Consider the following 54,138-nt stretch of genomic DNA (forward strand, 5'->3'; position numbering starts at 1 on the left):
CGAGCGGCTGGATGTTCACACGCGATGGAGAGACCAGGACCATTCAGCTCGAGGCTCACTTCTCGACCTGGACGGCCTTTATTTTCATCCTTCCAGGAGAAGTGTCATGCGTATGACCGGCAATACTATCTTCATCACCGGCGGCGGCTCCGGCATTGGACGATGCTTGGCCGAAGCCTTCCACACGCTCGGCAATCAGGTGATCATCTCTGGCCGACGGATGGAGCGGCTACAGGAGACGCTCGGTGCCAATCCGGGTATGGCCGCCATTGAACTCGACGTTACCGACCCGGACAGCATCCAGGCGGCAGCGCAAAAGCTCATTTCCAATTTCCCGGGCGTGAATGTGCTGATCAACAATGCTGGCGTCATGATGCTGGATCACGCAGACAAGCCAGTGGACGATGCGCTCGCACTGTCGACCGTCACCACTAACCTGCTCGGCCCGATTCGCATGACCTCGGCCCTGATCGAGCATCTGAAGGCGAAGCCTGATGCGGTCATCGTCAACGTTTCCTCAGTTCTCGGCTTCGTGCCGATGGCAGTGACGGCAGTCTATTCGGCGACCAAGGCAGCCCTCCATTCCTACACGTTGTCACAGCGTTATCTGCTGCGCGAACAAGGCATCCAACTGATCGAAATCGCGCCGCCCTGGGTACGTACCGAGTTGCTTGATAGCAGCGAGGAAGAGCGCGCCATTCCTCTCGACCAGTTCATTACAGAAGCGATGAAGCAGTTCGAGAGCGGCGTGGACGAAATCCTCGTCTCACCCGCCGAGGCAATGCGTGCAAACCCTGGCCCGAACGAGCATGTCTGGGTTAATCAGTTCAACGACATGATCGCGAACGGGCCGGCTTTCGGCTGACCCACGCCACACTTCTTCCGCCATCGTCTGCCCCTCACATTGCTACAGGACCAAGACTATGACCGCACGCACACCCGCCGAGAACAAGGCAACCGTTCTCGAAGGCTTCGAAACCCTATTCAACCGCAAGGGTTTGGCTGCAGCCGAACACTTCTGGTCGCCCTCTTATATTCAACACAGTGCTCATGTGCCCCCAGGCCGCGAGGGCCTGTTCAATCTGGTCGCCGCGGGGTCGCCCACACTGCGTTACGAATGCCAGTTCGCGGTGGCAGAAGGCGATTTCGTCATGCTGCACGGCCGATTCTCTGGCCTCGGCAAGCCGGTGAACTGGGTCGTGGTCGACATCCTCCGTCTCGAGAACGGCGTGATGGTCGAGCATTGGGACGTCATCCAGGACGAGGCCACGCGCGAAAGCTCCGCGGGCGGCCATCCCATGTTTGGAGATCATTTCCCGGGCTGACACCCCCTCCCCCGAACAACCACTCGGTCGTTATTGCGGCGACGAGCAACACAGGGTGGGGCTGTCCGAAAAAGGCAGGCTGGTTTTGCAGGGTTAGCCGAGATCGACGTGATAAATGGCTTGGTAACGCCGTGGAAGCACCGACAAAAAGCTGTTCTATTTGACCAGTCGCTTTTCCTTGGAAGGTCTGTAGCCGAAGTACGAGCTGTAACACTTGCTGAAATGACTCGGCGAAACAAAGCCACAAGCCACCAACACGTCCACCTGGGACAATTCGGTGTGCTGGAGCAGCCGACGCGCCTCGGTGATCCGCAATTCCATGTAATAGCGTTGCGGCGTTGTGCCCAGTTGCTCCTTGAACAAGCGCTCGAGTTGTCGACGCGAACGGCCGGCGTAAACCGCCAGCTGCTCCAGTTCCAGAGGCTCTTCGAGGTTGGCATCCATCAGCTTCACCACCTCGCGTAATGGCGCGCTCACACAGATATTTTCAGTCGGTTTTATCCGCCGATAACGCGACTCCTCGAAAGCCAGGATGTCTTCAATCCCCTCGACGAGGGCTTTGTCGTGCAAGCCTTTGATCCAGTCCAGCGCCATGTGGAACGCCCCCGAGGGGCTGGAAGCCGTGAGCCGGTCTCGATCGATGACGTAGGGCTCACTGGTGACATGCGTCGCCTTGGAGATTTCCGCGAGCGCGGGGCGATGTTCGGGGTGAATCGCGCAACGATATCCGTCAAGCAAACCTGCCCTTCCCAGGAACCATGCGCCATTCCACAACCCGGCCAGAATGACGCCCTGGTCTGATGCAGCCCTCAATAGGGAGATGAGTTCATCCGTCGCTTTGAGTTCTGTCCTGTAGCCGCCGCAAATGACCAGAAGGTCCAGGTCCTGGATCGTTGAGCCAACGAAACGGGTATCCGGGCGAATGACCAGGCCCAGGTCACTGATGACCTCCTCATCGGTCAAGCCGAACGTTCGGGAGGAGAACAACCCGGGTCGCAGAAGATTCGCGGTGACTATCGTATCCAGTGCTTGCGTGAATGCGGGCAGCGAGAAATGCTCAAGCAGCAGAAACCCTGCCCGGACCACTTGAGCCTTCTCGTTGGGGTTCTCATTCAGATAGCGGAGATTTTTCCCCTTCATGCCTCCGCTAAATTGGCGTCGCTCGATCAATGTTCGGCCTACTCGGTTACGTTACCCAACAGGTCGTTGGGTGCGTTGATAAACCTTAATGCTAACTGTAGAAGTTTCAAAACCACTAGCGCCATTTTGTGCCTAAACGATGGCGGGATACCCATCGACACTATCGGGCCAACGGGTCAGCACCTCGAAGCCGTCGTCAGTGACCGCGACCATATGTTCCCACTGAGCCGAGAGTGAGTGGTCCTTGGTGACCACGGTCCAGCCATCAGCCAGGGTTTTTACATGGCGTTTGCCAGCGTTCAACATGGGTTCAATGGTGAAGATCATCCCGGCTTTCAGTTTCAGGCCCTGGCCTGGGAAGCCGTAGTGAAGGACCTGCGGCTCATCGTGATAAATCTTGCCGATACCGTGACCGCAGTATTCACGCACGACGCTGAACCCGTCTCTTTCGGCCACCTTCTGAATGGCATGGCCAATGTCACCCAGCGTAGCGCCCGGACGGACGACGCGAATACCGGCGCACATCGCTTCATAGGTCGTCTCTGCCAGACGTCGGGCCTCCGGGCCGGGCTCACCCACGAAGTACATGCGGCTGGTGTCGCCGTACCAACCCTCCTTGATAACGGCAATGTCGATATTGACGATGTCGCCATCCTTTAGTGGTGTGGCCGAAGGAATACCATGGCAGACCACTTGGTTGACCGAGGCACACACGGTTTTCGGGAATCCGTGATAGCCGACATTGCCCGGAATGGCTTTCTGCACGTTGACGATGTAATCGTGACAGAGCCGGTCAAGTTCGTCGGTGGTGACCCCCGCTTTGACATGCGGAGCAATCATGGCCAGAACCTCGGCGGCCAGCGCGCCCGCAGCACGAGACATGGCTATTTCTGCCGGGGTATTGAACTTTACATTGGCCTTCATGGCTTGGCTCCTGATGCTGCATCAACCTGGGTGCTTTGCGAAAAATCGGCGAGTGCGCACAGCTGTTTTACATCGAGGCCGCCCGCCAGTTCGGCACGAATCAGCACGCGACAGATGTCGCTGTGGTCCAGGTTGGGATGTAACTCCGCAAGCATCCCGATGCGCATCCAGTGCTCGGCTTGTGCGTTGATCGAGCGACTCAACGCATCGCTGGCGACGCGCAGATTCTCGTGCATGGCTTCTGAAATTTTTACGATACCCACTGCTCAATCCAATATGAAATGTATATGGATCGTATATTAGTCGGTAGTCGTGTGAAATTGCAATTTCACGACTTACAGTGACTCAGATTTTCCGGTTTTCGGTGTAAGAGATCCGAGCGAATTTGCTCGATGACCAGGCTTGAAACCATTGTCCCTGGCTTGCCAAACCACAACCAGACCGATCAGCGCCAAAACCAGCAGCGTTGGGGGAAAAGAACCTGGTCCCTCCTTCTCCAGCAACAGCCCACCAACGATGCCACCCGCTGCCACTGCCAGATTGAAAATGGTGACCAGCATCGACTGGGCGACATCGGCGCCGTCACCGGCGGTATCGGCAATGGCCGTCTGGAGCAGCGTTGGCGCGCCACCGAACGTCAGCCCCCAGATCGCAATGCTCAGGAGCACAAGGTCGGGCGAGGTGCTTGCCACTCCCAACACCAGCGCCGCCATCGCGAAGACCGCCAGACTAAGCAGCGTCAGCGCGCGCAACCCGCGATCCACCCACATTCCGGTGACTGCGATGCCGACGATAGACGCGACACCGAAGAGTAGAAGCACGAGGTCTATTCGCTGGCCAAGTCCGACGGAAACCAGGAATGGCGCTATGTAGGTATAAAGGATGTTGTGCGCAAGTATCCAAACGAAAATCACAAAGAGTATCGAGCGCAGTCCTGGGGTCTGAAGAATGCTGCGGATCGGCTGACGCTGACGTTCAGTTTGTCCCGCGTAGTCAGGTACGCCAAATCGCACCCACACGAACAGCAGTAACGCGAGGGCTGACATGATCCAGAACACGCCACGCCAATCAAACAGAGCACCCAGCCAAGTGCCCAGGGGCACACCGAGACACAACGCAACGGGTTGACCGATACCGACCACCGCCAAGGCGCGTCCCTGCAAATCATGGGGCACCATGCGGCGTGCATAACCGGCCAACAGCCCCCATATCACGCCCGCCGCCATTCCGGCGATGAAGCGCGCGACCAGGGTCAGTGCATAGTGGGAAGACAATGCCGTCACGGTGTTGAAGACCAGCAACCCGCCGATCGCCATCAGGAACAGCGGTCTCCTGCGCCATTTTCGTGTAGCAGCAACGACCGGAATCGCCGCCAGCACCGAACCCAAGGCATAGAGCGTAATCAACTGACCCGCCATGGCCTGCGAGACGCCCAGCCCCTGCCCGATCAGGGGCAGCAGGCCGGCAGGCATGGTTTCCGTCATGATGGTGATGAAGCCAGCCATCGTAAATGCCAACAGTCTCCACACAGGCAGCTTTTGTGCAGAAGACGTTTCTTCGAGCCCCGTTGCTATCAATCCATTGTCGCGGTGCATGGTCATCCTGGTATCCCTGATAAAGACTTCATTTCCTGTTTCCTGATCGGCCGCCTGGGGTAATTCAGGCAGCGGCGGCGGTGTTTCTGTTGATCTTCAAAGCTTCGTGCAACATGAACAGAACTGCATTCAAACCGACGCTGGAATGAGCGTTCCAGTACTGGACAAAAAAATCCTGGCCGATGCGAGACATCGCGCTCGCGACACCGGAACAATCGCTTGCGCGCTATAACGAATCCAGCGCGACATCGACCACATCCAGCAAGCGTTGGCGACGACTCTGCTGAGCGCTGCCTTTACTCAATACCCGCAGGCCCTGGATCGTGTTCACGATAAAACGTGCGAGCGCGCGAGGGTTCTTATGCATGCCGATTTCTCCTTCTGCCTGGCCACGGATGAGCGCGCGCTCCAACGCTTTCTCCAGACGCAGGAAGTTACGTGAAACCAACTCGGCAACAGACTCGTCCTGACCGGCCAGTTCCAGTGTGGCATTGGCTGCAAGGCAGCCTCGTTGCCCGGTATCGCTGAGTTCATCATTCACGATCCTCATCAGCAATTGCTGGATCAGTCCTTTGACCGAGCCAGCCTCCTGGAGCAGTGCTACGTTCGTGACAGTCAGGTCGTGATACCGGCGCAGTGCATGCTCGTACAATCCATGCTTGTTCTCAAAAGCGTTGTAGAGGCTGCTTCGAGACAACCCGGTACCGTCAACCAGATGCTGTATCGACGTGGCGCAATAGCCGAGTTGCCAAAAAACCTGCATGGCAGCGTCGACAATTTCGTCATGTTCAAATTCCTTGGGACGCATCGGATTACCTCTCTGGAATGATCATTCCAGAAAGGTACGGACTTCCTTTTCGCCAGTCAAGGAGGGTAAGAGTTACCCACCTACTCCGTCTCACCGGGAAAACCTGGCGACTTGAAGCCCGACTTCAATAGCTGAGGGAATGAAGTGCTGAGCAATCATCGTTTGTACCCCTACTCGATGATGCTCAGAATTCGTGGCGCAGACGTTAGCCGTTGTTCTTCCAATTGATCGAGTCAGTACCTGTCAGAAAGAGCGTCATTCACCCTTTCACACCGCACCATTCGACTCAGGAGATAACAATGAATAAAACCATTTCTCGTCGTAGCGGAGGTCAGATATTGGTGGATGCCTTACGCATCCATGGCGTTAAAAGAGCTTTTTGCGTTCCGGGAGAAAGCTACCTCGCGGTTCTCGATGCTTTGCATGACGTGCAAGAAGAAATCGATCTGGTGGTGTGCCGCCAGGAAGGTGGGGCGGCCTATATGGCGGAAGCCTACGGCAAGCTCACGGGAGAGCCAGGCATCTGCTTCGTGACCCGAGGCCCGGGAGCAACGAACGCTTCGGTTGGCGTTCACACGGCGTTCCAGGATTCATCGCCGATGATTCTGTTCATTGGCCAGGTCGCTCGCGATCAGCAGTATCGCGAAGCCTTTCAGGAAGTTGATTTTCGCCAGATGTTTGGCCCCTTGGCGAAATGGGTCGTGCAAATAGACGACACCCGCAGAATTCCCGAACTGATCAGCCAGGCGTTCCACCGAGCGGTCAATGGCAGGCCTGGGCCTGTAGTGGTCGCCCTGCCGGAAGATATGCTGACCGAAATGGCGGAAGTCAGTGACGCCGGGCCTTTCAAGCGCGTATTGATGACCCCGGCAGCCGAGCAAATGGCCGCCATGCAGCAACTGCTTGAGCAATCAGAGCGTCCATTGATGGTGCTGGGTGGCAGCGGCTGGGACACCGAGTCAGTGCACGACATCCGGCTTTTTGCTGAACAGCAAAACATCCCGGTTGCCGCCTCCTTTCGTTGCCAGGATCTGTTCGACAATCGACACCCGAACTATGTCGGCGATCTTGGTTTCGCCGCGTCAGCGCAGCTGTCCTCAGCGGTTAAAAACGCCGACCTGCTGCTGGTCGTGGGCTCCAGAATGGGTGAGGTTTCAACGGGCGGCTATGCGGCCCTGGACATCCCGGTACCGAAGCAAACCTTGATCCATGTTCACCAAGGCATCGAGGAACTGGGGCGGGTTTACCAACCTGCGTTAGCGATCAACAGCAGCATGTCGACCTTTGCCAAATCAGCCGCAAAGCTTCCAGCGGTGACCAGCCCGGTAAAGAGTGAATGGACGCGCACCCTGAACAAAAACTACCGCGAAAATCTGCAACACTCGCCCTCCCCTGGCGATGTGCAAATGGCCGAAATCATTGAGTGGTTGAATCGCAGTCTTCCGGACGACGCGATCCTGACCAATGGCGCCGGAAACTACGCCGTCTGGCTTCAACGTTTCTATCAGTTCCGCCAATACCGCACTCAGTTAGGCCCTACCAATGGCTCCATGGGCTACGGCGTTCCTGCGGCGGTGGCCGCCAAACTGACGTGCCCGGATCGAGTGGTGGTTTCGTTTTCCGGGGATGGCTGCTTCTTGATGAACGGTCAGGAGATAGCGACCGCAGCGCAATATGGCGCCCATGTGATTTTCGTTGTGATCAACAACGGAATGTACGGCACCATCAGAATGCACCAGGAACGCAACTACCCTGGACGCGTGTCAGGCACTGAATTGCACAACCCGGATTTCGCCGCACTGGCCCAAGCCTATGGACTGCATGGCGAGGTGGTCACCGCCACGTCGGAATTTGCCCCAGCGTTTGAACGCTGCCTGGGTATGTCCCGGCCATCCTTGATTGAGGTCAGGGTCGATCCTGAAGCATTGACCCCGCGACTTAGCCTGACTCAGATCAGAGAACAATCAAGCAAGAAGTAACCCGTTTCTTCCGTTTTGGGCGCCTGATTCACGATTTACAAGGCGCCTTTTTTGGAGCGTGTGACTCATCAGTTCATCGACCTGTCCCACCTACAACAGCAGTCGATCAATGGCCTGAACAGCATGCATCCGCAAAGACAAACCCTGCACAACGAACTGCACGCGCGTCCGTCACTGTATTTTGACGAACCGGCCCATGTGTTTCATCTGGCCTTCCTTGGCGGGGAGCCGGAGTGCAATGCGCTGCTGGAGCGCTGCTGCCCTGCTCCGATCGATCCTCATGCCGCCCAGGGCATCACCCAACTCGATGGCCACGCCCTGAAATGGGAACGCCACGCCGAGTTCTTCACCCTGACCCTGGTGGTCACTTCATCCTGCGATGACCTGTCCTGGACATCGCTGCCCGAGGTGCTGGCGCAAAAGGTCGAAGCGCATTTGCCGCAGCTGATCAACTCGGTGCAGATCGTCGTGCGTGGCGAAGCCGGCCTGGACCTCGCCGGCTACGGTTTCAAGGACCCGTGCGGTTCCTGCGTGGGCGGTGGCGATGCGGTGGTCTGGAGCGATTTTCGTCTCAGCGAGGATGGCAACAACCACATTCTGTTCATCAACCGGCGCCTCAACGCTTACCGCCAAGGGCGGATGATCCGTCGTCTGCTGGAAATCGAGACCTACCGCATGATGGCCTCGCTGTCGTTGACCATGGCCAAGACCTTGAGCGCGCAACTCGATGTCTTTGACAAGACCTTGGTCACCCTCTCCGAGCGTAACGCCGACGCCGACAGCGGCAACGCGAAAGCCCTGCTGGCGGACATCTCCAACCTGTCAGCCCAAGTGGTCAGCAGTACCGCGAAAACCCGCCACCGCTTCAGTGCCACCCAAGCCTATGCCCAACTCGTGTACGAGCGCCTGGGCGAATTGCGGGAAAGTCACGTCGGCGATTGTCAGCGTCTCGGGGTGTTCATCGAACGCCGTTTCAAACCCACCGTCAGGTACTGCACCGCCACCGAACAACGCCTGGAGCACCTGGCCAAAAGCGTGGCCAACCTGGGCGACCTGTTGCAAGCCCGGGTTCAGGTGGAAATGGAAGAACAGAACTCGGAAATTCTCAAAAGCCTGAACGCCCGCGCCGACGCCCAGATCAAGATCCAGCGCGCCGTTGAAGGTCTGTCGATTATCGCCATTACTTACTACCTGCTGAACCTGCTCAAGCTTGGTTACTCAGGGTTGCACCTGCTCGGCGCCGAGGTGGCCCCGCGAGAGGCGATGCTGGCGATGACGCCCCTCGCGATCGCGATCCTTGCGCTGATTATTTTCCGCATCAAGAAAGTCAAAGAGCACTGATACGGTGAGGCGCTGGGGGAGTTGTCGTGATTTCGTCCAGCCGTCCTTAGTCAGCGCCCGAAGTATTTAACGGAGTGACGACGTCAGTGCTTGAAGGAGAGACATTAAGAAAGGCATTCCAGATCTCGTAAGCATCGTGATGCCGTTTGGTCGCCTCCTCCCATTCAGGTCCTGAAACACATTTGGAAGAGACCAGCGTCATCATGCCCATCGTTGCGGCGTCCAGTTCGATCAGGAAAGCGTGAGACTGGATTCTGAAATCTTCGACCGATGGCATTACGTGTTCCCCCGGCGGATTACACCGCCATTAAGGAGCGACTGCTCCTCGGACGGTGGAGTACCGCCCGGCGGGAAAATTCAGGCAGTCTGACCGCCGGTAGGTTTCATGGCCCAAGCTGATCGACGCCGACAAAAAATCTCGAACTCAAGCCATAGCGTTGAATCCAATGTTCAGGTCAATGGAGGTCAGTGATATGAACAACGATGACAGTATTAACGACGTCGAATCAGAAGCAACGTCAAACGCCCCGCCCACCGATACGTCTGGCAAGCCCGTCAACGTCGATCAGACCAATACGCCCTCTCCAACTCGAACCAAAGAGCTGGAAGCTGAGGAGCTCCGTCGAAAAATAGCGGAGATAGAACGCAAAGTGGCGGACGGTAACTAGCCAGGTGCTTGGCGCTGACGGGCGTCAAAAGCGGCCGACGGGGGTCGAGTTGGCCGCTTTTCAACCTTGTGGGGGCGCGTAACCGTTGCAAGTGCCTGTGCTGTTTTGACGTCAACTCATCCAGTTTCCACCGTCGACGTTGTAGGTCTGAGCCACCACATATTCACTCTCGGACGACGCGAGGAATATGGCCATTCCCGTCAGGTCATCAGCCGTCCCCATCCGCCCGAAAGGCACCTCTTGACCCACGAGCCTTTTCTTTTCGCCCAATGGCCGATTCTCGTATTGAGCGAACATCGCATCGACGCCATCCCAGTGCTCACCGTCTACCACGCCAGGCGCGATGGCATTCACATTGATCCCATGCTTGATCAGATCCAGACCTGCTGATTGTGTAAGGCTGATCACTGCCGCTTTCGTCGCGCAATACACACCCACCAGTGCCTCCCCTCTGCGACCTGCCTGGCTGGCCATGTTGATGATTTTGCCGCCATGCCCCTGCCTGATCATCTGACGAGCGGCCGCCTGAAGGGTGAACAGTGTTCCTGCAACATTAATCGAAAACAAACGCTCGAAACTGTCGCGGGTGATGTCGACTATCGGCGCGAGATCGAACAATGCGGCGTTGTTGATCAGGATATCCAACTTGCCTGTCTGTGAAATCACAGCGGCAATCGCATCATCGATAGACGCTTGGTCGGTCACGTCCATCTTGACAGCGTAAGCGTTTGGTCCGAGTTCGGCAGCCGTGGCCCGGGCGCGCTCAAGATTGATGTCAGCGATGGCTACCGTTGCCCCTTCATTAACATAGGCCTGAGCAAAAGAACGGCCGATGCCTCGGGCGGATCCGGTGACAAGCGCGCTTTTACCTTCTAGTCGTTTCATTGAGTGTTCATCCGTTTTCTTGAATGTCGGGTACGCCCAACCGAGGGCATTAAAGAGGATTAAGATCAGGCGGCGCGACGCACCAACGGGGCGACAGCCTTGCCGTGTTCATCGAACAAATGGCAGTGCGAAACGTCCAGCGCGACCCACCGTTGCTCTCCATAAGCGACGTCGCAGTCGCCATTGACTCGTACGGTGAGTGCTTCACCGGACTTGGCGACGACGTGGCAGAAGGTGTCGCTGCCCAGGCGTTCGGTGACGTCCGTGGTGATGGGCAGTTGCCCTTGATCATCCAGGCTGAGGTGTTCGGGACGTATTCCTACGGTGACCTCGTTGCCCTTGCCCAACGTGCTGCCATCACGAGGGATCAGCAGACGTCGACCGGAGGCCAGTTCGACCTCTACGCCCTGATGACTGTTGGCAACCACGGTGGCCTTGAGAAAGCCCATTTTCGGGGTGCCCAAAAAACCGGCGACGAACAGATTGGCCGGTTGGTGATAAAGCTCGAGCGGCGAGCCAATCTGCTCGATACGACCGCCGTTGAGCACTACCACCTTGGTGGCGAGCGTCATGGCTTCGACCTGATCATGAGTCACGTAGATCATCGTGGCCTGCAGTTCTTTATGCAGCCGGGATAGCTCCAGGCGCATCTGCACCCGCAGGGCGGCGTCGAGGTTGGACAGTGGTTCGTCGAACAGGAAGATCTTCGGATTGCGCACGATGGCGCGACCGATGGCCACGCGTTGACGCTGGCCGCCGGACAGTTGCTTCGGCTTGCGCTCCAGCAGGCGTTCCAGCTCCAGGATCCGGGCAGCCTCAGTCACCTTGCGCTCGACGTCCTGCTTGTCATCACCCGCCAGATCCAGCGCGAAGGACATGTTCTTGCGCACCGTCATGTGTGGGTACAGGGCGTAGGTCTGGAACACCATCGCCAGGTCGCGCTTGGCCGGGCTGACTTCGGTGATGTCGCGGCCATCCAGTTCGATGGTGCCACTGGTGACCTCCTCCAGGCCGGCAATCAGCCGCAGCAAGGTGGATTTGCCGCAGCCCGACGGGCCGACGAACACCACGAATTCTTTATCACGGACTTCGAGATCAATGCCCTTGATGATGGAAAAGCCTTCGAAGCCTTTTTGCAGATTCTTGATTTTCAGGTTGGCCATGATGATGGGCCTCCACTTGTTGTTTTTTAAGATCAAAAGATCGCAGCCTTCGGCAGCTCCTACACGGAACGTCCGGCCGATGCGGTGTCCTTGTAGGAGCTGCCGCAGGCTGCGATCTTTTGCTTTTGATTTTTCATTTCACGGCGCCGAACGACAGGCCGCGGACCAATTGTTTCTGGCTGATCCAGCCGAAGATCAGGATCGGCGCGCAGGCCAGGGTCGACACCGCCGACAACTTGGCCCAGAACAGACCTTCGGGGCTGGAGTAGGAGGCGATCAACGCGGTCAGCGGCGCGGCTTTCGACGAGGTCAGGTTCAGCGACCAGAAGGCTTCGTTCCAGCACAGGATCAGCGACAGCAGCACCGTGGACGCCAGACCGCCCTTGGCAATCGGCAGCAGTACCCGGACCATTTCCTGCCACAGCGTGGCGCCGTCGAGGCGCGCGGCTTCAAGGATGTCCTTGGGGATGTCCTTGAAGTAGGTGTAAATCATCCAGACCACGATCGGCAGGTTGATCAGGGTGTAGATCACGATCAGCGCGATGCGCGTATCGAGCAGGCCGAAACTCTTGGCCAGCAGGTAGATCGGCATCAGCACGCCCACCGGTGGCAGCATTTTGGTGGAGAGCATCCACAGCAGCGTGCGTTTGGTGCGCTGGGTTTCATAGAACGCCATCGAGTAGGCCGCCGGCACCGCGATCAGCAGGCACAGAGCGGTGGCGCTGAAGGAAATCACCACCGAGTTCCAGGCGAAGCTGAAGTAATCGCTGCGCTCGTTGATGTGCAGGTAGTTCTCCAGCGTCGGCGTGAAGAGGAACTGCGGCGGCGTGGCGAACGCATCGATTTCGGTTTTGAAACTGGTCATCACCATCCAGAAGATCGGGAAGAAGATCAGGATCGCGATGGCCCAGGCCAGGGTGCCGAGCAGCAGGCTTTGCAGGCGGCGGGATTGTTGAAGGGTCATGGCGCAGGCCTCAGGCTTTGTCTGTCAGGTTTTTGCCGATCATGCGCACCAGCACGATGGCCGCGATGTTGGCGATCACCACCGCGATCAAGCCACCGGCGGACGCCATGCCGACGTCGAACTGCACCAGCGCCTGGTTGTAGATCAGGTAGGCGAGGTTGGTCGAGGCGTAGCCGGGGCCGCCGTTGGTGGTGGTGAAGATTTCGGCGAACACCGAGAGCAGGAAGATGGTTTCGATCATCACCACCACCGCAATCGGCCGGGCCAGGTGCGGCAAGGTCAGGTGCCAGAAGATCGCGATCGGCCCGGCACCGTCGAGGCGCGCGGCTTCCTTCTGTTCCTGGTCGAGGGACTGCATGGCGGTCATCAGGATCAGGATCGCAAACGGCAGCCATTGCCAGGACACAATGATGATGATCGACAGCAGCGGGTAGTGCGCCAGCCAGTCCACCGGCTGCGCGCCGAACAGCTTCCAGACGTAGGCGAGAATCCCCGACACCGGGTGGAAAATCAGGTTCTTCCAGATCAGCGCGCCGACGGTGGGCATGATGAAAAACGGCGAGATCAGCATCACCCGCACGATGCCGCGACCGAGAAACTCACTGGCCTCCAGCAGCGCACTGATCAACACGCCGAACACCACGCTGATCAGCAGCACGCTGCCGACCAGCAACAAGGTGTTGGTGGCGCCGGGCAGGAACCCCGAGTCGCTGAGGAAGTAGCTGAAGTTCTCCAACCCCACGAACGCGTTTTCGCCGGGGTACAGCAGGTTGTAGCGGATCAGCGAGAAGTAAACGGTCATGCCCAGCGGCACGATCATCCACAGCAGCAACAACGCCACCGAGGGGCTGACCAGAAACCAGCCGGGGTTGGCCAACCGGCTTTTACGCACCGGTTGGGGAATGTCCATGTGAGCTTTGGCAGTTGAAATATTCATGGTGATAGAACCAATTGGGAACAGATAAATGAAGATCCAATGTGGGAATGGGCTTTTGTGGCGAGGGGGCTTGCCCCCGTTGGGTCGCGAAGCGCCCCCAAAGCTTTGCGACTGCTTCGCAGCCGAACGGGGGCAAGCCCCCTCGCCACAAAAGCCCATTCCCACAGTTGTTATTGCCGGGTTACTTGGGGTAACCGGCGCGCTTCATTTCACGTTCGGTGGAGGTCTGTGCGGCGGCGAGGGCTTGATCAACCGACATCTGTCCGGTGAGCGCCGCCGAAAACAGTTTCCCTACAGACGTGCCGATCGCCTGGAACTCGGGAATGGTCACGTACTGGATGCCCACGTAAGGAACAGCCTTGATCGACGGGTGCGCAGGATCGGCGTGCTGCATCATCTGCAAGGTCACTTGCGCGAAAGGTGCGGCCTTCAAATAGGCCTCGTTGTAGGTGGACTGCCGAGTGCCTGGCGGCACGTTGGTAATGCCGTCTGTTTCAGCGACAAGTTGAATGTATTCTTTCGACGTTGCCCACGTGATAAAGGCCTTGGCGGTGTCTTTGTGTTTGGAGGTTGCCGGTATCGCCAGCGACCACGCATACAGCCATGACGAACCTTTGTCGGTGACCTCAGTCGGTGCAGGCGCAAAGCCCACACTGTCGACGACCTTGCTCTGCTCTTTATCGGTGGTGAACGAACCCGCGACGCTGGCATCCACCCAGATCGCGCATTTACCGCTGTTGAACAGTGCGAGGGTTTCGTTGAAACCATTGCTCGACACGCCTGGCGGCCCAAACTTCTTGAGCGTATCAACGTAGAAGTGCGCCGCTGCTGTCCACTCTGGGCTGGACAGTTCCGGCTGCCACTTTTCATCAAACCAACGGGCACCAAAGGCGTTGGCCATGGTGCTCATCAGCGCGATGTTCTCGCCCCAGCCAGCCTTGCCGCGCAGGCACATGCCGTACTGCCCTTTGTCAGGCTGGTGGAGCCTGGAGGCAAATTCGCCGAGCTGCGTCCAGGTCGGGTGCTCCGGCATGCTCAGGCCTGCTTGCTTGAACAGATCGGTGCGGTAATAGGTGATCGTGCTTTCGCCATAGAAAGGCAACGCATAGAGCGTGTTGTTGACCGACAGGCCCTGGCGTACCGAGGGGAAGATGTCTTCCAGGTCGTACTCCGGTGGCAGCCCCGTGATCGGCTCGAGCCAACTCTTGGCTCCCCAAAGCGGCGTTTCATAGGTACCAATCGTCAGGACATCGAACTGTCCGCCCTGAGTGGCGATATCAGTCGTCAGGCGTTGACGCAGGACGTTTTCTTCCAGCACCACCCAATTGAGTTTCACATCAGGATGCTGCTGCTCAAACACTTTGGAGAGCCGCTGCATCCGGATCATGTCGCCATTGTTGACGGTGGCAATGGTCACTGTTTCGGCGGCTTGACTGACAAGGGCGAAGGATAGGCCAGCGGAAAGGAAAAGCGCTTTCGGGATGTTCATCGTAGTGCTCTCCGCTCCGCGCCTTGGACGACGGGAGCTATTATTTTTGTTTGTTAACCACCGCTGATCAAATACGTCAGACCGGCAATGGTGGACGACTGGATTACAACAGCTTAAAAAAGCCCGGACAAACGCGTAGCGGATGCTCATCTGATACTTTTTTAACCGAGCGCGGCATAGCAGCCCCCGATCAAAAAAGTATCAGTGGCAGGCAATACGTGAGCTAGCAGGTGCCGGACGAGTAGGCGTATGTTGGTCGCATTCGAAGAACAAAAAAGGGGCATGAGATGCCTGATTCCCGAGCAGCCCTGTTTGAGCAGCGACCCGCCGAGCTGGAGGTCATTCTTCCAGAGCCCGATCATTGCTTTCGCTGGTACGAACACGACTACCCCTACTCCCTGGCTCGCTGGAACCATCACCCTGAATTCGAAATTCATCTGATCCGCCAGGGCAGCGGCAAGCTCGTCGCGGGCGATTACATCGGTGCGTTCGGTGCAGGTCACGTGGCGCTCATCGGCCCCGACCTTCCCCATGACTGGATAGGGGATCTCGCGCCAGGTGAATACCTGGCGGGGCGCGATGTGGTGCTGCAATTTGATGGCGCCGCCATTTTGGCCTTACGCGCAACGATGCCTGAGCTGGGCGAGCTTCAACACCTTTTCGAACAAGCACGTCGCGGCCTGGAATTTACCGGGGCAACAGCTGCACAGGCAGCGCGACTGCTGGAGGACATAGGCTCGGCGCAAGGGCTCGAGCGTTTGATTCTGTTCCTGCAATTGATCAACACACTGATGAAAGCGCCCTCGCCTGACGTTCACTTGCTCGCCAGCGCGTGCTACGCGCCCACGCTGGATGCCCGCAGTTCCGAGCGCATCAACAAGGCATTTGACTATCTACTGACTGAGCTCACAGGCGACATTCGCCTGTCGGTTATCGCTCAGCGCCTGGAGATGAGCGAGCCCGGTTTTTCGCGGTTCTTCAAAAGGATTACCGGCCACGGTTTCATCGATCTGATGCGCAAACTCAGGGTTCAGCGCGCCTGCAGGCTGTTACTGCAAACAGAGAGGTCAGTGGCGGACATCTGCTTTGAGGTTGGCTATGAAAACCTTTCTAACTTCAACAGGCACTTTCGCATCGAAATGGAACAGACACCGAGCGAATATCGCCGAGCAATGGCGATGACATTATTCAATCGCAACGGTGCTCATCCCTCCCTGCCTTTCAGTAACGCCCATTGAGTGAATGATGCCCGGCGATCGACTCCGATCAGCCAGCAACACCCCTGCGAAAACACATTGAGGAAATGACGATGGTATTGCCTCGCGCAGTCGTATTTGGCGAAGCCCTGACCGATCTTGTCCAAGGCACCCCCGGACAATGGAAAGGCTATCCAGGCGGCGCGCCCTGGAACGTTGCACGAGCGCTAAGTCGCTTGGGCGTCAGCAGCGCTTTCGCAGGTTCTATCAGCACGGACTCCCTGGGCGACGAGATCGCCAGGCAGTCAGAGGCGGCAGGTCTGGACGGGCGATTTATCCAACGAGTAGACCGAGATCCGTTGGTGGCCATCGTTCCATCGAGCCGCCCTCCACGATATTTTTTTGCGGGCGACGCCGATCAGTTTTTCGATCCGGGACTGATGCCAGATGGATGGATTGACCATGCCCAGTTGTGCCATTTCAGCTGTATCAGCCTGACTCGCCAGCCGCTTGGCGACCGATTGGTAAAAATCGCTCAGCAGGCCAAAGGAGTGGGCAAACGGATTAGCTACGATCCGAACTGGCGTAACTTGATGGACAGCCGTTATCGGCAGCAGACGTTCCCGACGATGGCCACCCTGGCCGACATGATTAAACTTTCCGACGAAGACCTTCGGCACATTTATCCAGGGCTGAGCGAACGCCAGGCATTGGACGAGCTTCGCGCACTGAATCCAGTGGCTGAAATCCTTTTTACCCGAGGTGAGCACGGCATGGTTCTGTATACCCCCGACAGACGGTACGAGCAGCCGGCTATCGCCGTTGACGTGGCCGATACGGTAGGTGCAGGTGACGCTTGCATGGCCGGTTGGTTGGCATCGGAGTTGCTCGGAATGACCGACTGGGCGGATCGCTTGCGATTTTCATCAGCCTGCGCATCCCTGTCCTGCCGCCATGCCGGGGCCCATGCCCCGACGTTGGCCGATGTGAAAGGGTTACTTGATGCGCCATAATCTTGAAGACACGCCGTTCCTTCACTACTGTAATTTGCATTGACATTGGACCGGGCTTGACCGGGTTCCGGTGCTACGCTTTCAATTCCTCGAATAGAGAACGAAGCGATGTCCACCGCCCCCTCAATCCCCAGATTTTCACGACTGTAGCCATGAAACGGATCCTGATCGGTGGTATCACCGTAGCGATTATCGGCACGATGACCTATGGATTTTTCCAATGGAAAATCGTCGAAAGCCAAAAACACGACTTGCTGTGCGGGCAGGCCAAGCAGACGCTCAAAGGCGTGGAAATCCGGGCGCGGGCGTTGGCTGCCGGACTGTCCGTAGAAGCCTATGGCAAGGCTGAAGAAGACGAAGTGGCAATACTCATTGGTGCGCTCGACGCCGCCAAGAGCGACGCGGAGGTCGACTCGGTCATAGAGGCTCACGCTGCCACCATAGAAGCAGAGGATGCGGCGATTGACGCTCAGGTGGATACCCGAGGCGATCAGACATTCCTCGAGCAACGACTGGTGAAACAGCGGATACCGGTCGACGTCAAACAAGAACTGCAACGCGCCGCGAAGGCCGTTAGCGTCATGTGCAGTTAGTGTTCATTCAATAGTGCCCTACCCCACAGCCCCCAAGTAATAGTTCTGGATATCCTCGCGCGCGGCCAACTCGACCGCCGAACCTTCATCCACCACCCGGCCGTTCTCCAGCACAAAGGCGTACTGAGCGTAATCCAGGGCGATGTTTATGTTTTGCTCGGCCACCAGCAGGCTCAAACCCTCCTCGCGGTTGAGCCGGGCGAGGATCTCGAAAATCTCTTCGACCACCTGCGGCGCCAGACCCATGGACGGTTCATCCAGCAGCAACAGGCGCGGCTCGGACATCAGCGCACGACCGATGGCGACCATTTGCTGCTCGCCACCGGAGGCGTAGCCGGTCAGGCGCTTGCGCAGCAGGCGTAACCTGGGGAAGTAACCATAGATGCGCTCCAGCCGCTGATGCAGCACCTTGCGTGACGGCCGCCCGACAAATCCGCCGATCAGCAGGTTCTGTTCGACGCTCAGGTGGGTGAAGCAATGCCGCCCCTCAAGCACCTGGGCCAGCCCCGCCAGCACCAGGCTGGCAGGGTCGGCATCGGTGATCACTTGCCCTTGATAGACAATTCGGCCTTTGACCACTTCACCGCGTTCGGCCCGCACCAGGCTGGAAATCGCCTTGAGCGTCGTGCTCTTGCCCGCCCCGTTGGCCCCGAGCAGGGCCACCATTTGCCCCTTGCCGACCTGCAGCTTGACGCCGCGCAAGGCGAGAATCGACTGTTCGTAGAAAACTTCGACCTGCTCCACGCTCAGCAAGGGCGGGTCGGCTAATAGGCTCTGGCTCATCGGACCTTATTGCTCCTGGCTGCAGTTACGCGGGGTGATGCCCTTTTCCTTGGCGTATTGGGCGGCGGACGCTTCGATGATCGGCCGCAACAAGGCGCGATCAGCCTGGACCCAGTCGCTGATCAGGTTCCAGCGTTGGCCGTCCCATTGCTGAAAGCGCACCGCACCGCCGCCTTCATGGTCGGCGCAAGATAGCTTCAACGGCTGCACCAGCCCTTTGGCGCCCAAGGCCTGCAAACGCGCATCGTCGAGGTTCAGGTGCTCGAAGCCCCAGCGAACTTGTTCACCGGTCAGCGGCTTGTTGCCGTACTTTTCCTGAGCCAGGCGCAGGGCTTCGACGTTGAGAATGCCGTTCACCACGCCGAGGTTGTAGTACACGGTGCCGAAGCGCTTGGGGTCGGCCAGGTTGCCTTTGCCGGCGTCCACTACGTTTTGCTTGATGCCTTGCAGCACCGGGAAATCAGTGCCCGAAGGGTGGGTGGTGATCGAGATGAACCCTTTGGCGGCAGCACCGGCCGGGACCACGTCTTCTTCGGAGTTGCTCCAGATATTGCCGATGATGTGATCCGCCGGGTAACCGACTTTTTGCGCCGACTTCAGCGCCACCGGATTCATCACCCCCCAGCCGCGCAGGATCACCCAGTCAGGTTTGAGGCGACGGATATTCAGCCACTGCGATTGTTGCTCGTTGCCGGGGTGCGGCACTTCCAGCAGGGTCAGCTCGAAACCGGCGTTTTTCGCCAGGGATTCCAGTACGCCGTTGGTTTCCTTGCCATACGGCGAGCCGTGGTAAAGCACGGCGATTTTCTTGCCTTTGAGCTTGTCGGCCCCGCCTTCGCGCTGGCCGATGTAATTGATGATTGCCGAGACTTCCGAATACGGGTTGAGCTGCAACGGAAACACGTAAGGGAAGACACTGCCATCGGTGGAATCGGTGCGGCCATGGTTGATGGTGATCAGCGGCAATTTGTCGGCCGTCGAACGGTCCAGCGTCGCGTAGGCAATGCCCACCGACAGCGGGTTGGTCGCGGCCGCTGGCGCACCGTTGAGGCCACCTTTGAGGCGCTCGTAGCATTCGACGCCCTTCTCCACCACGTACTCGGTTTCGCATTCGCTCCAGGTCAGCTTGACCCCGTTGACCCCACCCTTGGCGTTGACGTATTGCAGGTAATCGATAAACCCGCCAAAGAAGCCGGTGCCACCGGCGGCGTACGGGCCGACCCGATAGCTCTGCAAGGGAAAGTACTGTTCGTTGGCGGCCTGGACGCCGGCACTAAGCCCGGCAGTCAGTAAAGCCAGGCCCAACGCCAGGCGGCGCAGCGGTTTGCGGTGAGTCATAAGGGCAGTTCCTCGTGGGAGATCGATGGTGTTTGGTCAGGGATAAAAGGAGTCAGTAACGCAACGGCCAGACCCGCGCCCGTTGACGAAAGCGTTGCCAGAGACGCGCCAGGCCTTCGGGTTCCTTGATCAGGAAGGCGATGATCAGCGCGCCGAAGAGCATTTTCTGAATGTTTTCCAACTGCCCGGAATCGATCAGCCCCGTGGGCAACAGCCCGAAGACATTGGCCAACAGAATCGGGAACAGCACGATGAACGCAGCGCCCAGAAAGTTGCCGAGCACACTGCCCAGGCCGCCGATAATGATGATGAACAAGACTTGAAATGAGCGGCTGAGATCGAAGCCGTGGGGTTCCACCGTGCCCAGATAGGCAAACGCCCACAGCGAACCGGCGACGCCGAGGTAGAAACCGCTGATGGCAAACGCCAGCAGCTTGGCCTTGAACAGGCGAATGCCGATCACCGCCGCGGCCGTGTCCATGTCGCGCACCGCCATCCAGTTGCGCCCCAACTCGCTGCGCACCAGGTTCTTGCCCAGCCAGAACAGCGCCACCACCACGGCCAGGGTCAACAGGTAACGACCACGAGGCGAACTGAAATCCAGCCCGGCGATCAGCAACGGTGGCGAGGTGATGACCCCGGACGCGTTGTCGTTGGTAAACCAGCTGAACCGGGTCAGCACCCACTCGACAACGAACTGCGCGGCCAAGGTCGCCACCAACAGGTAAAAACCCTTGATCCGCAGGCTCGGCAAACCGAAGAGCACGGCCACCAGCGCGGCGATGATCCCGCCCAGGGCAAAACTCACGAGCAAGGGCAAACCGGGCACGCGCAATTGCAGGTTGTAGGCGGCAAAAGCCCCCACCGCCATGAACGCCGCCGAGCCCAGTGAGAGCTGTCCGGCATAGCCTGTCAGCAGGTTCAGGCCCAACCCCGCCAGCGACAGCACCAGCAGCGGCACCAGAATCGCGCTGAACCAATAGTCATTGCCGAGCAAAGGCACCGCGATGAACGCAAAGCCCAAAAGCAGCCACAGGCCTACGCGGTCCTGGCGCAAGCGAAACGTGCGCCGCTGCGCCGCATAGGTGGTGCTCAATTGACCGGCTTCTCGATAAAGCATGGAAGTATTCCTTGAAAGAAAATCAGACCCGCTCGATCGCCCGCTCGCCGAATAACCCGGCAGGCCGCACCAACAGAAACAGCAACGCAAGGACGTAAGGCACCCAGTTTTCGATCCCGCTGCCAATGATCGGGCCGAGGTAGATCTCCGCGAGTTTTTCCGCCGCGCCGATGATCAACCCGCCGACAATGGCGCCACCAATAGAAGAGAAACCGCCGATGATCAGCACCGGCAACGCCTTGAGCACCACCAGCGAAAGGGAAAACTGAACCCCCAGGCGAGCGCCCCAAAGCAGCCCCGCGACCAGCCCGACGAAACCCGCCACCGCCCACACCAGCGCCCAGATTCGTGGCAGGCGAATGCCTACCGCCAGGGACGCCAGGGGATCATCGGCCACCGCTCGCAAGGACAAACCGACCCGGGTCTTGTTGAACAACAGCGACAAGGCAATCACCAGGGTGGCAGCGGTGCACGCGGCGAACAGGTCGAATTGCGAGAGCAACATGCCGCGGATTTCCAGTGGCTCATCGGCGATGCCCAATTCCAGGCCGTGGACCTGAGCGCCCCAAAGAAACTGCGCAAGGCCTTCGATCATGTAAGACAGCCCGAGGGTGGCCATGAACAGGATGATCGGCGGGCGATTGACCAAGGGCCGAAGGACCATTTTCTCGACCAGCAACGCCAGCACCACCATGCTCGCCAGCGTGGCGATAAAGGCCCAAGCGAATGGAAAGCCGCGTTCGAGCAGGCTGACAAAGGTCAGCGCGGCGAACAGCACCATCGCCCCCTGGGCGAAATTGAACACACCGGAGGCTTTGTAGATCAGCACAAAACCGATGGCGACCAAGGAATACATGACGCCGGCCAGCAGCCCGCCAATCAGCACTTCAAAGAAAAATTCCATGCTCAGTGGCGCTCCGTGCGGGTTCGCCGCGTGCCCAGATAGGCCGCGATCACCTCGGGATTGGCGCGCACTTGCTCGGGGGTGCCGTCACCAATTTTGCGGCCGTAATCGAGTACCACCACGTGATCGCACAGCCCCATGACCACACCGATGTCGTGCTCGATCAGCACCACGGTGGTGCCGAACTCACGGTTGATGTCACGGATGAACTGGCTCATCTCACCCTTCTCTTCCGCGTTCATGCCTGCCATCGGTTCATCCAGCAGCAACAACTTAGGTTCAGCGGCCAGGGCTCGGGCCAGCTCGACACGTTTCTGCAAGCCATAAGGCAGCTTGCCCACCAGCACATGGCGCCAGGGATGGATGCGCAGAAACTCGATGACTTTTTCGGCGTGGCGGCGCTGCTCGTCGTCTTCGCGAGGGGCACGGCCCAGGCGCAGCATCTGCTCGACCCAGCTGCTGCGCCGTTTGAGGTTGCGACCGGTCAGCACGTTGTCGAGCACGCTCATGCCCTTGAACAGCGCGATATTTTGAAAGGTCCGCGCAATGCCGCGTTCGGCGGCCTGGTGAGGGCGCATGCGCCGGCGCGTCTGCCCGGCGTAGCTGACACTGCCGCTCTGCGCCTGGTAGACGCCATTGATCACATTCAGCAGCGAACTTTTGCCCGCGCCGTTGGGGCCGATCAGTGCGCAGATTTCCCCGGTCTTCACGGCGAAGCTGATGGACGTAATGGCCTTGACGCCCTTGAACGACAGGGAGATGTCATCGAGCCGCAGTAAAACGGATTCAGTGGTTGCGCTCATGGGGGGCTCGTCAGACGGATTGAGAAATCAGGTGGACTGGCGCATCGACCAGTGCCCGAGGAGTAGATGGCTCCTGCCAGTTGCCTGGGCGGATACCCAAGGCACCAAAGAACTCGGCGCTCTCATGGCTCAGCGCTGGGCCGACCAACAAAGGCACGCGCAGGCGGCTCAAGCCCAGCACGTCGAGCAAGGGCCGGCGGATCAGCCAGTGTCCGAGCCAACGGCGAACAATGTTCACATCCGGCACCAGCGCCCAACGGTACAAACGATGACTGAACGTGCCTGGCAACGGCAGGCGTTCCCGGGCCCAGAACTCAAGGCGGGCATAGGATTCGCGGGTACCCAGCACCAGCGTCGGCCCGAGCTCGCGGCGATCGGTGTCGCGTGTGGCCAGGGCCTCAGGGAAGTTCAGGCAGAAGCCGGCGCTCAGCCACGGCGCCAGCAAGTAACGCGCCTGACCGCTGGCGGCGAACACTCGGGCCGCCAACGCTTCTTCGCGGGCGCTCAGCGATTCTCGCGCCACCAATTTGCGTGCGCCCTCCAGCAGCTGCCCATGGCTCAGGCGCTGGGGATGGCCATGGCCGTCAGGATGAAAAACAAACGCCGTAGCCGCCGAATCACCGACGGGGACAGGTGCATCAGCCGTTACGCCAACGGACAACTCGGCATAAGCGCTCAATTCACGATCTTCGGCAGTGTTCAGTCCACGCCCATCCAGATACAGCAACACCCGTGGCGGACTCTCGGTACTGCGTACCTGTTGCACGGCATCCAAGGCTTCGGCCAACACAAAGGCTGGTTTCAGTCGGGTCAACAGCGGTCGATTGTCGAGCTCAGGGTCCAGCAGCGTGACGCTGCCCCCCAGCCACTGCGCGGCCAGTGCCAGCAACAATGCCTCGGACCGTGCCTGGCTGATGATCAGCAAGTCATCGCTGCGACTGAACCCGCGTTGGTGTAAAGCAGCGGCGAGACGGCGGACATCCTGTGCCAGTTCGCTCCAGCTGCGGACGTGCCAGATGCCCAGGCGTTTGTAGCGCAGGGCGATCGCCGAACCTCGGGTTTCGGCTTGTAGCAACAAGGCCTGGGGCAGTGTCTGGATCATGTGGCCTTCCTTCGGAGTGCTGTCTGCCAACAGCCATTGCAGCCTCCGTGCCAGCCATTAAATGCTTATTTATCAATGTGTTAAACGAAGTTACCGATTCAGCTCCCTGTATCGCTTGAGCACAGCCTGCCTAATCCCTGTTGCCTCACCAACACTTGCGCTCACTGGCGCCTCGATAAGAACCAAAAAGCATTAATAAATACAAAATCAGTATTTATCGTTATAAAAATATCCGCGTACTCTCAGCTCATCCCGTCATTCATCACCACAGTGAAGTGCCCCATGAATCCGACTGACAACCTCATCGACTTCGCCAGCTACCGCAAACGCAAACAGGCTCAGCAACGGGCGCGGGCCATGTGGGAAATGTATGCACGCAATGCAGGTTTACAGGCTTTTCAGTGGGTGCAAGCCGCTAAAGCCACCGAGACGCGTCACGCATGAACGCGCAGCAACCCTCGCGCTTTCTGGCGAGCGCCGACGAACCCGTGCTGGATTTGAATAACCTGGAACCACTGGAAGAAGACCCGATCTGCGAACGGGTCGCACAGAATCTGCAACGTCTGCGCGGCAAGCGTCATCTGTCCCTCGACGCCCTCGCCCGACAGTGCGGCGTAAGCCGGGCCATGCTGGCGCAGATCGAATCCGGGCGCAGCGTGCCGTCGATCAAGGTGCTGTGCAAAATTGCCAAGGGCTTGAAGGTGTCGGTGGCCGCGTTTCTTGAGCATCGGGCCTTCGAAGGCGTGGCGGTGCTGTCGGCCAGCCAGAGCAAACGTCTGGTCAGTGCCAGCGGCGCCTTTGTCAGCCGCGCGCTGTTCCCGTTTGACGTAGCGCGCCAATCAGAGTTTTACGAACTGCGCCTGAGCCCGCTAGGTGAGGACGTCTCCGAGGGCCATGGCCCCGGTGTACAGGAAAACCTGGTGGTGTCGCAGGGCGTGCTGGAAATCAGTGTCAACGACGAACGCTACCTGCTCTCCACCGGTGACTCGATCCTGTTCTATGCCGACCAGCCCCACCGCTACCGCAACCCGGCCGACAGCGAGGCAGTGGCGTATCTGGTGGTGACTTACCCGGAACGTTTGGACTGACAAACACCGAAACTGTAGGAGCACGGCTTGCCGGCGATGGCGTACTTGAGGCCGCCTTCGCCGGCAAGCCGTGCTCCTACGAAAAGCGAATACAAAACGCCCGGCTAATCTGCATTAGCCGGGCGTTTTGATGCCTGCTCAGACGATCAGCAAGTGCAGCACATCAGCGGCATGCCATTGCAGCTCATCATCATCGGCATGCTGCAGTCGTTCATCATTTTCATCATCAGGGTGCAGCAGTTTTTCATCATGTCCATGTTCATGCCCGCCATCGGCATGATTTTGCACATCATGCAGTCGGCCATCAGCGTGCATTCCATCACGCACTTCATCGATGGCATCGGCATGCCCATCATCGGCATTGGCATCATGGTGCTCATCATCGGCATGGCCATGCTCGCCTGGGACATGCACATCATGCTCATGTTGCCGCAATGCATCATCATCGGCATGCCGCAGTTCATCATCATCTGCATCATTTCAGCGCTGTTCTTGAACATGGCCATGTCCATGCCCGCCGCCGGCATCATCTTGCACATCATGCCGTCGTCCATCATTTCGCAGCTCATGGTCGCCATCATCATCGGCATGCCCATCATCGGCATCATTGGCATGGTGGTGTTCATCGGCATTTGCATCTGCATGGCATTCATCTTGGTGTTGCTCCCTGAAGGATTGAAGAGTTGGACGAAGCTGATGGAGCGAATTCTAAGGACTGACGCACAGGCGACAAGATGATGATCCAACAGCAAAAACGGATGTTAGAACCGCCCAAGTGCGGCCTTCAGGGCAATCATTGCTGCTGCAACGAGCAGGCCACTGTTATCACGAACGCAGACAAAGTCATGGCGCGGTTTTGAAGGTCATGGATATGCGAACAACAGCTATATAAATAACCGAAAGAAATAATCGATCTAAACAGGATCCGGTTTTTTCAATTCAGATGCTTATCAGGCACCGGCACGAACCTCAGCCAGCACCCGGTTTACGGACGGAAGGTTGATCATGGTCAATACTTAGAGCCTGGATGTACGTCGCACGAGCCGCACGTCGGGCGGCTAATCCACGGGAGGTTCGTCATGTCTGGTCAATCCCGCTTCATGCTGGTTGCATCACCGCTGATGGAGCACAGCCCCGCTTTCGACAGGGCCGCTGCGCTGGCCAAGGCCGAAGACGCGGCGCTGCACATCGTCGCCTTCGATTACCTTGAAGGCCTGGCGACCGCCAGTCTGGTCAACGAAAAGGCTCTGGAACAGATGCGCGTGGGCTACGTCGAGCGCCACCGCCAATGGCTTGAGGAACAGGCCCGCCCTTTGCGCAAAATCGGGGTCCACGTCACCACCGAAGTGGCCTGGGTCGAACGCCCATTGGAAGAGATCCTGATTCACCTCAAAGAGCAGCCGATGGATGTACTGATCAAGGCGCTGGAGCACGAATCGCGGCTGTCGCGGCTGTTATTTACCCCGCTCGATGTGCACTTGTTGCGCGAATGCCCGGTGCCGCTGCATTTCGTCAGCCACGCCGTGCACGCCTTGCCGAAAAAGATCGTCGCGGCGGTCGACCCCTTTCATCGCGATGACCATTACAAAACCTTCAACGACCGGATCCTCCACGAGGCAGCGAAACTGGCGAGCGCCTGTAATGCGGAGCTCGATGTGATCTACGCCTATGACCTTTCATCCATCAGCGCCGACGAATTCGGCTTCGACAACGGTTCGGCGTTCTTCTCGTCGGGCAAGGCCAAGACCGTATTCGATTACCAGGAAGATGCCTTCAACGACCTGGCCGAGCGCAACGGCATCGCGCCGGAGCAGCGGCACATGATCATGGGCAACCCGGCCAAGGTCCTCACCCGCTATGTCGATGCCTATGACATTGACGTGATTGTCATGGGCCGGATCGGCCATCGCGGCATGGGCCGGCTGATCGGCAGTACGGTGGAGCATCTGCTGTACAAAATGCCGTGCAGCGTTTGGGTGGTGTACACCGAGCGGCTGGATGAATAACTGCCCCCCGACAAAACACTACAAACCCTGTGGGAGCGAGCCTGCTCGCGATGGCGGACTTTCAGTCAACATCAATGTTGAATGTAAGGCCCTCATCGTCGGAACGCCGCCCGGAGCAGGCTCACTCCCACAGGGGTTTTGTGTTGCCACGTCAACGCCGGGTGATCACCACCTCCAGGTATTCACTCGGCACCACCAGCGATTTTTCTCCTGCTCTGTTCATGCGGTTAATCAGTTCGGTCAGGTCGTTTTCCAGCGCTTGGGCGCCTTCAGGAGGCAGCGCTGCGAAGGCTTTGTGGACCGGGCCGTACCAGGTGCGGAACGTGTCGATGAAATGCGCGGCCGAGCGGTAACGGAAGTTGAACGTCTTGCGCGCCACCTGGAGCAGAAAGTCACGTTCGTCGAACTGCGTGCGCAGCCAGGCTTCGGTGCCCCACTGCGAAGGCGGTTGAGCGCCCGGCGGTGGCGGCAGGTGGCGGCCGAGGGTCTTGAACATCTGGCCGACAAACCCTTCGGGCGTCCAGTTGGCGAGGCCGATCCGCCCTCCGGGGCGACAAACCCGCGCCAGTTCCGCGGCCGCCTTGGGCTGATCCGGGGTAAACATCACACCGAAGGTCGAAAGCACGGCATCGAAGCTGGCATCCTCGAACGGCAAGGCTTCAGCGTCAGCCACTTGAAACATCACGTCCAGGCGCTCTGCCCTGGCCCGGTCTTCGCCGCGTTCCAGCAGCGCGGCCACATAGTCGGTCGACGTGACTTGGCAACCACGGCGCGCGGCAGCGAGCGTCGCGTTACCGTTGCCGGCGGCCACGTCGAGCACGCGTTCATCGCAAAGCAGGTCGCAGGCCTCGGCCAGTTGCTCACCGACAATCTGCAAGGTGGTGCCGATCACGGCATAGTCGCCGCTGGCCCAAGAGGCCATCTGACGGTTTTTCAAGGCAGTAAGATCAATGGGTGTACTCATGGATTCTTTCTCTGGCGGAGTTGGATCACTGAGCAGTAACCGGCGGACGCTTACTCCGCCGTCGTGGGATCGATAATGCTCATGACCTGGGACACGCTGTTGGCAGGGAAACCACCCTGCCTGGCGTGTTCCCGGATGAGCTCTGCATTCGGCGCGATGTACACGCAGTAGAGCTTGTCACCGGTGACGTAACTCTGAAGCCACTGCACCTCTGGCAGATCGCGCAAGACCTTGCACGACTTTTGCGAGACGGCTTTCAAATCCCTTTCTGACAGTGTTCCAGCACCTGGAATCTCGCGTTCTATAACGAACTTAGGCATGGCAACCTCTCATTCTTGTTATTGATGACAGGGTCGGTTGACCCTGTGTGCCAACTATCGCGCCGGGCAACGCTGGCGTCCTGCCCGATCGTCGGCCAACCCTGCCCGATCGTCCGGAGATTTCACCGTGTGCGGCGACAGGCTCACAATCGGAAGACTCCGCCCGCACGGAAAAACCACCATGGACGCCCTGTCCCAGACGCTGCGCGTCGTCCGCCTGGTCGGCGCGATTTTCATCAATGCCAGATTCACTGCCCCCTGGTGCTACCAATCGCCGAGCGCCGACACGGCGGCGCCGTTTCTGGAGCCCGGAGCCGAACGCGTGGTGATCTTCCACTTGATCACCGAAGGCGAGTGTTTTGTCGAACTGGGTGATGATCCGCCGCTCCTGCTGACGGCCGGCGATGTGGTGGTTTTCCCTCAGGGAGACGCCCATCGCATGAGTTCACAACCTGGGCTCGCGCCGGCCACCGGTGCACGGCTGGACGTGGTGCTGGCGCGCCGTCCACGGCAATTGAGCTATGGTGGTGGCGGCGCGGTAACGCGGTTGGTGTGCGGCTATCTGGCTTGCGATACCCGTCTGGCCGGCATGTTGCTGACCGGGTTACCGGCAGTGGTCCGGGTCAATGTGCGCGGCTCGAATGCCGGTATCTGGCTGGAATCGTCGGTCCGTTATGCGCTGGCCGAAGCGCGCTCGCCCCGCCCCGGCGGCGAAGGTGTACTGGCGAAACTGGCCGAGGTGTTGTTCATCGAGGTGCTGCGCCTGTACATGCACGAACAGGGCGAAGGTCGCACCGGTTGGCTGGCGGGTGTGGGCGACCGGATCGTTGGCGCCGCCCTCAACGCGTTGCACAAAAAACCGTGTCACGCCTGGACGCTGGATGAACTGGCGCGCACTGCCGGTACTTCAAGATCGGTGTTGGCGGAGCGCTTCCAGCAACTGGTGGGGAGTTCGCCGATGCAGTACCTGACGCAATGGCGGATGTTGCTGGCGGCTAACCTGTTACGCAGCAGTAACAGCTCGTTGATGCGGATTGCCGAAGAGGTGGGCTACCAGACCGACACGGCGTTCAGTCGAGCGTTTCGCCGAGAGTATGGAGCGCCACCGGCGGCGTGGCGGCGCAGTCAGGAGAAAAAACCAACGGCCCACGGCGCGCAGCCTGTGAGCCATTGAGTTGAAGGTTTATGCGGCGGGTGCTTTAGCCTCTTCCAGCAACTGCTGAATCACTTTCTCCTGAGTCTCGTAGCGGCCTTCACCAAAGTGGGTGTAACGCACCTGCCCCTTGGCGTCGATCAGGTAGTGAGCCGGCCAGTACTGGTTGTCGAAATTGCGCCAGATCGCGTAGTTGTTGTCGATGGCCACCGGGTAGGTGATGCCGAGCTTTTTCACCTGATCCTTGACGTTGTCGATGATGCGCTCGAAACCGTATTCAGGGGTGTGGACGCCGATCACCACCAGACCATCCTTCTCGTATTTCTTCGCCCAGTCCTTCACGTACGGCAAAGTGTGCTGGCAGTTGATGCAGTCGTAGGTCCAGAAATCCACCAGCACCACTTTGCCTTTCAGCGAATCGTTGCTAAGCGCCGGCGAGTTGAGCCATTCGACCGCACCGGACAGCGACGGCATGGAGCCTTTGGCATTGTCCATGGACGAGTCTGCGCTGACCTTGCTGACGAAGTAATCGACGACTTTCGGCACGGTTTCCAACAGCCCTTTCTCGATGCTGCTGACGCCTTCGGACGAAGTGCCGGCCAGCAGTGTTTTGTCGGCGCCGGTGGAAATCACCGCCGCAGCCGCCAGCACCGCAACACCCGTACCACGACGCAGCCAACCGGTGACTGGAATCGACGACTTCAAGCGATTGACCAGGCCGCGACCGGCGAAGATCAAGGTGCCCAGGGACAATGCGCTGCCCAGGCCGTACGCCACCAGTAACAGGCTGGTTTGAGCGTTTGCGCCTTGCAGCATGGCGCCCGTGAGGATGACCCCGAGGATCGGTCCGGCGCACGGCGCCCAGAGCAGACCGGTGGCAACGCCGATCATGATCGAACTCAACGGGCCGGACATTTTGCGAGTGTCCGGATCGAGACGGTTGCCCAGCGCCACGAAGGGACGGGCCAGCCAGTCACCGACACGGGCGGAAATCAGCGACAGGGCGAACAGCACCATCACGATCAGCGCTACGTGGCGGCCGGTGTTGTTGGCTTGTATTACCCACTCGCTGCTGACTACGGCCAGGCTGGAGATCAGGGCGAAGGTCAGGACCATGCCGCCGAGGGTGAGCAGGATCGAGGAACGTGAGCGTTTAACACCGGCGAACAGGAACGGCACGACCGGGAGGATGCAAGGGCTGAGGACGGTCAATATGCCGCCCAGGAAAGCGATGAGAAACATGGATGTCACCTTGAAAATGGTGGTTAGGATTCGAAATCCACCCCTCACCCTAACCCTCTCCCCAGAGGGGCGAGGGGACTGACCGAGTGGTTTGGTCAAAATTCTGCGACCTGAAAGTCCGAGTCGAACTCAGAATTTGAAAAGCATGGAGATCTGCCCCCTTTCCCCCTCTCCCCCATGGGGAGAGGACTGGGGTGAGGGGTGGCTCTCACGGACACCCTCAAGCAGTCTGGTTATCCAGCAACTGCCCCTGCGGAGTCCTGCTACCGCCAGTGCTTCCTGTTTCAATGGGGATGGGCCATGGGTCAGCGCAGGACTCAGTTATCTGAGTTGCAGGCATCAGCAAATTTGCGATAGTCCAGAACCTGGGTTTTGTTATGGGAATCCAGGTAAGTCAGCTGGGCATCCACAACCCCGCAGGAAGTCGAGTCATCCTGTTTCAGCGACACCACTTTCTTGATGTCCAGGTGCGTGCCGTAGGTGTAGGTTTTAGCGGAGACATCGGCTTCGGCGCGGGCCGACAAGGTGCAGATGTTCAGGGCGGCAAACAGGCAAGCGGCGTAGACGGCTTTGGTGTTCATGGTGGTTTCCTCAAGGCTTCGATAGGTCAATCGTTTAGTGGGCCGAGGCGGTTTGATTTGCCTCGATGGAACCTATTAGAAGCCCGCGAGGTATCCCGACTGTGTCGGGAACAGGCGCGTGTAAATCGGTACGTATCAGAACCGGCCCGGGATACACAGCGATACAAATGCCCTGAAAATGGGTGTTTTTGCGTCCACGTGTATCCACCGACAGGCCAGATACACTGCAATACAAAGGACTGCGGGCGAGCCGGCCAAGGCTCGATAGACTGCGCGACATCCCCCATCTACAGAGGCCTGGCCAAATGGAACACGTCGATCACATTCTCATCGTGGACGATGACCGCGAGATCCGGGAACTGGTAGGCAACTACCTCAAGAAAAACGGCCTGCGCACCACCGTCGTGGCGGATGGACGGCAAATGCGCACCTTCCTGGAATCCACGCCGGTGGACCTGATCGTGCTCGACATCATGATGCCGGGCGACGATGGCCTGATGCTGTGCCGTGAGTTGCGTGCCGGTAAACACAAGGCCACGCCGGTGCTGATGCTCACCGCGCGCAACGATGAAACCGACCGCATCATCGGTCTGGAAATGGGCGCCGACGATTACCTGGTCAAGCCGTTCGTCGCTCGTGAACTGCTCGCCCGAATCAACGCCGTGCTGCGCCGCACGCGGATGCTGCCGCCCAACCTGGTGGTCACCGAAAGTGGTCGCTTGCTGGCCTTCGGGCGCTGGCGCCTGGACACCTCGGCCCGGCACCTGCTCGATGAAGACGGCACGATGGTCGCGCTCAGTGGCGCGGAATATCGGTTGCTGCGGGTATTCCTCGATCACCCTCAGCGGGTGCTCAATCGCGATCAATTGCTGAACCTGACCCAAGGCCGCGATGCCGACCTGTTCGACCGCTCCATCGACTTGCTGGTCAGCCGCTTGCGCCAGCGCCTGCTGGACGATGCCCGCGAACCGGCCTACATCAAAACCGTGCGCAGCGAAGGTTATGTGTTTTCGCTGCCGGTGGAAGTCCTCGGGGCGCCCTCATGAACCTCTCGATGCGCTGGCCTCGCACGCTCGCCTCGCGGCTGTCGCTGATCTTCCTGATCGGCTTGATTCTCGCGCAGGCACTGTCTTTCGGCGCGCAGTACTACGAGCGCTACGAAAGCACGAGGAACACCATGCTGGGCAATCTGGAAACCGACGTCTCGACCTCCATCGCCATCCTCGACCGCTTGCCGGCCGAAGAACGCATGAGCTGGCTGCAACAACTGGATCGACGCAACTACCGCTATTTGTTGAACGAAGGCTCGCCGGGCATGCCCATGAGCGATTCGCCCATGGCGATGACGTCGATCAAAGAGGCCATCGGCAAGGATTACCCGATGACGGTGACCGACATCCCCGGGCCGGATAAACATTTTCAGGTCCACCTGAAACTGGCGGACGGCAGCCCGGTAACCATCGACGTGCGACCCTCGATGGTGCCGTTGTCACCGTGGCTGCCCATCGTGTTGCTGGGGCAACTGGCGCTGATGCTCATCTGCACCTGGCTGGCCGTGAGAATCGCCATCCGCCCCCTCACCCGCCTGGCTCAGGCGGTGGAGACCCTGGACCCCAATACCCACCCGGTGCACCTGGACGAAAAAGGCCCGACCGAAGTCGCTCATGCCGCCAAGGCGTTCAATTCGATGCAGGCGCGCATCGCCGCTTACCTGAAGGAGCGCATGCAACTGCTGGCGGCGATTTCCCACGACCTGCAAACCCCGATCACCCGCATGAAACTGCGCGCCGAATTCATGGACGACTCCGCCGAGAAAGACAAACTCTGGAATGATCTTGGCGAGATAGAACACCTGGTGCGCGAAGGCGTGGCCTATGCCCGCAGCGTTCATGGCGCCACCGAGGAAAGTCGCCGCACCAATCTGGATTCGTTCCTCGACAGCCTGGTGTTCGACTATCAGGACATGGGCAAAGACGTGCAGCTCGGCGGTAAAAGCGACGCGGTGATCAACACCCGGCCGCACGCCTTGCGGCGGGTACTGGTGAACCTGACGGACAACGCATTGAAGTTCGCCGGCGCAGCCGAGTTGTGGGTGGAAGCGAAGGCTGACGGCAGTTTGTCGGTGAAGGTAATGGACCGCGGGCCAGGGATTGCCGAGGAAGAATTGGCCCAGGTGATGGAACCGTTTTATCGCGTGGAGAACTCGCGCAACCGCAGTACCGGCGGGACCGGTTTGGGGTTGGCGATTGCACAGCAGCTGGCGTTGGCGATCGGGGGATCGTTGACGTTGAGTAATCGTGAGGGGGGTGGGTTGTGCGCGGAGCTTAGATTGCCGGCTGCATGATCGTTCCCACGCTCCGCGTGGGAACGATCAGTTCAGCGTCAGGCCGGATAGTTGGCGCGCAGGGCTTCGAGGCCACCCTGATAGATACCGGTAAACAGCGCCACCACTTCCTCGTCACTCACCCCAACAGGTGCAAACCGCCCGGACCACGTCACTCGCGAACCCTGCCCCTGCGCTTCAACACTGATAGTCGCCAGATAGTCAGTCGCCGGAAACGGCGCCTGCAAAATCGAATAACTGTAAGTCTTCCCAGCGTTATCAAACGCCTCCAACCGCTCAACCACCACCGCCCCATCCGCCGTTTGCAGGCTGCGCACCCGGCCGCCTTCACTCAGCTCGCTTTGGGGAATAAACGGCAGCCAGTCCGGCAGCGAGTTAAAGCCGCCAATCAATTGCCAAACCTGATCGGTGGTCGCCGGGATGTCGATGAATGCTGTTGCTGTAGCCATGAAAATATTCTCTCTCAATCAATAAGGTTCAAATCGCCATGCTGTCGACGACGCCGCCGTCGACTCGCAAAGCTGCGCCAGTAGTGGCCGAAGACAGCGGCGAGGCGATATAAGCCACCAGATTCGCGACTTCCTCGACATCCGCCACGCGCTGGATGATCGAACTCGGCCGGGCCTTGCGCACGAAGGCGTCGGCTTCTTCCCGAACGCTGCGCCCGGATTCGGCGGTGGCGCCCTTAAGCATCTGCTCCAGGCCATCGGTCAACGTCGGGCCGGGCAGGATTGCATTGACCGTCACTCCGGTGCCCGCCAGCCGCTTGGCCAAACCATGGGACACCGCCAGGTTGGCGCTTTTGGTGACGCCGTAGTTGAGCATATCGGCCGGGATCGCGATGCCGGATTCCGAGGACAGGAAGATCACCCGACCCCAGCCCTGCTTGACCATGTCTGGCACGTAATGCCGGGACAGGCGCACGCCAGAGATCACGTTGACCTCATAAAACCGCGTCCACTCGCTGTCCGGTGTGTCGAAAAAGTCCACGTCGTTGAAGATCCCGAGGTTGTTCACCAGGATGTCCGCTCGCGGTTCGGCAGCGAACAACACCTCGGCACCTTCGGCAGTGCCGAGGTCTGCGGTCAGGCCACGCAACTGCGCGTCCGGCACGCTCTGGCGAATGCTCGCCAGCGCCTGTTCGACCTTGGCCGTCTCGCGGCCGATCACCACCACCGTGGCGCCGGATTCGGCCAGCGCCTTGCTGATGCCCAGGCCAATGCCGGCGGTGCTGCCGCTGACGATGGCGAGTTTTCCACTCAGATCGATTTTCATGCTCAACCTCCAATGATCGGCAATGGCGCACGTTCGGACACCAGTTTCGCGTCGCGCATCGCCTGCCAGAAAGCAGCGGGAATGACAGCCGACATTGCGGCAACGTCTTCAGCAATCCGGTCCGGACGACTGGAACCTGGAATCACCGCCGCCACGGCCGGGTTAGCCAGGGAGAATTGCAACGCAGCAGCCTTGATGTCGACACCATGTGCGGCAGCGATGCGTTTGATCTGCTCGACTTTATTGATGATCGCCGGACTGGCTTTTTGGTACTCGAAGTGCGCGCCACCGGCCAGAATGCCCGAGCTGTAAGGACCACCGACCACGATCTCGACATTCTGCGCCAGCGCGGCGTCCATCAAGCGTTGCAACGCACGATCGTGGTCGAGCAGTGTGTAGCGACCGGCCAGCAGAAAACCATCCGGCTGGGCTTCGGTCAGATCCAGGGTCAGTTCGCACGGTTCAACCTTGTTCACGCCCAGGCCCCAACCCTTGATAACGCCTTCTTCGCGCAAACGGGTCAGTACTTTGAAGGCGCCGGTGCGGGCCTGGTTGAAGTATTCCAGCCATTGATCGCCGTAGAAGTCCTGGGCGATGTCATGCACCCAGACGATGTCCAGACGATCGGTTTGCAGGCGCTTGAGGCTGTCTTCGATGGAACGCATCGTGGCGTCGGCGCTGTAATCGTTGACGATCTTGTTCGGGCGGCCGTGTTCGAACACACCGCTTTTTTCGCCCAGATCGCGGGCCACCGTGTCTTCGACTTCATCGAGGATGACCCGGCCGACTTTGCTGCTCAGCACATAGTCGTCGCGGTTGTACTGGGCCAACGCGGCGCCCAGACGAATTTCCGACAGGCCCGAACCGTAAAACGGCGCGGTGTCGAAGTAACGCACGCCGGCATCCCAGGCAGCGTGGACGGTGGCCATCGCCTCGTCTTCAGGAATGGCGCGGAACATGTTGCCCAATGGGGCGGTACCGAAACCGAGGGCGCCAGGTAGTTTGTCTTTCAAGCTCATGGGTTTTTCCTCTTGAGTGTCAGGGGTCATCAGAGGTGACCGTTGAGCAGATCCTAGATTGCGATGATCGGACCGTCCAAGACATAATGTGCAGAACTTGAGTCCCTATAGGTCTGACATGATCGACATCCGCCAATTGCGCTACTTCGTCGCCGTCGCCGAAGAAGAACACGTCGGTCGCGCCGCCGAACGCCTGCACATTTCCCAGTCGCCCCTGAGCCGACAGATCGCCCAGCTCGAAGAACGCCTGGGGCTGACCCTGTTCGAGCGCAGCCAGCAACGCATTCGCCTGACCCGCGACGGCCAGACTTTCCTGGCGGAAACCCGTGCCCTGCTGACCCACGCCAATCGCCTGGAATCCTTGGGCAAGCGCCTCGGTCGCGGCGAAGAAGGCGGCTTGTGCATCGGCTACATCGAAAACGCCATGCACGCCGGCGTCTTGCCCAATGCCTTGCGGGTGCTGCGGGTCGACCGGCCGAACGTGCACGTCGCGCTGTACAACCTGAATTCCGCCGAACAACTCGAAGGCCTGCGTCAGCGTAGTCTGGATATCGCACTGGTCAGCGAACCACCCGTCGCCGACGACCCGGACCTGCTGGGTTTTCAGGTGCTGGACGATCCGATGCTGCTGGCCCTGCCCGAGCATCATCCTTTGGCGAACAACCCAACACTGACCCCGGCGGACCTGGCCGATCAGGAATGGATCGGCGTGCAACCCCGCCAGGACGCCGCCAGCCGCGACGACTTCGTCAGCGCCTGCATCCGCGCCGGTTTCACCCCGGACATTCGTATGGAAGCTACCGAACCTTTCACCGCGTTGGGATTGGTGGCGTCGGGGCTGGGCATCGCCATGATCCAGAAAGGTTTGAGCCGTAACGCACCACCCGGCGTGGTGCTGCGGGAAGTGCCATGGATTTCCTTCACCACGCCGCTGTGGGCCGCGTGGCACCGAATCAATTTGCGACCGCTGGTGGAAACGTTCAGGAAAGTGCTGACCGAACCAGGCCCGGCCACATAATCGTCCACTCTACGTGGGGAGCACACAAAACCCTGTGGTGAGGGGGTTTACCCCCGTTGGGTCGCGCAGCGGCCCCAAAACCTGCAACCGCGTTCATTCAGGTAAACCGAGTGCACAGGATTCACGACTGCTTCGCAGCCGAACGGGGCGGTGCGGCGTTCCGATAAACCACTCGCCACAGGGTTTGGTGCTTTACTGAAAAGACCCCGAAATCCTGCGAGTAAACCCGCATGAACCGCAACGACCTGCGCCGCGTCGATATGAACCTGCTGGTGATTTTCGAAACCCTGATGTTCGAAAAGAACCTGACCCGGGCCGGGGAGAAGCTGTTTCTCGGTCAGCCCGCCGTCAGTGCCTCACTGGCCAAGTTGCGCGACCTGTTCGACGACCCGCTGCTGGTGCGTAACGGTCGCGTGCTGGAGCCGACCCAGCGCGCATTGGCGATCCTCAAGGAGTTGCAGCCGGCGATGGACACCATCTCCGGCGCGGTCAGCCGGGCCAAGGATTTCGACCCGTCCACCAGCCGCGATGTGTTTCGCATCGGCCTGTCCGACGACGCCGAGTTCGGCCTGTTTCCGCCGCTGCTCAAGCAAATACGCGAAGAGGCGCAGAACGTTGTGGTGGTGGTGCGGCGGGTGAATTTTCTGCTGATGTCGTCGATGCTGGCCAGCGGGGAAATTTCCGTCGGGATCAGCTACACCACGGAACTGCCGGCCAACGCCAAGCGCAAGAAGTTGCGTGACCTGAGCGTGAAGATCCTGCGCGGCGACAATCGCCCCGGCACCCTGACCCTGGATGAATACTGCGAACGTCCGCATGCGCTGGTGTCGTTTTCCGGGGATTTGACCGGTGCCATCGACAACGACCTCGCGCGTATCGGCCGCTCACGCCGGGTGGTGCTGGCGGTGCCGCAGTTCGCCGGCCTGCGCGCCTTGCTGGCCGGCACCGATATGCTGGCTACGGTGCCGGACTACGCGGCGTGCGCACTGATCGAAGGCAGCAGCCAGCTGCGCGCCGACGACCCGCCGTTTGACATCGTGCTGTCCGAACTGTCCATGGTCTGGAACGGGGTCAACGATAACGATCCGGCAGAACGTTGGTTGCGCTCGCGAATAGCCCAACACATGTCGGCGCCGCTGCCGGGGCATTAATCGATTGGAAAGCAGCGGGGTCGGTCTCGCGCAGGTATACCGGCAAGTCAGTGACCGGTGGCATGACCGGGATCTCGAAATACATCTGGATCACCCAGCCGCGGTGGTAACTGGCGTGGTTGACCACATGCATCAGTATCGCGCCGGCGCTCATGATGCCGCTTTCCCCCGAGACAAAGCTGAACTCGACGGGTTTATCCAGCGAGGCATCGGTCTGCCGTTCGCTCCAGTCGCAGTACCAGTGATCGATGTCCTTTTGCGCCAGGCGCAGCCCGGCGAGGTCGGGATGCAGCAGATCGTGTGAAGTTTTAAAGCCGTGCCCTCGGCCTTCGAGGTGGGCCCGCCAGATGCAGTCCACCACGTAGATGTGGTTCAGGGTGCCGATCATGTTCTTGAACACCGACACGCGCTCTTTATTGACCTCACCCGGTGGCAAAGCGGCCAGGCTGTCGAAGAGGCGTTGATTGGCCCAGCGTTTGTAATCGGCAAGCATGCGGGCAGTGCGTACGTTAATCATTGCAGGTCTCCCATTGTGATGGGCGCACTGCCAAGCATAGCCCTCAGGGCGAGCGGCATTGCAAACGCTGATTACCGGTCACTTCGCGACCTGCGAATGCGGAGTCAGATGGTCCACCACCCGATCGGCCAGCGCGAGGCAACTGGTCAACCCCGGTGACTCGATTCCGAACAGGTTCACCAGCCCCGGCACACCATGCTCGGCCGGACCACTGATGACAAAGTCAGCCGCCGGTTCGGTCGGCCCGGTGATTTTCGGGCGGATGCCGCTGTAGGCCGGTTGCAGGCTGTTATCGGGCAATGCCGGCCAGTAGCGCCGGATCGCCTCGTAGAAGCCATCGGCTCGGTGTGGATCCACACGATAATCGACCTGATCGACCCATTCGACGTCCGGCCCGAAGCGCGCCTGGCCGCTCAGATCCAGCGTCATGTGCACACCCAGCCCCGCACTTTCCGGGGCCGGATACACCAGATGCCGGAATGGCGCCCGGCCGCTGAAACTGAAATAGCTGCCCTTGCACAATCGTGCCTCGGGAACGTGCTGCGACGGCAAACCTTCAATCCGGTTCGCCACCTCAGGCGCAAACAATCCGGCGCAATTGATCAACTCGCGGCAGCTCAAGGTCATCGGTTGGGCGCCGCCCATCTGCAGTTCGAAACCTTGCTCGGTGCAACGGGCCGACGCCAGCGGCGTATGAAAAACCAGCGACGTGCCGCTGGCCTCCGCATCCGCCTGAAGCGCCAGCATCAGGGCATGGGAATCGACAATCCCGGTGGACGGCGACCAGAGCGCAGCGACGCAGGACACTGCCGGTTCAAGTTCACGCGCCTGATCGGCATCAAGCCATTGCAAGTCATCAACGCCGTTTTTCCGGCCCTGCACCAGCAACGTCCGCAAGGCCGCGCACTGACCGTCATCGGTGGCGACGATCAGCTTGCCCAGGCGCCGATAATCGACGCCACGCTCATCGCAAAAGGCGTAAAGGCGTTGCTTGCCCTCCACGCACATTTGCGCCTTGAGACTGCCGCTCGGGTAGTAAATACCGGCGTGGATCACTTCCGAATTGCGCGAACTGATGCCCACGCCAATGCCCTCACCCGCCTCGACCAGGATCACTTCCCGCCCGCTGCGGGCCAGGGCTCTGGCGACCGCCAGCCCGACCACTCCGGCCCCGACCACCACGCATTCGATATCGACGCTCACCTGCCCTCCGCTCCTTTCACGCCAGCCCTCGTTCCCGATAATCGATCAGGCTGGAGAATATCGCCAGCAGCATCGCCATGACCACGAAGAAGATCAGCACCAGGAAATACGACCCGGTGAACTGCACGATCAGCCCGATCAGGATCGGCACGATCACCCCGGCCATGTTCCCGCAGAAGTTCATGGTGCCGGCCAGCACGCCGGTTTTCGAGGTGCCGCCGAGCAGCCCAAAATCGGCCATCGAGTACTTTCTGATACACCGCGACAGCTTTGCTGGGGCTGCTGCGCAGCCCAACGGGGGCAAGCCCCCTCGCCACAGAGTGTTCCATCAGAAATAAGTGTCGTGAGGGAGCACGCTCCCTCACGGGCGCGCCTGGCTGCTACCCAGGCTTGTGGTTATCCAGTACCCGATTGACCGCTAACTCACCCAACATGATCATCCGCTGCAGCACCAGCACCGTTTGCCGTCGCGGGCCGTCCGTTACGTCGGCGAGATCGTTGACCATGGCGCTGGCTGATGCCAACGATTCACAGGCCTCGACGAGCAACGTTTCGTCATCCACCGCTGCGTCGATGGTGAAAATGGTGCTGGGCTTGCGGGGCGGTATCTGCGTTTTCGACGCCCCGGGGTTGAGGTAGAAGCTGAGTGCGCGGTCGGCCGCCTCTTTCATTTTCTTGGGGTCAAGATCAAGAAAGGCGTCGTAGGGTAACGGACTGGTATTCGGGGGGTTGGGTGTGACTTTGAACATAGATGAAAACTCCTTGTTGCAGATTTTAAGGAGCCATCACCCTCGCTACCAAACGAAAGGTGGTGGCCATACGCGGGTTGGTAGACCGGCTGCAACAGGAAACCCGGCGCTCACAAAGGAGCCCCACGCATGACCACCATAAAAGCAGAGTCCCAAAAAAGAGACGGCATAAGGTGTTGCCATACGACTGTTGCAAGACGGGCTACCAAACCCGATCACTGTTTTTCAGTGACCAGCAAACGATATAGCCCGCCCCACAGCCGCACAAGCCGGCGGATTCTGGCGTACGCGTAGGTAACGACGCAAGGTGTTGTAGCCGCTTATGACGTAACACCGAGTGTCTTTAAACGCGTGTCGTTAAACAGGATTATGCGGTGTGCCGGCTGACGCCTTCGCGAGCAAGCCCGCTCCCACAAGGGACCTGCGCCGGCCACAAATCCTGCGAACGGCACCACACAAATGTGGGAGCAAGCCTGCTCGCGATGGCGTCTGCACATTCAACATCAATGTGGGGACCGGATTTACTTGACCAGTTCAGGACCGCGGCTAATCTCCGCCTTCAGTCACCAGCACCTGGGCCTGACGCTGGCCGGGGTAACAGGTCAGTTGGTCGCCAACTGCATCGCCGGCAAGGCACCCCAATGGCTGGACAGTTTTTCAGTGCGACGCTTCTGAGCGGCGCCGAGATCATCGTGTGTGCAGCGAGGGACTGAGTTTTTTTCAGAGGCAGGCATTGGACTGATCACGCAGCGACAGGGAACTCCTGACGACCGCCACGCATCCTAGACTATGAGGTACTTCCTTTTTTTGCTTCATGCTTTCCGAGGACACCGTCATGCGCCGTCTGATTATCATCTCTTCCCTTTTGCTGTGTTTACCCTTCGGCTCCGCTATGGCCAAAGTGGATGCGGGCGATGTCGCCACGTCAGCCGGGGTTTCCGCATCGCTGTACTCGACCTTCAAGGATGACAAACGGGTGATTCCGGCCCGGGATGACGCCTCCAGCTTCATCGCCAGTGGCGGCGCGATTCGTGGTGTTTATCTGGAGTCGTACTTAAAGCAGATTCGTCAGGAACATCCCGGTCTCAACGCCAGCGACGAAGACCTGGCCAGAGCCATCCTCGTCCAGGAAGGCGTAGCTGCAGGTCAATAAAGACTGAAAAAGTAGCGGTGGGGCTCGCAGCACCCGGATAGCGTTTGCAGCCCTACCTTGCTTCAGCACTCGTGGAGAGTCGCGCCCAACCCGCCACCAGTTGCGCGCTGATGCTCACGCCGCCGCACACCACAATCACCACGTCATGGGCTTCGGCAATCGCCGGATGGTCCAGGTAGCCAATTGCCAACGAAACGCCGCACGCCGGTTCGACCAACTGACGCAGGTCGTTGGCGTAACGCACCACGCCCATGATCGCCTCGTCATCGCTGAGCACGACACATTCATGCGGGAAATCGAGGATGTGCTGCACCGGCCAGGCAGCCACCAAAGTAGCGCCGAGCGACTTGGCGACCGTATCGATCCGGGGAAATACAACCGGATGTCCGGCACTGACAGCGGCGGCAAAAGACGCAGAACCCTGGGTTTCACACGCGATGATCCGGCAGTCCGTGCGCTTGTGGCGGATCAATCCGGTGAGAATCCCCGCCAGCAACCCCCCGCCCCCTACCGACATCACAACTGCATCGACCTGAGGACAATCCTCGAGGATTTCATCGACCATTGTGCTGTGCCCTTCCCACAGTACCGGGTGATCGAAGGCTGGCACGTATTCGGTGTCCGCACCCTGCGCGAGTTCTTTGGCCCGTAGATTGGCTTCGTCCCAGACCTTGCCATGGACGATCACCTCGGCACCGGTTTTCCTGATCCGTGCGCGGGTGGTTTCCGGCGTGGTGTTCGGCACCACAATGCAGGCTTTCAACCCCAGTCTGGCGGCAGCCACGGCGGTGGCGAACCCGGCATTGCCGCCGGAAGGACAGATCACTTTGCGTTTCCCTTGCGCCGCCGCCTGGCTGCACAAGAGCCCTATACCGCGAAGTTTGAATGAGCCGCTCGGTTGCAGGTTTTCCAGCTTGAGCCAGATTCGACGAGATGGGGTCGACAGGTCTGGATGCAGAATCAGGGGCGTTCTGATGTGAAGCATGGTGGTGCTCCTTAAGGGTGAACGGTCCTTATCCAAGCTTAGTTCACCCTGCCCGGAGGCTACCGATTCAGCGATAACGCGGTGCGGCCGTAGAGTTGCCGAACAAGCCTGAAAGCCTCTGGCGCTGGGCTTCGTAGGTGTCCCACTGGTCGCCTTGGTGCAGGCCCGGAATGGTCACCACTTCGCCTTGCGCCAGACCCATCAGCGCGGCGTCGACCATGTCCTGGGCAGACATCACGATCTCTTGCGGCAGGTTTTCCACCGGGTTGCCGGCCTCGCTCCAGAAGGCGGTGGCGGTGGCGCCGGGCAATACGGCCTGGATACGAATGCCTTTGTCGGCCAGCTCACGGTGCATCGATTGGCTCAGGCCGAGGACAAACGCCTTGGATCCGCCATACACACCGTTGAGAATTTCCGGCGCAATGGCAACGATCGAGGAAATGTTGATCACCGTCCCGGTGCCACGAGCAACGAAGCCTGGCACCACCGCGTAAGCCAGGCGCATCAAAGCGGTCACGTTGAGGGTGATCATGTCTTCCATGTCATCCACCGGGCTGCCGAGCAGCGGCATGACAGCGCCGACCCCGGCGTTGTTGACCAACAGGGTGATACTGGCGTCAGCGCGTAGAATTTCCTCGACCCGCCGCACGTCGGCCTTGTCTTTCAAATCGGCGGCGACCACTTCCACAGCGCGACCGGTTTCGTTACTCAAGTGGTTGGCCAGGGCGTTCAGTTTCGCCTGACTGCGGGCGACCAGAATCAGGTCGTAACCCTGCCGGGCAAGACGGTCGGCATACACCGCGCCGATGCCCGAAGAAGCGCCAGTGATCAGAGCGGTACCTTTGGATGAGAGAGCCATGTCAATTTCCTTCACAGTGAGGCGATAACTTCGCCGGGTGTGAATCGTTATAAAGGGTCTAACGCTCGTCTCAAATGACGTTTAAAGTACGTTTTTCGGACATGACCTTTTTGAGGACATCTCAATGACTTCCGTGGCGTTTGTAGTGTTTGAAGGGTTCCAGTCCATGGCACTGGCGGCCATGCCGGTGTTCGAGTACGCCAACTTCAGCGCTGGCGAAGCGCTTTATGACGTCAGCGTATTGTCCGAAGACGGCCGCACATTGCGCGCTTCCGGCGGGCTGAGCGTCGGCACCGAGGCCTTTGGTGAGCGGGTGTTCGACACGGTGATTGTGGTCGGCGGCGATGCCATCCTCGAGCAGGCACCCGAGGGCGTACTGACTTACCTGCGCGACAGCGTTAAAACCGCCCGGCGCACGGCGTCGATCTGCTCCGGGGCGTTCGTCCTGGCCCAGGCGGGATTGCTCGACGGACGGCGGGCCACCACCCATTGGGCTTATGCACGGGAGCTGCAAGCGCGGTTTCCGTCGATCAAGGTCGAAGAAGACCGCATCTACGTCGTCGACGGTTCGATCTGGACCTCCGCCGGGATGACTGCCGGCATCGACCTGGCGCTGGCCATGGTGGAAAAGGATCACGGCGCCGCACTGGCCCGTTCCGTGGCGCAGAAACTGGTGATGTACCACCGCCGCGCGGGAGGCCAGTCGCAGCACTCGGCGCTGTTGGAACTGGAAGCGAAATCCGACCGCATTCAAACCGTCCTCGGCTATGCGCGAGAACACCTCACCGAGACGTTGTCGGTGGAGCAACTGGCGGACGTCGCGCGCCTCAGCCCTCGGCAGTTCAGCCGGGCCTTTCGGGCGGAAACCGGTCAATCACCGGCAAAAGCCATCGAGAACCTGCGCCTGGAAACGGCAAGGCAGATGCTGGAGCGCGGGCGCCTGACCCTCGATCAGATCGCCGAAGAGTCGGGTTTCAGCGACTGCCGCCGCATGCGCGAAGCCTTCCTTCGGGCGTTCGGGCAGCCGCCGCAGGTGATTCGGCGGAATGCCAGGGCCGACACCGCCACGTAGGAGCTGCCGCAGGCTGCGATCTTTTGATCTTGATCTTGATCTTGAAAAGCAAAGTCAAAAGATCGCAGCCTGCGGCAGCTCCTAAACTGAACGGTGTCAGGTCCGTTTGTGGAGGTGCAGATGAAAATCTCGGCCAAACTGGCGTTTTTCGCCATTGTTTCCACCCTCGCCTACCTTGGGCTCGCGGTGTGGGGGCTTGGCGGGTTCTCGGCGTTTTTCTCTCATGCACCGCTGGTGGTTATCGTGCTTGCCACGTTGGTGATGGCCATCGCGTCCTTGTTCACTGAGGTCAACCTGAGTTCCGGCGAACGTGAAGACCGGGCCAATCGTTGGGTGCTGCCGGCGTTCGGGGTGATTGGTTTATTGAGCGGGTACCTGCCGGCCTACACTGACCGGATCGATTTCTGGACCTTTGGTGGCGAAGGTGTGCGCTGGCTCGGGGCATTACTGTTCATCATCGGCGGCACGTTGCGGCTGTGGCCGGTATTTGTGCTGGGCAAGCGTTTCAGTGGACTGGTGGCGATTCAGCCGGGGCACACGCTGGTCACCGACGGGATTTATCGTACCTTGCGCAACCCCAGTTATCTGGGGCTGATGATCACTGCGGTGGGCTGGGCGCTGGCCTTTCGCTCCGGCGTTGGCCTGTTGCTGGCCGCGCTGACGCTAATCCCGCTGATCGCCCGCATTCACTCCGAAGAAGCGCTGTTAAGGACGCAGTTCGGCAGCGAATACGAGGCTTACTGCGCCCGCAGTTGGCGGTTGATTCCTGGGGTTTATTAGCCAATTCACCTACCCCCTGTGGGAGCGAGCCTGCTCGCGATAGCGATCTTTCAGTCACATCAATGCTGAATGTGCTGACGCTATCGCGAGCAGGCTCGCTCCCACATTAGATTTGTTGCAGGCGGATGAGACCGTCGGCGTCTGTTCGGGCCTCGACCGATTTGTAGCTGGCTAATGTGGCATGCGGGGTCCGGAGCGGATGGTCGTGGGTCGCGGTCACCACGATCAGGCCTGCGCCCGCCGCCTCGGCGGCGAGAATGCCTACGGTGGCGTCTTCAAAAATCAGGCAATCGGCCGGTTCAATGCCCAAGCGCTTGGCCGCCAGTCGATAGCCCGCGGGATCGGGCTTTCCGGCACTGACGTCTTCGGCAGTGACCATCACCAAAGGCTGTGGAATGCCCGCCGCGGCCATCCGCCGCAGCGCCAATGCCTTCGGCGCCGAGGTGACGATTGCCCACTGGTTGGCGGGCAGCGACTTCAGGAAACTCGCCGCGCCTGGCACCTCGATGATCCCCTCGACATCCTCGATTTCCGCCTCGGTGATGAACGCCGCTTCAGCCTCGGCATCCACCCCGGGCAACGCCAGGCGATTGATGGTGTCGATGGCGCGAACGCCATGGATGGTGGGCAGGAATGAGGCGACATCGACGCCGTGGCGCAAGGCCCAGGCCGCCCAGATCCGCTCGGCAGCGGCGATGGAGTTGAGGACGGTGCCGTCCATATCAAACAGAAAAGCGCGGTAATGGGTATTGAAGACAGATTCTTGAGCAGACAAGGGGGAGCTTCCTCTCGCAAGTGCCAGGCGGGTTCGCCGAACAATGTAGCATTTGCGAGGAGCTGCCGAACGCGGCCCGAGCCTTCGGCAACTCCCGCAGAGGATTTCGTTGCTAAGCGGGACGCGGTGCTTCAACAGGCGGGGTGCCGTCGTGAAACATCGTTTTCAGTTGAGCACGCAGTTCCGGTGAGTCGGTGTGCTTGTGAACACTGACCGCATGCTGTGCGGCGGCCTCGAGCAGTTCGTTTTCAGAGTCTGCGGACAGTGCGACCGAGCATTTGGCATCACTTGGAAACTCGCGGCAGTCGATGTATTTACGCGCCATGATCTTCTCCTCCCTACGACGAAAGGCAGGCCGTGGCCTGCGTGAACGATCACTCGACGCGCCACCCCAGACATCAAACACGATTGCAGGTCGCACCGAGTGTGCCGACTCTTGAAGTATAGGCCCGCCACAACGCGCATCGTCACAGGTTGTAGTGGTTTAGTTCTACAGGGTACTTTTCGACTTCAAGGCACCTTCCACACAGTCCAGCAACTGCCCAAGCGCCCACGGTTTCTTGATGAACGACACTGAATGCCTGACCCCGGAGCTTTCCGGCGTTTCAAAACCGGACATGATCATGATCGGTTTTTCGGGCCAGCGGTCGCCAAACAGATTGGCCAGGTCCGCGCCGTTGAGTTTGCCTGGCATGCTGATGTCCGTGAGCAACAAGCCCACCTGTTGTGCATGCAATTCCAGATATTCCGATGCAGCGTCTGCACTGACATGCGGTTCAACCACAAACCCTTCCTCCTGAAGAACTTCGCAGAGAAACTCCAGGATTAACGGGTCGTCCTCAACCACAAGAATCAACCCGCCAGTGAGATGTTCGCCCGCCGTCGATATTGGTCTCATGACTGTGCCACTCCCTGATTGCCAAAATGATTTCGCGGGCTCAAATCCGCTACCTATCAGGTATGAGCGGCGGACTTCGCGGAAATTCATTTTTGATACAACCGGGCGATGAATCAGGCGCCTATACAGCGCTGTATAGGCGCCTGCAAACCAGGGTGTGGCCTTACAGGAGGGGATTTTGATCAGTACGACGGCACGTCTTTTTTCATGGTGTCCTTGGACATCGCGTCCTTCTTCATTCCGTCCTTGGACATGGTGTCTTTCTTCATCGCGTCCTTGCTCATGGAATCCTTGGACATGGCGTCCTTTTTCATCGTGTCCTTTTGCATGGCGTCTTTGGACATTGAATCCTTGCTCATGCTGTCTTTGCTCATACCGTTAGTGGTTGTTGCATCGGCGGCAAACACGCTGGCTGCGCCAAACGCCAGGCACATGGACAGTACGGTAGTCGCTAACTTTTTCATGATGAAACTCCTTGAAGCACAGGTTGCGAATGAGCGCAGCGGGCGCTGCGCAGTGAAGTGGCCAGGCGCCGTCAGCTGCCACCGAACCAGTTGTAGCCCTGGTCTTCCCAGTAGCCACCCGGATAGGTGTTGGTGACGAAAAGCGCCTGAATGTGTTTGGGATTCTTGTAGCCCAGCTTGGTCGGCATACGCAGCTTCATCGGGAAGCCGTACTGGCGAGGCAGCACCGCGCCGTCATAGGTCAGCGTCAGCAAGGTTTGCGAATGCAGTGCGGTGGCCATGTCGATGCTGGTGTAGTAGTCGTCCGCGCATTTGAAGCCGACATATTTGGCATCCGTGTCGGCACCGATCCGTCTCAGGAAGTCGCTGAACCGCACGCCGCCCCACCGCCCGATCGCGCTCCAGCCTTCGACGCAGATGTGTCGGGTAATCTGTTCGGTCTGGGCCATGGCGCGCAGTTCTTCCAGGCGCCAGCTGCGCTTGTCGGCGACCATGCCGGTCACTTCCAGCCGATAACTCTCTTCCTCCACCGTCGGCGCCTCGTCGATGCCGTAGAAGGCATTGAACGGAAACGGACGGGTGATCATTGACTCGGGATAAGTCGGCGCCAGGGCGTTGGGATTGAACAGCCAGCCCTGCACCCGATCGTTGAACCGGGACATGGAGGACAACGCGGTTTCGACGCTCTCGTTGTCGGTGAGGTTGCAGCCGGACAACATGGCCACGCCGCCGAGGGTCAGGCCACGCATCAGGAACGAGCGTCGTGAGCGGTCCTCAATCTGTGGGGCAATGATTTTCCTGGCATCCGTCAGGATGGGCGACTCGTCCAGCCCTGAGCCTTGAATGCGCTTTTTCATACGACCTCCTTGCGACCGACAATCATGGCCCACAACGTTTTGGGAACCAGCGCGACCATCACCAGATGAACCGCGACAAAGGCCACCAACAGCGACATCGCGATGAAGTGCACGTGCCGCGCGCCTTCGTAGCCGCCCAGCAGTTCACGCAACAGCGGAAACTGGACGGACTTCCACAACACCAGCCCGGAAATCACCAGCAGCGTGATGTCGACCATCACGAACAGGTACGCCACCCGTTGCACCTGGTTGTAATGACTCAGGTCGGCATGCCCCAATCGGCCCCGCAATGCCGCCCACAGGTCATGCAAAACCCCTTTGGGTGAGACCGGGAAAAAGCGCCGTTTCAGACGACCACTGACGAGGTTGATGATCAGGTAGACAAGGCCATTGATGGCCAGGAACCACATCGCCGCGAAATGCCATTGCAATGCGCCGCCGAGCCAACCACCCAAGGTGATCGTTTTGGGAAAACTGAAGTCGTACAGCGGAGACGCGTTATAGATTCGCCAACCGCTGGTCACCATGACCAGCACTGCCAGGGCGTTCAGCCAATGGGTCAGCCGTAGCCAGCGGGGATGGCTGCTGACCGTGGGTGAAGCAGGTAACGGCGACATGATGGGCTCCCGGCGGTTGATCGTTGGAGCCGATTATGCGAGCCGACAGATCGCCAAATCCTCACGTAAAGTTAAATTAAACGTGATAACTCCCCCCCCCAATAACCTGTGGGAGTGAGCCTGCTCCGGGCGGCGTTCCGACGATGGCGGCATTACATTCAACATAGATGTTGACTGACCCACCGCTATCGCGAGCAGGCTCGCTCCCACAGTTTTTTTGCGTGGTCCGCCCTTGGCTCAATTGTGGTTAAAATGCCGCCCCAACAAATTGCTGGCCCTGCCCGATGAACGCTGACGCCCTCTCCACCCTCCACGACCATCTGCTGACAGCCCTGGCCACTGCCCCCGCCGAAACCCGCCGGCTGTTCCACGGCCGTGGTCGGTGCTGGCCGGGGCTGGAGCAATTGACCGTCGACTGGTTGCAGGGCGTGGTGCTGGTGTCGCTGTTCAAGGAACCCGAAGCGTCGCAGCTGGAAGCGTTGAAACACAAGCTCATGGACCTCACGCAATCGCCTGCGTGGACGCAATCCGGCGCGCATACACTCTTGCTGCAACATCGCTACCTGCTGCAAAGCACCACCGAGTGGCTGTTGGGGGACTCGATCGACGAGATGACGATCACTGAGGGCGGCCTGCATTACCGGGTGGATCTGGGCCGCAAACAGAACACCGGCCTGTTCCTCGACATGCGTTACGGCCGCGACTGGGTGCGGGCCAATGCCCAAGGCAAGCGCGTGCTGAATCTGTTCGCCTACACCTGCGGATTCTCGGTAGCGGCCATCGAAGGGGGGGCGACGCACGTGGTCAATCTGGACATGTCCAGCCCGGCCCTGAGCCGTGGTCGCGACAATCACCGGCTCAACGGCCACGACCTGAGCAAGGTGACGTTCCTCGGTCATGACCTGTTCAAATCCTGGGGCAAGGTGATCAGCAAGGGCCCTTACGACCTGGTGATCATCGACCCACCGTCGTTTCAGAAAGGCAGTTTTCTGCTGACCAAGGACTACCAGCGCGTGCTGCGCCGACTGCCGGAATTGCTCAGCCCTCAGGGCACGGTGCTGGCGTGCATGAATGATCCGGCGTTTGGTGCGGACTTCCTCATCGACGGCGTCACCCGCGAAGCACCGAGCCTGCGGTTCGAGCAACGGCTGGACAATCCGCCGGAATTTCCCGATGCCGATGTTGAATGCGGGTTGAAGGCGCTGGTGTTCAAGCTGGAGGATTGAGTTCTGCTTTCTGTGGGAGCGAGCCTGCTCGCGAAGGCGTCGTATCAGCCGACATCAATACTGAATGTGCCGGCCTCTTCGCGAGCAGGCTCGCTCCCACAGGAGACTTGCAGTACTCCGCCCAGTCAACGCGGCTGCAACACCAACGCAAACAACTCACCATGCCCATTCACATTGAGCTTGTGATAGAGATTGCGCCGGTGCACCTTCACCGTCTCCGGGGAAATGCCCATCTGCTGGGCGATGGCCTTGCTTGAGAAGCCCTGAAGAATCAGGCGCGCCGTTTCGATTTCCCGTACCGACAGGCGCGCGTCGAAACGATCCAGCAGGGTCGCCAGATCCCCGGCCACCGCCTCGGTGGCCGGCCCTTCCGGGGGCATCAATTGCAGGTGACGGCGCATCGCCGCGAGCACCCAATCGCGCACGCAAAGCAGGCGGCCCTGCTCCTCAAGCGTGAATCGCGTCGAGCGCCCCAACGACAAACCGAGCACGGCGCCCTCGACGTTGACCATGAACTGCAACTCGTCGCCGCCCACCACGCTGCGGAAGTAGCTCAGGTAATACTCGCTCTGCTGGAACTGGTCGGGGGCCACCGATTCGAGGCTGTGCAAGCCGTCGGCGATGCCGGCACAAGCGGCCTGATAAAACGGATCGAGCAGGTACATGCCGGCGCTGTAGTCCGCCAGTTCTTCATGCTCGGCAGCACTGCCCTTTGAGTCGAAATCAATCAGCAGACGCGGCACCCGCCCGGCCCGCATCACCGCGACCAACGCGTTGTCCATCGGCACCAGCAGCCGCAGCGTGTCGACCAGCGCACGCCAGAACCCGTCCTGCCCCAAGGCACCAAATACCCGCGCCAGCCCTTGGTGCACCGGTAGCTCTTTCAACAACGCGTCCACGCCCTACCCCTTTCGAGTAACCCATGATGGGAATGGGTGAGTCCACTCCCGGCCGATACGCTGCAAGCACCTGATCATCACCGGCCTGCAGCAGGCCAGGAGTGCCGCATCATGAGTCGTCACCGCTCGTATATCAATCTTGGACTGGGCGCCTGTCTGTCGGTCTCGCTATCGGCGGTTGCCGCCGACGGCCCGACGGTTCACGTCTACAACTGGTATGACTACATAGGTCCCACGACCCTGCAGGATTTCAAGCGTGACACCGGGATTGCACCGGTCTACGACACCTTCGACAGCGCCGAAGTACTGGAAGGCAAATTGCTCACCAGCCGCAGCGGATACGACGTGGTGGTGGCCAGCAACTTCAGCTTGCCGACCCTGATCAAGGCCGGTGCCCTTGCACCTCTGCCCCATGCTCAGATGCCTGACTTCAAAAACATGGACGCTGACCTGTTGGCGAAACTGGCCCACAACGATCCGGGCAACCAGTACGCCGTGCCGTATCTGTGGGGCACCAACGGCATCGGCTACAACATCGACAAGGTCCGCGCCGCGCTGGGCGACAAGGCGCCGGTGGATTCCTGGGACCTGGTGTTCAACGAAGCGAACCTGGCCAAACTCGGTCAGTGTGGCGTGGCCATGCTCGACTCGCCGGCCGAGATGCTGCCGGTCGCCCTGCACTACCTCGGTCTGCCACCCAACAGCACCAACCCCGAAGACTACAAAAAGGCCGAGGCACTGCTGCTCAAGCTGCGTCCGCACATTGCCTACTTCAACTCGTCCAAGTTCATCAGCGACCTGGCCAACGGCAACATCTGCGTGGCGGTGGGCTGGTCCGGCGCGATGCTGGAAGCCAAGAACACTGCCGAGCAGGCGAACAACGGCGTGAAGATCGCCTACAGCCTGCCGAAAGAAGGCGCGCCGGTGTGGTTCGACACGTTGGTGCTGCTCAAGGACGCACCGCACCCGGAACAGGGTTTGGCCTTCATCGACTACCTGATGCGCCCTGAAGTCATCGCGCCGGTCAGTGATCACCTCTCCTACCCCAACGGCAACCGCAGCGCGATGCCACTGGTGGCCGAAGCGACCCGCAACAATCCTGCCGTGTATCCGTCGGCCGAAGCGATGGCCACGTTATTCACCCTTCAGCCTCTGCCGCCCGCCACCGAGCGCGTGCGGACGCGGATCTGGAGCAAAGTCAAAAACGGTCAGTAACCCCCGATACCCGTCAGCCAAACGCAATCCAATGTGGGAGCGAGCCTGCTCGCGATGAGGCCATCACCTTTAACACTGATGGCGACTGACCCAACGCTATCGCGAGCAGGCTCGCTCCCACAGGTTCCGCGCCCAACCTGGCCCACTTTTTCTGCCATGAGACGAGAAAACCAATGAAACCACGTGCCCGCGACCTGAACATCCAGTTCGGCCAACTGCAACCCGGCCCGCTCAACGCCATCACCGATGTGCCCGGCGTACGGGTCGGCCACAGCAATGTGCGAGGACGCACCGCCACTGGCCGCGACATCCTGACCGGAGTCACCGTGATCGAGCCGCGTGCCGGTTCTACCAGCCTGCAACCGTGCTTTGCCGGCGTCCATGTGCTCAACGGCAATGGCGACGCGACCGGTCTTGAATGGATTCGCGAAGCAGGCCTTTTGACCAGCCCGATCGCCTTCACCAACACCCACAGCCTGGGCGTGGTGCGCGATGCGCTGGTGACGCTGGATCGCCAGAACCAGCCCGATGACGGGCGACTCTACTGGAATATGCCAGTGGTGCTGGAGACCTTCGACGGTCTGCTCAACGACATCAACGGCTTCCACGTGAAGCCTGAACATGTGGCCGAAGCCTTGCGCACGGCGGTGGGTGGCCCGGTGATCGAAGGTGCCGTCGGCGGCGGCAGCGGCATGATCTGCCACGAATTCAAGGGCGGGATCGGCACCGCTTCGCGGCGTCTGAACAGTGCTCAGGGCGGCTGGACCGTCGGCGCCATCGTCCAGGCCAACCACGGCATCCGCAACGAACTGCGCGTCGACGGTTACCCGGTCGGGCGTTACATGGAAAAGGCCGACTCGCCGTTCCTCAAGGCGTCCTTGCCGCATCCGGGCATGGGCTCGATCGTCGTCTGCCTGGCCACCGATGCACCGTTGCTGCCGCACCAGTGCACACGCCTCGCGCAGCGCGCCAGCCTCGGCCTGGCCCGCACCGGCGGCGGAAATGAAGACCACAGCGGTGACATCTTCATCGCCTTCGCCACCGGCAACCAGCACGTGCCGCCGGCCGCTTACGAGAGCAAGCGTGCGCCGACCACCGACAACCTGAGCATGGTCAACAACGACCACATCAGCGAGTTGTTCCTGGCCGCCACCGAGGCGGTGGAGGAAGCGATCATCAATGCCTTGCTGGCCTCCGACACCGCCGAAGGCAATGGCCATGCGGTGCCGGGACTGAATGCCGGAACGCTGCTCAACGCCTTGCGTCGAGCGGGTTGGCCGGGAGAGCAGGTCTAACAGGATTGAGGTGTCTGGAGGCCGCAAAGAGCTCGCGACCGAGGCTTTTCGCGGCGTCCAGGTGCACCGCTGGGTCCTGAATTTCCGATTCAAGCAGCAGCTCGGACGTCACTACCTGAGCACCGCAATAATCAAAAATCCCATGGTCGATCTGCGTCTTCATGGCCTCGGCATAACCGTGCCGGGCGTAAGTAGCAGCGTCGGCACCGCCCACACCGATCAGGTGAACCCGCAGGTGGCCAAGCTTCTTCTCCAACTTGGCATCCGCCGTGAAATCGAACGCCCAGCCGTTGGCGAACACCCGATCAATCCAGCCCTTGAGCAGCGCCGGCATCGACCACCA

The 54,138-nt window shown here is 59.6% G+C and carries 61 protein-coding genes and 1 pseudogene (1 of these 62 cut by a window edge); 23 read left to right on the forward strand and 39 right to left on the reverse strand.

Going from position 1 to position 54,138, the window contains the following annotated elements; all coding sequences use genetic code 11:
• The first annotated feature begins 106 nt into the window (after window positions 1-106).
• Entirely contained in the window at window positions 107-865 is a 759-nt protein-coding gene (locus tag PMI27_RS18975; protein WP_008155488.1) for an SDR family oxidoreductase, read from the forward strand.
• 58 nt (window positions 866-923) lie between these two features.
• Window positions 924-1,325, forward strand: coding sequence for a nuclear transport factor 2 family protein (locus PMI27_RS18970; RefSeq protein ID WP_008155486.1), 402 nt, complete (start codon window positions 924-926; stop codon window positions 1,323-1,325).
• Between the two features lie 156 nt (window positions 1,326-1,481).
• Here PMI27_RS18970 and PMI27_RS18965 read toward each other — a convergent pair whose 3' ends face one another.
• From PMI27_RS18965 to PMI27_RS18945, 5 genes are all read right to left on the reverse strand, one after another.
• Window positions 1,482-2,495 (reverse strand): GlxA family transcriptional regulator, encoded by a 1,014-nt coding sequence (locus PMI27_RS18965; RefSeq protein WP_008155484.1) that lies wholly within the window; start codon window positions 2,493-2,495, stop codon window positions 1,482-1,484.
• A gap of 102 nt (window positions 2,496-2,597) precedes the next feature.
• Window positions 2,598-3,389: a type I methionyl aminopeptidase gene (gene map / locus PMI27_RS18960; protein WP_008155481.1), complete on the reverse strand. Its 792-nt coding sequence runs from the start codon at window positions 3,387-3,389 to the stop codon at window positions 2,598-2,600.
• A complete protein-coding gene (locus PMI27_RS18955; RefSeq protein ID WP_008155480.1) occupies window positions 3,386-3,652 on the reverse strand; it encodes a ParD-like family protein in 267 nt (88 codons plus the stop codon). The genes map and PMI27_RS18955 overlap by 4 nt, the downstream gene beginning before the upstream one ends.
• Before the next feature lie 72 nt (window positions 3,653-3,724).
• Entirely contained in the window at window positions 3,725-4,984 is a 1,260-nt protein-coding gene (locus PMI27_RS18950) for an MFS transporter (protein ID WP_008155478.1), read from the reverse strand.
• A gap of 226 nt (window positions 4,985-5,210) precedes the next feature.
• On the reverse strand, window positions 5,211-5,792 hold the full coding sequence (locus PMI27_RS18945; RefSeq protein ID WP_008155477.1) for a TetR/AcrR family transcriptional regulator: 582 nt from the start codon (window positions 5,790-5,792) through the stop codon (window positions 5,211-5,213).
• A 299-nt stretch (window positions 5,793-6,091) separates the two neighbouring features.
• Between PMI27_RS18945 and PMI27_RS18940 the strand changes: the two genes are divergently transcribed.
• Both PMI27_RS18940 and PMI27_RS18935 read left to right on the forward strand, forming a co-directional pair.
• Window positions 6,092-7,771 (forward strand): thiamine pyrophosphate-binding protein, encoded by a 1,680-nt coding sequence (locus PMI27_RS18940; protein ID WP_008155475.1) that lies wholly within the window; start codon window positions 6,092-6,094, stop codon window positions 7,769-7,771.
• A 123-nt stretch (window positions 7,772-7,894) separates the two neighbouring features.
• Window positions 7,895-9,112: a DUF3422 domain-containing protein gene (locus tag PMI27_RS18935; RefSeq protein WP_033053339.1), complete on the forward strand. Its 1,218-nt coding sequence runs from the start codon at window positions 7,895-7,897 to the stop codon at window positions 9,110-9,112.
• A gap of 46 nt (window positions 9,113-9,158) precedes the next feature.
• Here the strand turns inward: PMI27_RS18935 and PMI27_RS18930 are convergent, their stop codons facing one another.
• A complete protein-coding gene (locus tag PMI27_RS18930) occupies window positions 9,159-9,389 on the reverse strand; it encodes a hypothetical protein (protein ID WP_008155471.1) in 231 nt (76 codons plus the stop codon).
• Window positions 9,390-9,585: 196 nt separating this feature from the next.
• On the opposite strand from PMI27_RS18930, the gene PMI27_RS18925 reads away from it, so the two are divergent.
• Window positions 9,586-9,780 (forward strand): hypothetical protein, encoded by a 195-nt coding sequence (locus PMI27_RS18925; RefSeq protein ID WP_008155469.1) that lies wholly within the window; start codon window positions 9,586-9,588, stop codon window positions 9,778-9,780.
• Window positions 9,781-9,891: 111 nt separating this feature from the next.
• On the opposite strand, the gene PMI27_RS18920 is transcribed toward PMI27_RS18925, so the two are convergent.
• The 5 genes from PMI27_RS18920 to PMI27_RS18900 all read right to left on the reverse strand — a co-directional run bounded on the left by PMI27_RS18920 (window position 9,892) and on the right by PMI27_RS18900 (window position 15,218).
• Window positions 9,892-10,665 (reverse strand): L-iditol 2-dehydrogenase, encoded by a 774-nt coding sequence (locus tag PMI27_RS18920; protein WP_008155468.1) that lies wholly within the window; start codon window positions 10,663-10,665, stop codon window positions 9,892-9,894.
• A 65-nt stretch (window positions 10,666-10,730) separates the two neighbouring features.
• Entirely contained in the window at window positions 10,731-11,828 is a 1,098-nt protein-coding gene (locus PMI27_RS18915) for an ABC transporter ATP-binding protein (protein WP_024164556.1), read from the reverse strand.
• Window positions 11,829-11,961: 133 nt separating this feature from the next.
• Complete coding sequence (locus PMI27_RS18910) at window positions 11,962-12,792, reverse strand: carbohydrate ABC transporter permease (RefSeq protein WP_024164557.1); 831 nt, start codon at window positions 12,790-12,792, stop codon at window positions 11,962-11,964.
• A 10-nt stretch (window positions 12,793-12,802) separates the two neighbouring features.
• Window positions 12,803-13,729: a carbohydrate ABC transporter permease gene (locus tag PMI27_RS18905; protein WP_024164558.1), complete on the reverse strand. Its 927-nt coding sequence runs from the start codon at window positions 13,727-13,729 to the stop codon at window positions 12,803-12,805.
• A 181-nt stretch (window positions 13,730-13,910) separates the two neighbouring features.
• The gene (locus PMI27_RS18900) at window positions 13,911-15,218 is read right to left on the reverse strand and encodes an ABC transporter substrate-binding protein (RefSeq protein WP_008156921.1); all 1,308 of its coding nucleotides are present in this window, start codon (window positions 15,216-15,218) and stop codon (window positions 13,911-13,913) included.
• A 287-nt stretch (window positions 15,219-15,505) separates the two neighbouring features.
• On the opposite strand from PMI27_RS18900, the gene PMI27_RS18895 reads away from it, so the two are divergent.
• From PMI27_RS18895 to PMI27_RS18885, 3 genes are all read left to right on the forward strand, one after another.
• Window positions 15,506-16,456 carry an AraC family transcriptional regulator gene (locus PMI27_RS18895; protein ID WP_008156922.1) on the forward strand — a complete coding sequence of 317 codons (951 nt, stop codon included), beginning with the start codon at window positions 15,506-15,508 and terminating at the stop codon, window positions 16,454-16,456.
• A gap of 71 nt (window positions 16,457-16,527) precedes the next feature.
• Complete coding sequence (locus PMI27_RS18890) at window positions 16,528-17,427, forward strand: carbohydrate kinase family protein (protein WP_008156923.1); 900 nt, start codon at window positions 16,528-16,530, stop codon at window positions 17,425-17,427.
• A 152-nt stretch (window positions 17,428-17,579) separates the two neighbouring features.
• The gene (locus PMI27_RS18885; RefSeq protein ID WP_008156924.1) at window positions 17,580-18,020 is read left to right on the forward strand and encodes a hypothetical protein; all 441 of its coding nucleotides are present in this window, start codon (window positions 17,580-17,582) and stop codon (window positions 18,018-18,020) included.
• Window positions 18,021-18,038: 18 nt separating this feature from the next.
• Here PMI27_RS18885 and PMI27_RS18880 read toward each other — a convergent pair whose 3' ends face one another.
• Genes PMI27_RS18880 through PMI27_RS18855 form a run of 6 tightly spaced genes read right to left on the reverse strand, consistent with a single transcriptional unit; the run spans window position 18,039 to window position 24,070 of the window.
• On the reverse strand, window positions 18,039-18,803 hold the full coding sequence (locus PMI27_RS18880; RefSeq protein ID WP_008156925.1) for an ABC transporter ATP-binding protein: 765 nt from the start codon (window positions 18,801-18,803) through the stop codon (window positions 18,039-18,041).
• A 6-nt stretch (window positions 18,804-18,809) separates the two neighbouring features.
• Window positions 18,810-20,141 (reverse strand): ABC transporter substrate-binding protein, encoded by a 1,332-nt coding sequence (locus PMI27_RS18875; RefSeq protein WP_008156926.1) that lies wholly within the window; start codon window positions 20,139-20,141, stop codon window positions 18,810-18,812.
• Window positions 20,142-20,193: 52 nt separating this feature from the next.
• Entirely contained in the window at window positions 20,194-21,261 is a 1,068-nt protein-coding gene (locus tag PMI27_RS18870; RefSeq protein WP_008156927.1) for a branched-chain amino acid ABC transporter permease, read from the reverse strand.
• A gap of 22 nt (window positions 21,262-21,283) precedes the next feature.
• On the reverse strand, window positions 21,284-22,165 hold the full coding sequence (locus PMI27_RS18865) for a branched-chain amino acid ABC transporter permease (protein ID WP_008156928.1): 882 nt from the start codon (window positions 22,163-22,165) through the stop codon (window positions 21,284-21,286).
• A gap of 2 nt (window positions 22,166-22,167) precedes the next feature.
• On the reverse strand, window positions 22,168-22,968 hold the full coding sequence (locus tag PMI27_RS18860; protein ID WP_008156929.1) for an ABC transporter ATP-binding protein: 801 nt from the start codon (window positions 22,966-22,968) through the stop codon (window positions 22,168-22,170).
• 10 nt (window positions 22,969-22,978) lie between these two features.
• On the reverse strand, window positions 22,979-24,070 hold the full coding sequence (locus tag PMI27_RS18855) for an AMP-binding protein (protein WP_008156930.1): 1,092 nt from the start codon (window positions 24,068-24,070) through the stop codon (window positions 22,979-22,981).
• 282 nt (window positions 24,071-24,352) lie between these two features.
• Here PMI27_RS18855 and PMI27_RS31875 point away from each other — a divergent pair, with 282 nt between their 5' ends.
• A complete protein-coding gene (locus tag PMI27_RS31875) occupies window positions 24,353-24,514 on the forward strand; it encodes a hypothetical protein (RefSeq protein WP_008156931.1) in 162 nt (53 codons plus the stop codon).
• A complete protein-coding gene (locus PMI27_RS18850; RefSeq protein ID WP_008156932.1) occupies window positions 24,511-25,158 on the forward strand; it encodes a helix-turn-helix domain-containing protein in 648 nt (215 codons plus the stop codon). The genes PMI27_RS31875 and PMI27_RS18850 overlap by 4 nt, the downstream gene beginning before the upstream one ends.
• Window positions 25,159-25,304: 146 nt before the next feature.
• On the opposite strand, the gene PMI27_RS32080 is transcribed toward PMI27_RS18850, so the two are convergent.
• Window positions 25,305-25,811: a hypothetical protein gene (locus PMI27_RS32080; protein WP_008156933.1), complete on the reverse strand. Its 507-nt coding sequence runs from the start codon at window positions 25,809-25,811 to the stop codon at window positions 25,305-25,307.
• Window positions 25,812-26,237: 426 nt separating this feature from the next.
• Here PMI27_RS32080 and PMI27_RS18845 point away from each other — a divergent pair, with 426 nt between their 5' ends.
• Window positions 26,238-27,164 carry a universal stress protein gene (locus tag PMI27_RS18845; RefSeq protein ID WP_008156934.1) on the forward strand — a complete coding sequence of 309 codons (927 nt, stop codon included), beginning with the start codon at window positions 26,238-26,240 and terminating at the stop codon, window positions 27,162-27,164.
• Between the two features lie 151 nt (window positions 27,165-27,315).
• On the opposite strand, the gene PMI27_RS18840 is transcribed toward PMI27_RS18845, so the two are convergent.
• Both PMI27_RS18840 and PMI27_RS18835 read right to left on the reverse strand, forming a co-directional pair.
• Window positions 27,316-28,128: a class I SAM-dependent methyltransferase gene (locus tag PMI27_RS18840; RefSeq protein WP_008156935.1), complete on the reverse strand. Its 813-nt coding sequence runs from the start codon at window positions 28,126-28,128 to the stop codon at window positions 27,316-27,318.
• Between the two features lie 50 nt (window positions 28,129-28,178).
• Window positions 28,179-28,448 carry a DUF4242 domain-containing protein gene (locus tag PMI27_RS18835; protein ID WP_008156937.1) on the reverse strand — a complete coding sequence of 90 codons (270 nt, stop codon included), beginning with the start codon at window positions 28,446-28,448 and terminating at the stop codon, window positions 28,179-28,181.
• A 181-nt stretch (window positions 28,449-28,629) separates the two neighbouring features.
• On the opposite strand from PMI27_RS18835, the gene PMI27_RS18830 reads away from it, so the two are divergent.
• Complete coding sequence (locus tag PMI27_RS18830; protein ID WP_008156938.1) at window positions 28,630-29,622, forward strand: AraC family transcriptional regulator; 993 nt, start codon at window positions 28,630-28,632, stop codon at window positions 29,620-29,622.
• A gap of 9 nt (window positions 29,623-29,631) precedes the next feature.
• On the opposite strand, the gene PMI27_RS18825 is transcribed toward PMI27_RS18830, so the two are convergent.
• Both PMI27_RS18825 and PMI27_RS18820 read right to left on the reverse strand, forming a co-directional pair.
• On the reverse strand, window positions 29,632-30,843 hold the full coding sequence (locus tag PMI27_RS18825; protein ID WP_008156939.1) for a cytochrome c biogenesis protein DipZ: 1,212 nt from the start codon (window positions 30,841-30,843) through the stop codon (window positions 29,632-29,634).
• Between the two features lie 317 nt (window positions 30,844-31,160).
• Window positions 31,161-31,424, reverse strand: coding sequence for a DUF2790 domain-containing protein (locus tag PMI27_RS18820; protein WP_008156940.1), 264 nt, complete (start codon window positions 31,422-31,424; stop codon window positions 31,161-31,163).
• Between the two features lie 305 nt (window positions 31,425-31,729).
• Here PMI27_RS18820 and PMI27_RS18815 point away from each other — a divergent pair, with 305 nt between their 5' ends.
• Together PMI27_RS18815 and PMI27_RS18810 are read left to right on the forward strand one after the other, a co-directional pair.
• Complete coding sequence (locus tag PMI27_RS18815; protein WP_008156941.1) at window positions 31,730-32,470, forward strand: response regulator; 741 nt, start codon at window positions 31,730-31,732, stop codon at window positions 32,468-32,470.
• Window positions 32,467-33,768: an ATP-binding protein gene (locus PMI27_RS18810; protein ID WP_008156943.1), complete on the forward strand. Its 1,302-nt coding sequence runs from the start codon at window positions 32,467-32,469 to the stop codon at window positions 33,766-33,768. Before PMI27_RS18815 ends, PMI27_RS18810 begins: the two co-directional genes overlap by 4 nt.
• A gap of 38 nt (window positions 33,769-33,806) precedes the next feature.
• On the opposite strand, the gene PMI27_RS18805 is transcribed toward PMI27_RS18810, so the two are convergent.
• Genes PMI27_RS18805 through PMI27_RS18795 form a run of 3 tightly spaced genes read right to left on the reverse strand, consistent with a single transcriptional unit; the run spans window position 33,807 to window position 36,062 of the window.
• Complete coding sequence (locus PMI27_RS18805; protein ID WP_008156944.1) at window positions 33,807-34,217, reverse strand: SRPBCC family protein; 411 nt, start codon at window positions 34,215-34,217, stop codon at window positions 33,807-33,809.
• Window positions 34,218-34,245: 28 nt separating this feature from the next.
• Window positions 34,246-35,043 (reverse strand): SDR family NAD(P)-dependent oxidoreductase, encoded by a 798-nt coding sequence (locus tag PMI27_RS18800; protein ID WP_008156945.1) that lies wholly within the window; start codon window positions 35,041-35,043, stop codon window positions 34,246-34,248.
• Window positions 35,044-35,045: 2 nt separating this feature from the next.
• Complete coding sequence (locus tag PMI27_RS18795; RefSeq protein ID WP_008156946.1) at window positions 35,046-36,062, reverse strand: aldo/keto reductase; 1,017 nt, start codon at window positions 36,060-36,062, stop codon at window positions 35,046-35,048.
• A 118-nt stretch (window positions 36,063-36,180) separates the two neighbouring features.
• On the opposite strand from PMI27_RS18795, the gene PMI27_RS18790 reads away from it, so the two are divergent.
• Both PMI27_RS18790 and PMI27_RS18785 read left to right on the forward strand, forming a co-directional pair.
• Window positions 36,181-37,080, forward strand: coding sequence for a LysR substrate-binding domain-containing protein (locus PMI27_RS18790; protein WP_008156947.1), 900 nt, complete (start codon window positions 36,181-36,183; stop codon window positions 37,078-37,080).
• Window positions 37,081-37,310: 230 nt separating this feature from the next.
• Complete coding sequence (locus tag PMI27_RS18785) at window positions 37,311-38,231, forward strand: LysR substrate-binding domain-containing protein (protein WP_008156948.1); 921 nt, start codon at window positions 37,311-37,313, stop codon at window positions 38,229-38,231.
• Here PMI27_RS18785 and PMI27_RS18780 read toward each other — a convergent pair.
• From PMI27_RS18780 to PMI27_RS18765, 4 genes and pseudogenes are all read right to left on the reverse strand, one after another.
• The gene (locus PMI27_RS18780) at window positions 38,152-38,748 is read right to left on the reverse strand and encodes a DinB family protein (RefSeq protein ID WP_008156949.1); all 597 of its coding nucleotides are present in this window, start codon (window positions 38,746-38,748) and stop codon (window positions 38,152-38,154) included. The genes PMI27_RS18785 and PMI27_RS18780 overlap by 80 nt on opposite strands.
• 78 nt (window positions 38,749-38,826) lie before the next feature.
• Window positions 38,827-39,951, reverse strand: a complete 1,125-nt coding sequence (locus PMI27_RS18775; protein ID WP_008156950.1) for an NAD(P)/FAD-dependent oxidoreductase — start codon at window positions 39,949-39,951, stop codon at window positions 38,827-38,829.
• Window positions 39,952-39,967: 16 nt separating this feature from the next.
• A pseudogene (locus tag PMI27_RS18770) lies at window positions 39,968-40,177 on the reverse strand (MFS transporter); the annotation flags it as partial.
• Between the two features lie 154 nt (window positions 40,178-40,331).
• The gene (locus PMI27_RS18765; protein ID WP_024164559.1) at window positions 40,332-40,700 is read right to left on the reverse strand and encodes a DUF6124 family protein; all 369 of its coding nucleotides are present in this window, start codon (window positions 40,698-40,700) and stop codon (window positions 40,332-40,334) included.
• Window positions 40,701-41,225: 525 nt separating this feature from the next.
• On the opposite strand from PMI27_RS18765, the gene PMI27_RS31265 reads away from it, so the two are divergent.
• Window positions 41,226-41,375 carry an FAD-binding oxidoreductase gene (locus tag PMI27_RS31265; RefSeq protein ID WP_150113523.1) on the forward strand — a complete coding sequence of 50 codons (150 nt, stop codon included), beginning with the start codon at window positions 41,226-41,228 and terminating at the stop codon, window positions 41,373-41,375.
• Between the two features lie 160 nt (window positions 41,376-41,535).
• Window positions 41,536-41,853 (forward strand): DUF2388 domain-containing protein, encoded by a 318-nt coding sequence (locus PMI27_RS18760; protein ID WP_008156953.1) that lies wholly within the window; start codon window positions 41,536-41,538, stop codon window positions 41,851-41,853.
• Window positions 41,854-41,905: 52 nt separating this feature from the next.
• Here the strand turns inward: PMI27_RS18760 and PMI27_RS18755 are convergent, their stop codons facing one another.
• The gene (locus tag PMI27_RS18755) at window positions 41,906-42,838 is read right to left on the reverse strand and encodes a pyridoxal-phosphate dependent enzyme (RefSeq protein ID WP_008156954.1); all 933 of its coding nucleotides are present in this window, start codon (window positions 42,836-42,838) and stop codon (window positions 41,906-41,908) included.
• Between the two features lie 67 nt (window positions 42,839-42,905).
• Window positions 42,906-43,697, reverse strand: coding sequence for an SDR family NAD(P)-dependent oxidoreductase (locus tag PMI27_RS18750; RefSeq protein WP_008156955.1), 792 nt, complete (start codon window positions 43,695-43,697; stop codon window positions 42,906-42,908).
• A 124-nt stretch (window positions 43,698-43,821) separates the two neighbouring features.
• Between PMI27_RS18750 and PMI27_RS18745 the strand changes: the two genes are divergently transcribed.
• Together PMI27_RS18745 and PMI27_RS18740 are read left to right on the forward strand one after the other, a co-directional pair.
• Window positions 43,822-44,769, forward strand: a complete 948-nt coding sequence (locus PMI27_RS18745; RefSeq protein ID WP_008156956.1) for a GlxA family transcriptional regulator — start codon at window positions 43,822-43,824, stop codon at window positions 44,767-44,769.
• 120 nt (window positions 44,770-44,889) lie between these two features.
• Entirely contained in the window at window positions 44,890-45,549 is a 660-nt protein-coding gene (locus PMI27_RS18740) for a methyltransferase family protein (RefSeq protein ID WP_008156957.1), read from the forward strand.
• Window positions 45,550-45,655: 106 nt separating this feature from the next.
• On the opposite strand, the gene PMI27_RS18735 is transcribed toward PMI27_RS18740, so the two are convergent.
• The 6 genes from PMI27_RS18735 to PMI27_RS18710 all read right to left on the reverse strand — a co-directional run bounded on the left by PMI27_RS18735 (window position 45,656) and on the right by PMI27_RS18710 (window position 49,160).
• Window positions 45,656-46,324 carry an HAD-IA family hydrolase gene (locus tag PMI27_RS18735; RefSeq protein WP_008156958.1) on the reverse strand — a complete coding sequence of 223 codons (669 nt, stop codon included), beginning with the start codon at window positions 46,322-46,324 and terminating at the stop codon, window positions 45,656-45,658.
• A 112-nt stretch (window positions 46,325-46,436) separates the two neighbouring features.
• Window positions 46,437-46,649: a DUF1059 domain-containing protein gene (locus tag PMI27_RS18730; RefSeq protein WP_008156959.1), complete on the reverse strand. Its 213-nt coding sequence runs from the start codon at window positions 46,647-46,649 to the stop codon at window positions 46,437-46,439.
• Between the two features lie 165 nt (window positions 46,650-46,814).
• Complete coding sequence (locus PMI27_RS18725) at window positions 46,815-47,222, reverse strand: response regulator (RefSeq protein WP_008156961.1); 408 nt, start codon at window positions 47,220-47,222, stop codon at window positions 46,815-46,817.
• Window positions 47,223-47,404: 182 nt separating this feature from the next.
• Window positions 47,405-47,686 (reverse strand): pentapeptide MXKDX repeat protein, encoded by a 282-nt coding sequence (locus PMI27_RS18720; RefSeq protein WP_008156962.1) that lies wholly within the window; start codon window positions 47,684-47,686, stop codon window positions 47,405-47,407.
• Window positions 47,687-47,757: 71 nt separating this feature from the next.
• On the reverse strand, window positions 47,758-48,543 hold the full coding sequence (locus PMI27_RS18715) for a molybdopterin-dependent oxidoreductase (RefSeq protein ID WP_008156964.1): 786 nt from the start codon (window positions 48,541-48,543) through the stop codon (window positions 47,758-47,760).
• Entirely contained in the window at window positions 48,540-49,160 is a 621-nt protein-coding gene (locus tag PMI27_RS18710; RefSeq protein ID WP_008156966.1) for a cytochrome b/b6 domain-containing protein, read from the reverse strand. The genes PMI27_RS18715 and PMI27_RS18710 overlap by 4 nt, the downstream gene beginning before the upstream one ends.
• Window positions 49,161-49,444: 284 nt before the next feature.
• Here PMI27_RS18710 and PMI27_RS18705 point away from each other — a divergent pair, with 284 nt between their 5' ends.
• A complete protein-coding gene (locus tag PMI27_RS18705) occupies window positions 49,445-50,386 on the forward strand; it encodes a class I SAM-dependent methyltransferase (protein WP_008155918.1) in 942 nt (313 codons plus the stop codon).
• Between the two features lie 125 nt (window positions 50,387-50,511).
• Here the strand turns inward: PMI27_RS18705 and PMI27_RS18700 are convergent, their stop codons facing one another.
• Entirely contained in the window at window positions 50,512-51,285 is a 774-nt protein-coding gene (locus PMI27_RS18700; protein WP_008155917.1) for a helix-turn-helix transcriptional regulator, read from the reverse strand.
• A gap of 111 nt (window positions 51,286-51,396) precedes the next feature.
• On the opposite strand from PMI27_RS18700, the gene PMI27_RS18695 reads away from it, so the two are divergent.
• Together PMI27_RS18695 and PMI27_RS18690 are read left to right on the forward strand one after the other, a co-directional pair.
• Window positions 51,397-52,500 carry an extracellular solute-binding protein gene (locus PMI27_RS18695; protein ID WP_008155915.1) on the forward strand — a complete coding sequence of 368 codons (1,104 nt, stop codon included), beginning with the start codon at window positions 51,397-51,399 and terminating at the stop codon, window positions 52,498-52,500.
• Window positions 52,501-52,673: 173 nt separating this feature from the next.
• Complete coding sequence (locus tag PMI27_RS18690) at window positions 52,674-53,795, forward strand: DmpA family aminopeptidase (protein ID WP_008155914.1); 1,122 nt, start codon at window positions 52,674-52,676, stop codon at window positions 53,793-53,795.
• Here the strand turns inward: PMI27_RS18690 and PMI27_RS18685 are convergent.
• A protein-coding gene (locus PMI27_RS18685; RefSeq protein WP_008155912.1) for an NAD(P)H-dependent oxidoreductase crosses the window boundary here: on the reverse strand, window positions 53,752-54,138 show its 3' portion. It continues 264 nt past the right edge of the window; the window shows 387 of its 651 coding nt (coding positions 265-651); its start codon lies beyond the right edge, outside the window — the gene reads right to left on this strand; the stop codon is at window positions 53,752-53,754. The genes PMI27_RS18690 and PMI27_RS18685 overlap by 44 nt on opposite strands.

The organism is Pseudomonas sp. GM41(2012), from assembly GCF_000282315.2.
Taxonomy (GTDB): domain Bacteria; phylum Pseudomonadota; class Gammaproteobacteria; order Pseudomonadales; family Pseudomonadaceae; genus Aquipseudomonas.

What these genes read in the sequence shown, in the direction of transcription:
- PMI27_RS18795 (WP_008156946.1), bottom strand. Translation starts at nt 36,062, where the DNA reads ATGAGCTTGAAAGACAAACTACCTGGCGCCCTCGGTTTCGGTACCGCC.
- PMI27_RS18790 (WP_008156947.1), top strand. Translation starts at nt 36,181, where the DNA reads ATGATCGACATCCGCCAATTGCGCTACTTCGTCGCCGTCGCCGAAGAA.
- PMI27_RS18705 (WP_008155918.1), top strand. Translation starts at nt 49,445, where the DNA reads ATGAACGCTGACGCCCTCTCCACCCTCCACGACCATCTGCTGACAGCC.
- PMI27_RS18765 (WP_024164559.1), bottom strand. Translation starts at nt 40,700, where the DNA reads ATGTTCAAAGTCACACCCAACCCCCCGAATACCAGTCCGTTACCCTAC.
- PMI27_RS18835 (WP_008156937.1), bottom strand. Translation starts at nt 28,448, where the DNA reads ATGCCTAAGTTCGTTATAGAACGCGAGATTCCAGGTGCTGGAACACTG.
- PMI27_RS18940 (WP_008155475.1), top strand. Translation starts at nt 6,092, where the DNA reads ATGAATAAAACCATTTCTCGTCGTAGCGGAGGTCAGATATTGGTGGAT.
- PMI27_RS18745 (WP_008156956.1), top strand. Translation starts at nt 43,822, where the DNA reads ATGACTTCCGTGGCGTTTGTAGTGTTTGAAGGGTTCCAGTCCATGGCA.
- PMI27_RS18880 (WP_008156925.1), bottom strand. Translation starts at nt 18,803, where the DNA reads ATGAGCCAGAGCCTATTAGCCGACCCGCCCTTGCTGAGCGTGGAGCAG.
- PMI27_RS18730 (WP_008156959.1), bottom strand. Translation starts at nt 46,649, where the DNA reads ATGGCGCGTAAATACATCGACTGCCGCGAGTTTCCAAGTGATGCCAAA.
- PMI27_RS18820 (WP_008156940.1), bottom strand. Translation starts at nt 31,424, where the DNA reads ATGAACACCAAAGCCGTCTACGCCGCTTGCCTGTTTGCCGCCCTGAAC.
- PMI27_RS18925 (WP_008155469.1), top strand. Translation starts at nt 9,586, where the DNA reads ATGAACAACGATGACAGTATTAACGACGTCGAATCAGAAGCAACGTCA.
- PMI27_RS18850 (WP_008156932.1), top strand. Translation starts at nt 24,511, where the DNA reads ATGAACGCGCAGCAACCCTCGCGCTTTCTGGCGAGCGCCGACGAACCC.
- PMI27_RS18910 (WP_024164557.1), bottom strand. Translation starts at nt 12,792, where the DNA reads ATGACCCTTCAACAATCCCGCCGCCTGCAAAGCCTGCTGCTCGGCACC.
- PMI27_RS18750 (WP_008156955.1), bottom strand. Translation starts at nt 43,697, where the DNA reads ATGGCTCTCTCATCCAAAGGTACCGCTCTGATCACTGGCGCTTCTTCG.
- PMI27_RS18855 (WP_008156930.1), bottom strand. Translation starts at nt 24,070, where the DNA reads ATGATCCAGACACTGCCCCAGGCCTTGTTGCTACAAGCCGAAACCCGA.
- PMI27_RS18760 (WP_008156953.1), top strand. Translation starts at nt 41,536, where the DNA reads ATGCGCCGTCTGATTATCATCTCTTCCCTTTTGCTGTGTTTACCCTTC.
- PMI27_RS32080 (WP_008156933.1), bottom strand. Translation starts at nt 25,811, where the DNA reads ATGAATGCCATGCAGATGCAAATGCCGATGAACACCACCATGCCAATG.
- PMI27_RS18690 (WP_008155914.1), top strand. Translation starts at nt 52,674, where the DNA reads ATGAAACCACGTGCCCGCGACCTGAACATCCAGTTCGGCCAACTGCAA.
- PMI27_RS18840 (WP_008156935.1), bottom strand. Translation starts at nt 28,128, where the DNA reads ATGAGTACACCCATTGATCTTACTGCCTTGAAAAACCGTCAGATGGCC.
- PMI27_RS18895 (WP_008156922.1), top strand. Translation starts at nt 15,506, where the DNA reads ATGCCTGATTCCCGAGCAGCCCTGTTTGAGCAGCGACCCGCCGAGCTG.
- PMI27_RS18810 (WP_008156943.1), top strand. Translation starts at nt 32,467, where the DNA reads ATGAACCTCTCGATGCGCTGGCCTCGCACGCTCGCCTCGCGGCTGTCG.
- PMI27_RS18780 (WP_008156949.1), bottom strand. Translation starts at nt 38,748, where the DNA reads ATGATTAACGTACGCACTGCCCGCATGCTTGCCGATTACAAACGCTGG.
- PMI27_RS18825 (WP_008156939.1), bottom strand. Translation starts at nt 30,843, where the DNA reads ATGTTTCTCATCGCTTTCCTGGGCGGCATATTGACCGTCCTCAGCCCT.
- PMI27_RS18715 (WP_008156964.1), bottom strand. Translation starts at nt 48,543, where the DNA reads ATGAAAAAGCGCATTCAAGGCTCAGGGCTGGACGAGTCGCCCATCCTG.
- PMI27_RS18890 (WP_008156923.1), top strand. Translation starts at nt 16,528, where the DNA reads ATGGTATTGCCTCGCGCAGTCGTATTTGGCGAAGCCCTGACCGATCTT.
- PMI27_RS18900 (WP_008156921.1), bottom strand. Translation starts at nt 15,218, where the DNA reads ATGAACATCCCGAAAGCGCTTTTCCTTTCCGCTGGCCTATCCTTCGCC.
- PMI27_RS18915 (WP_024164556.1), bottom strand. Translation starts at nt 11,828, where the DNA reads ATGGCCAACCTGAAAATCAAGAATCTGCAAAAAGGCTTCGAAGGCTTT.
- PMI27_RS18930 (WP_008155471.1), bottom strand. Translation starts at nt 9,389, where the DNA reads ATGCCATCGGTCGAAGATTTCAGAATCCAGTCTCACGCTTTCCTGATC.
- PMI27_RS18920 (WP_008155468.1), bottom strand. Translation starts at nt 10,665, where the DNA reads ATGAAACGACTAGAAGGTAAAAGCGCGCTTGTCACCGGATCCGCCCGA.
- PMI27_RS18905 (WP_024164558.1), bottom strand. Translation starts at nt 13,729, where the DNA reads ATGAATATTTCAACTGCCAAAGCTCACATGGACATTCCCCAACCGGTG.
- PMI27_RS18755 (WP_008156954.1), bottom strand. Translation starts at nt 42,838, where the DNA reads ATGCTTCACATCAGAACGCCCCTGATTCTGCATCCAGACCTGTCGACC.
- PMI27_RS18875 (WP_008156926.1), bottom strand. Translation starts at nt 20,141, where the DNA reads ATGACTCACCGCAAACCGCTGCGCCGCCTGGCGTTGGGCCTGGCTTTA.
- PMI27_RS18865 (WP_008156928.1), bottom strand. Translation starts at nt 22,165, where the DNA reads ATGGAATTTTTCTTTGAAGTGCTGATTGGCGGGCTGCTGGCCGGCGTC.
- PMI27_RS18885 (WP_008156924.1), top strand. Translation starts at nt 17,580, where the DNA reads ATGAAACGGATCCTGATCGGTGGTATCACCGTAGCGATTATCGGCACG.
- PMI27_RS18970 (WP_008155486.1), top strand. Translation starts at nt 924, where the DNA reads ATGACCGCACGCACACCCGCCGAGAACAAGGCAACCGTTCTCGAAGGC.
- PMI27_RS18870 (WP_008156927.1), bottom strand. Translation starts at nt 21,261, where the DNA reads ATGCTTTATCGAGAAGCCGGTCAATTGAGCACCACCTATGCGGCGCAG.
- PMI27_RS18945 (WP_008155477.1), bottom strand. Translation starts at nt 5,792, where the DNA reads ATGCGTCCCAAGGAATTTGAACATGACGAAATTGTCGACGCTGCCATG.
- PMI27_RS18950 (WP_008155478.1), bottom strand. Translation starts at nt 4,984, where the DNA reads ATGCACCGCGACAATGGATTGATAGCAACGGGGCTCGAAGAAACGTCT.
- PMI27_RS18975 (WP_008155488.1), top strand. Translation starts at nt 107, where the DNA reads ATGCGTATGACCGGCAATACTATCTTCATCACCGGCGGCGGCTCCGGC.
- map (WP_008155481.1), bottom strand. Translation starts at nt 3,389, where the DNA reads ATGAAGGCCAATGTAAAGTTCAATACCCCGGCAGAAATAGCCATGTCT.
- PMI27_RS31875 (WP_008156931.1), top strand. Translation starts at nt 24,353, where the DNA reads ATGAATCCGACTGACAACCTCATCGACTTCGCCAGCTACCGCAAACGC.
- PMI27_RS18695 (WP_008155915.1), top strand. Translation starts at nt 51,397, where the DNA reads ATGAGTCGTCACCGCTCGTATATCAATCTTGGACTGGGCGCCTGTCTG.
- PMI27_RS18740 (WP_008156957.1), top strand. Translation starts at nt 44,890, where the DNA reads ATGAAAATCTCGGCCAAACTGGCGTTTTTCGCCATTGTTTCCACCCTC.
- PMI27_RS18845 (WP_008156934.1), top strand. Translation starts at nt 26,238, where the DNA reads ATGTCTGGTCAATCCCGCTTCATGCTGGTTGCATCACCGCTGATGGAG.
- PMI27_RS18830 (WP_008156938.1), top strand. Translation starts at nt 28,630, where the DNA reads ATGGACGCCCTGTCCCAGACGCTGCGCGTCGTCCGCCTGGTCGGCGCG.
- PMI27_RS18785 (WP_008156948.1), top strand. Translation starts at nt 37,311, where the DNA reads ATGAACCGCAACGACCTGCGCCGCGTCGATATGAACCTGCTGGTGATT.
- PMI27_RS18800 (WP_008156945.1), bottom strand. Translation starts at nt 35,043, where the DNA reads ATGAAAATCGATCTGAGTGGAAAACTCGCCATCGTCAGCGGCAGCACC.
- PMI27_RS18725 (WP_008156961.1), bottom strand. Translation starts at nt 47,222, where the DNA reads ATGAGACCAATATCGACGGCGGGCGAACATCTCACTGGCGGGTTGATT.
- PMI27_RS18815 (WP_008156941.1), top strand. Translation starts at nt 31,730, where the DNA reads ATGGAACACGTCGATCACATTCTCATCGTGGACGATGACCGCGAGATC.
- PMI27_RS18860 (WP_008156929.1), bottom strand. Translation starts at nt 22,968, where the DNA reads ATGAGCGCAACCACTGAATCCGTTTTACTGCGGCTCGATGACATCTCC.
- PMI27_RS18805 (WP_008156944.1), bottom strand. Translation starts at nt 34,217, where the DNA reads ATGGCTACAGCAACAGCATTCATCGACATCCCGGCGACCACCGATCAG.
- PMI27_RS18935 (WP_033053339.1), top strand. Translation starts at nt 7,895, where the DNA reads ATGCATCCGCAAAGACAAACCCTGCACAACGAACTGCACGCGCGTCCG.
- PMI27_RS18720 (WP_008156962.1), bottom strand. Translation starts at nt 47,686, where the DNA reads ATGAAAAAGTTAGCGACTACCGTACTGTCCATGTGCCTGGCGTTTGGC.
- PMI27_RS18710 (WP_008156966.1), bottom strand. Translation starts at nt 49,160, where the DNA reads ATGTCGCCGTTACCTGCTTCACCCACGGTCAGCAGCCATCCCCGCTGG.